The sequence below is a fragment of the Catenulispora sp. EB89 genome (assembly GCF_041261445.1).
Lineage (GTDB): Bacteria > Actinomycetota > Actinomycetes > Streptomycetales > Catenulisporaceae > Catenulispora.
Window position 1 is genome coordinate 115,344 of the sequence record NZ_JBGCCU010000011.1, and the last position, 57,671, is coordinate 173,014.

A 57,671-nucleotide genomic window follows, 5' to 3' on the forward strand; every position below is an offset into this window, starting at 1 on the left:
TGGTACGTGCCCGGCGGCAGGTACACCGGAAGGTGCACCAGCTTGGCGAAGGCGATGGCCCGGTCGATGGCGTCAGCCGAGTCCCGCCGCCCCGTCGGGTCGGCGCCGAACAGCAGCACGTTCGCCGCCGCCAGGTCGATCTTCGGCGGCGCCACCAGCTGCGAGTCCATCAGGTCGATGGTCGTGGCCGACGCCGAGGTGCCGGCCGGGGCGGTCAGCCGGATGACGTCACCGGCCCGGTAGGTGCGGCCCAGCAGCAGCCGCTGCTCGTCGTAGAAGTGGTTGGGACGGAACGGCGTCGGGAACACCGGCGCCGGCGTGGTCTGATCCGGCACGCAGTTGCACTCGGTGGTCCACCAGTCCGGGTGCAGCGGCCCGGCCGACGGGTCGTTGCTGAACGGGTACTCGTTGTACAGCCACGCGTACTGTGACGTCAGCGTCATGGTCCGGTGATCGTGGCCGTCGACCGACACGTCCAGCGGCGCGGTGATGCCGCCGCCGGCCGGGGCGTCCGGGATGCTGTACCGGACGGTGATCGCGTTCGCCGCCGCCGGCAGCGTGAACTGCACGTACTGCCCCGGCTGCAACGTCACCGCCGAACGGCCTGACGCCTCGGCCGCCAGCGAGTACGCATCGGTGCTCGGACCGATGACCGTGCCGTTGGTGACGGCGTTCTCCGCCTCCTGCTCGACGAACCCCAGGTCGGCGCCGCGCCCGGCGACCAGCGACGGATCCAGCGCGGCCCGCGTGACCTTCGACGGCGCGGCGGCCGTGGACGCGCCGGCCGGGCCGGCGGCGATGAGAGTGCTCAGGCCCAGAACCGCGGCGAAGGCCGCGGCCAGGGGTTTGGTGGGTGTGGGCATGACAGGACCGTAGATGGCGCGAAACCCGGAAGCAATACTTCTGTGCCTTGATTTCAGAAGATCATCGATGATCTTCTGGTTCTGCTTGGTTTCTTGCGCGATGTTGATGGAATCTTGCGCGCGCCGCGTCCGGCCGGCTCTAGGCGCGGTTGGGCGTCTGAACGGGGGTACGTGGCTGAACGAGCAGCGGCTGCGTGCCGGTGCCGACGCTGCCGGACTCGTCGTGCAGTTCGGTCACCGTCGCGCCGATGCCGTCGCCGGCCAGCGAGGTGCGGGCGTCCAGCAGGACCCAGTCGCCGGCCGGGTGGCGGTGCAGGCTCAGCTGCAGGGCCGTCGGCACGAACAGGAAATCGTCCAGTGGCAGCTCGTTCGAGATGCCGTTGCCGGAGTCGGCCACCACTGCCAGGCGCTGCAACGGCGTGGCCGTCTCGCCCTCGATCACCGGCACGCGTACCCGCGTCCAGATCGCTGCCGGGCCGAGCTCGCCGCTGTGGCCGCGCACCGGACGCCACTCGATCGCGTGCTGGTAGTGCCAGGAGCCTGGGAAGTCGGGGAACGGTGCGTCCGCAGTCGCCTCGGGAATCGCCGGGAGCGGCGCGGTCCGGTGCTCCACGCGCTTGTCGGCGCCCTCGCTGGCGGCGATCGTCCAGCACCTGGCCTCGGCCACCACCCGGCCCTCGATGGTCAGCGTCGCGGCATCCAGACGCACCCGCCGGCCCGGACGCAGAGTCCGTACCTCCACCACGCCGGGCTTGCGCGGGATCACGCCGAGGAAGTCGACGTGTGCCTCGGCGATGCGGCCGTGCCCGGCCGTGACCTTCTCGATCTCGCCGATCAGCAGCGCCGACGGCGGGCCGCCGTGCTGCAAGGAGGTGTCCCAGGGGCTTTCCGTGGCCGGCGACGGCTCGAACACGGCGCTTTCGGCCCGGCGGTAGAAAGGCTCGCTCATCACCTCAGCGACGATACAAGCCGCGCGCCGCGCCGCGGCGGATGAGGTAAGACGTAACACAGCACGCACCACGACAGGGCACGACAAGAACCGCCGCACCGAGCACGAGAGGACGCCCGCCATGGCCGTCGCCGAAGACCTGGACCGCGCCACCGACTCCACCTGGGACTGGGTCGCCGACCACACCCGCCGGTACCTGGCCTCCGGCGGCACCGACGGCCACGAAGAGCACGGCGTGCACAACCTCGTGCTCGCCACCACCGGCCGCAAAAGCGGCGAGCCGCGCCGCACCTGCCTGATCTACGGCACCTCCGGCGAGGACTTCGTCGTCGTGGCGTCCAAAGGCGGCTCGGTCGAGAACCCCGCCTGGTACACCAACCTGCTCGCCGAACCCAGCGTCGGCGTGCAGGTCGGCGCGCGCCGGTTCACCGCCCGCGCGCGGGTGGCGACCGACGCCGAACGCGCGCCGCTGTGGGAGATGATGGCGCGGATCTTCCCGCTGTATGAGGAGTACGCGCGCAAGACCGAGCGTCAGATCCCGGTCGTGGTGCTGACGCCACTGGATTGACGGTGCGCGCCCGGCGCAGCCGGTTGACCCGATAGCTCGCCAGCCGATATATATCGAGTGTGAACTCATCGGGTAGTCGGACGGAACAAACGTTCCAGATCCTCACCGCGCTCGTCGACGGACCCCTGCACGGCTACGGCATCATCCAGGAGGTCGAGCAGCTCTCCGGCGGCCGCACGCAGCTGAAGGTCGGCACGCTCTACGGGGCCCTGGACCGGCTCACCGGCGAAGGACTGCTGGTGCTCGACCGCGAGGAGACGGTCAACGGGCGCCTGCGCCGTTACTACCGGCTCACCGACGCCGCCGCGCAGGTCCTCGCCGAAGAGGCGGAACGGATGGCCGCGCAGGCATCGGTAGCCCTGGCCAGGCTGCGCGCACGGGGTGTGGGGCGCGGCGCGACTTCGGAGGGGATGGCATGAGCGGGGCAGGGGCGGGCAACGACGGCGGCGCGGCAGGAACCGACTCGGGGCCGGAGTTCGGACCCGAGTCAGGGTTCGATCCGGGGTCCGGGAACGTCACGGGCAGCGGCGCCGGGCCGACGAGCGCGACGATGAGCTCGGCGGTTGAGCCGGAGGATCAGTCGGGCGGGCCGGTGGGCCCGCGAGACGCGGCGGCGGTGCTCCAGCGGCGCTATCGGCGGGTGCTGATGCTCCTGCCGCGCACCTACCGGGCCCAGCGCGGCGAGGAAATACTCAGCGTCCTGCTGGACAGCGCACCCGAGCAGCAGCGGTGGCCCAAACCCAGCGAAGTCCTCAGCCTGGCCACCCACAGCATCCGGATACGCGGCGGCGTCACCGCCCCAGCGCTGTCGGCCCAAGCCGCGCGGCCCCTGATGCGGGCGGTGGCACTGCTCGGGACGCTGTACCTCAGCTTCCTGGTCGCGATCGTCCAGGTCCTGGGGCTGCGATGGAACTGGGGCATCTACGCCAGCGACATCAACCACTCCGACCTCGACGGACACCACCACTCCTTCGCCCAGATCGCGCTCCTGCAAACAGCCGGGCTGCTGTGGCTCGGGGCGTTCGCGGCGCTGCTGCTCGGCCGACGACGCCTCGTCCAGGTCCTCGGATGGATGCTGGTCGTCCTGGCCGCATCGCAGATCACCGGCGGATACACGGCACTGGCCGCGGTGCCGGCGCTGATCGTGGCCGCCGCGCTCATCGCCACCGGCGGCAAGACGATCGCGCCGGCGCAGCACGGTCGGCGGTGGCTCGTCGCGCTCGGGGCCGTGGCGGCCATCACCGGCGCGCTGGCCTGGCACGGGCAAGGGGCCAACGAACACCCGGCGCAGATCGGTCCGGTGGCCGCCGTCGCCGCGACCGTGGCCGCCATCGCCGTGCTCGGCGGATGGCGACGCGCCGAATGGGCCGTGGCCGCAGCCGTCGTCGGCGGCATCGCCGGCATCCAGCGCACCCTGGACGCCAACCACTACCCCGACTGGGCAAACCCCGGCTTTGACCCCTACCTGCGCCTCATCCTCATCGGCGAGGCGATCCTGGTCGCCGTCGCGCTGTACGCGATCGCGCGGCGACGCCGACCGCACCCGGCCGCCGTCGCTGCCGTCGACGACGGCGTTACCGACGGCAGCGCCGGCGAAAGCCTTTAACGTTCCGGCCTTATCAAGGTCATGAATCGGCAAAGGATCGCCACGGCCCTTGTTCGCCAGGTGAGCGGTAGTTAGCTTCGAACACGCTGCCACCGCGGGGCGGCGCCACCACGAGTCTTCTCGTCCGGTCCCGGGCACACCGCTGCCCGGGACCGCTTGCCGCACCCCACGCCTGTAGGAGGCAGAAGCTTGCGATCCCCGCGCCCCACCCGCCGCCGCGCCGCGATATCCCTGGCCGCCGCCGCGGTCCTCGGCGGCTCCGCAGCCGCGCTGGCCACCGCCGCCAACGCCACCGGCTCCCACCCCGCCGCGAACACCACCGTCGCCGGGGCGCACGCCGCCAACGCCGCCTCCGGCCCCGCGTGGACCCGGGCCTGCGACCTCCCCGCCCCCGGAATGGCCGCCTGCGACGCGCTGCACGTGACCAACGTCGCCGAGCACATCCGCGCCGCCGGCGTCACCCCGAACGCCACCCCCTCCGGCTTCGGCCCCGCCGACCTGCGCTCGGCCTACAACCTGCCGGCGAACGGCGGCGCCGGGCAGACCGTCGCGATCGTCGACGCCTACAACGACCCCAACGCCGCCGCCGACATGACCACCTACCGCAGCCAGTACGGCCTGCCCGCGTGCACCGTCGCCTCCGGCTGCTTCAAGCAGGTCAACCAGACCGGCGGCAGCAAACTCCCCAAGGGCGACACCGGCTGGGCCGGGGAGATCTCCCTGGACCTGGACATGGTCTCCGCCGTCGCGCCCAACGCGCACATCATCCTCGTCGAGGCCACCACCCCGTCGATGACCAACCTCGGCACCGCCGTCAACACCGCCGTCAAGCTCGGTGCGAAGTTCGTCTCCAACAGCTACGGCGGCGGCGAGTCCAGCGCCGACACCAGCTACGACAGCACCTACTTCAAGCACAGCGGCGTGGCCATCACCGCCTCCTCCGGCGACGGCGGCTACGGCGTGGAGTACCCGGCGGCCTCGCCGTACGTCACCTCCGTAGGCGGCACCGCGCTGAAGAAGGACAGCTCCGCGCGCGGCTGGACCGAATCGGTCTGGTCCACCAACGCCACCGAAGGCGCCGGCTCCGGCTGCTCCGCCTACGAGCCCAAGCCCACCTGGCAGAAGGACACCGGCTGCGCCAAGCGCACCGTCGCCGACGTCGCCGCGGTCGCCGACCCGGCCACCGGCGTCGCCGTCTACCAGACCTACGGCGGCAACGGCTGGGCCGTGTACGGCGGCACCTCCGTCGCCTCCCCGCTGATCGCCGCGGTGTACGCCGACGCCGGCGCTCCGACGGCGGCGGTGCCGGCCGCGGACATCTACAGCCACACCTCGGCCCTGAACGACGTCACCAGCGGCTCCACCGCGAGCTGCACGCCGTCGTACCTGTGCACCGCCGGCACCGGCTACGACGGCCCGACCGGCTGGGGCACGCCGAACGGGCTCACAGCCTTCACCGGCTGAGCCGGTAGCTGAGCACTCGTACCAGCACTAGAACTAGAACTAGCACCAGAACTAGCACCAGAACGTGGGCAGGGCCGGGCTCCGTACAGAGCCCGGCCCTGCCGTGATCACCGCATCCGGCCGGTCACAGACCACTGAGCTCCGTCAACGACCTGATCACACGGATGCCGGCAGCCGCGGCCCCGCGACCCGGAACCGCACCGGCCGAACGGTCCAGCCAGATGGCCTGCAACCCGGCGTCGCGCGCGCCGACCGCGTCCTTCTCGTAGTCGTCGCCGACATAGGCCACCTCAGCCGGCGCCAGGCCCAGCGCCTCGCAGCCGGCCAGGAAGATGCTCGCCGCCGGCTTGGCCTCGCCGTGTTCCTGAGAACAGATCAGCGGCTCGGTGAAGAACCCCAGCAGCCCGATCGCCTCCAGCTTCGCGCGCTGGTGCACCGTCGCGGAGTTCGACACCACGCCGAGCCGGTACCGTCCGGCCAGCGCGCCCAGCGCCGGCCGCGCGTCGTCGAACGCCCGCCGGGTCCTGTTCTTCCGTGACGCATAGGCAGCGAACCACGCCGCCGCCTGCTCGTCCGACAGCTCCGATGCGCCGGCGACCCCGGCCGCCGTGAGGAATCGCCGGGTCCGCGTGTTCCTCTGCCCGGCGAAGGTCAACTCACCGCTCAGAAACCGCGCGTACTCGACCTCCATGACATCCCGCCACACACGCAGCGCCTCAGCAGGCGAAGCGAACCGGTCATCAAGCCCCTCGGCCTCCAGGTGCGCCTGGAAACCGGCCCTCTCGGCCTCCTCGTACGCGTACAGCGTCCCATCGACATCGAACAACACACCCAGGATCGCCATGGTGATCATTCTGGCGGGAAACGCCGATCCGGAACACCTTCGCGATCACCGAGGTTCGGCCACGACCCGATCGCATCGTCGGTGACGGCCTCGTCCAGGGCCCGGCGCGCGCCGGAATTCCCGGGATCCACCGCGGCGATCCGCGGCGCCCGGTCGGCGCCGGCGTCGTCAGCGTGCTGAAACAGCGGGATGTCGGGGTTGATCTCGACGGCCTTCACCTCGACGCCGGTGGGGGCGTGTTCGACCAGGACCATCGCGTAGTCCGGGAGCTGCTGCAACACCCGCGGCTCCACCGCGTACTCGTAGACCCGCTGCGTGGACTGCGCGTCGGACCAGGTGTCGGTGTTCGCATCCGTCGTACTGCGGGCCCAGGTACGGTCGGTGCGGCGGGTCTGCGACCAGGAGCGTCCCCAGCTGCGGGTCGGCGCGTGGGACAGGCCGGCGGAGGTGGTTCCCCGGTCCTTGCCGGCGGTCTGCGTTAGGCCCTCGGATCCGCCGTCGCTGTCGGAGACGCTGTGCGTCTGGTGCCCGCCGACAGTGCGGGTCAGCCCCGATATCTCGAAGCGGTGCTCACGGCCGATGAAATCCGCGGCGCGCGCCGCCTCCTGCGGGTTGCCCAGGTTCATGAACGCCACCGGCCCGGCGCCGAGCATCTGGAACGACGCCTCGCGCAGATGCCGGAACATCACCACCAGCCGGGTTCCGCGCCGGTTGCACAGGTCCGACAGCCGCTCCAGATGCCGGGGCGCCAATTCGTCCGCGCCGGCCAGTACCAATGTCGCCACGCCGGAACCAGAACCAGAACCGGCACTGGCACCGTCGGTGGTGGCGGTGGTGGCGATCTGCCGCGCGGCCCACGCCACGACCAGGTCGGCCAGGAAGTCCCCGGCGCCGCTGCGCCACGTCGCGGCCATCGACACGCACCGCAGGTCCGCCGCCGGCCGCTGCCGCGTCCGCGACCCCAGGTCGCCGAGGGAATCGGCCAAGGCCTCGATGACGCGCAGAGCACCCGAGGACTGCTGCCGGTAGGACTCGGAGAACACCTGCCCGGCCAGGTCGGCGCGCTCAGCCGGCGACAGCTCGGCACCGTCGTAGGGCTCGTTCAACAGCACCCTGGCACCGGCGGCGATCCGCGGCATCGTCAGGCCGCCGGCAGCGAGCCGGTCGCACAGCGCGCCCAGCAGCCGGGCGTCCAGGACCCGCTCGCCGCGCGTGGCTTTGCTGTCGCCGCCGTGCAGCGACTCCACGAAGATCTCCACCAGCGACGCCACGTCCAGGCCGGCCAGCAGATCGCTGTCGGCCAGCTCGGCGGGCAGCACCTGCACGTCGACGTCCAGGCCCGAGGCCACCGCGCCGCGCGCCAGCTCCCCGACGATCTGCTCGCCCGACAGGTCCAGCACCACCATCGGGCCGCGCGAGGCCAGCGCGGAGGCGCCGAACACGGTCAGGAACGCCTCCCAGCCCCACAGGTTCCCGCCGACCACGTCGATCCGGCGATGCCCCGGCGCCGGAGCCGACACCCACTGCGGCAGCGACGACACCCGCCGCGTCTCCTGCTCCTCGAACGCCGCCCGCCGCTCCGTCCACGCCTGCAACGCAGCGCCCTGACGGCGCACCTGGACGCTCTGGCGCCGGGTCCCGAACCGGCGGACCAGCCGCAGATGCGCCCACAGCAACCCGAGCCACACCACCGCGGCCGCCGCCGCGCCGACGCCGCCGTAGATCAGCACCGGCGCCGGCGACAGGTGGTGGTACTGCTGCCGGTCGTGCCGCACCAGCACCGTCCAGCCCGCCACGGCGCCGACGAACGCGAACCGCCACGTCCAGGCCAGGCGTCCGGGCAGCTTCTGCCGCGCGGCCTGCGACCGGTCGCTGTCGACCTCGACGGCCGGGGCGGCGTCGGAGGGTCGGGGCTCGGTGAAAGCCCGGCGGAACCGGTCCCGATCGCTGAACGACCACCCCAGCCGCTCCTCCGGTGCGAACAACGCCGGCCAAGGAGCCAGCTCCGCACCGGTTTTGTCCGCCATGACCACCGGTCTCCCCACATACGAAACGACGGCGCCGCAGCGCTCATCAGAGCCCTTATCGTACAGACTCGGTCGAGGGCGCCGCGGAGCGGACGCCGGGGATGCGGCCCTCGCCGGTTCCCGCTCCGCTCTGCTCGACGCGTGCGCCGGCGATCTTCATCTGGCCGTCGGGGTGGTCATGGCGATCATGGCGCGCGCCTCGGCGGCCGAGGAAGTCGAGCTGGCCGTCGGGGCGTTCGCGCACCACGTCGCCGGTGCGGAACACGCGCTGCGCGGAGGCGGCGTGCGGGTCGGGGATGAACCGTTCGGCGGTCTCGTTCGGCTGGCCGGCATAGCCCAGCGCCAGGCCCGGGCCGCCGAGCCACAGCTCTCCGGGCGTGCCGGGGGCCACCGGGGTGCCGTTGTCGTCGACGATGCGGTGGTACAGGTGCGGCACGACGCGGCCGATCGGCGGCGTCCGGTCACCCGGCTCGACCCACGCCGCCGCCGACACCATCGTGCACTCGGTCGGCCCGTACAGGCCCAGGACCCGGAACGGCAGCCCCGCCGGGATCGGGGCCGGCCGCTCGCCGGCGGATGCCAGGATCCGCAGGTCGGTGCCGGTGGGCCAGGTCATGCCGGTCAGCAGCTCGGCGATCGGCGCCGGGGCGAACGCCACCTCGACGGTGCGGGACAGCAGCCAGCCGACGAACGCTGCCGGCTCCGCACGGACCCGCTCCGGGGCGACCTTCAGCCGCGCGCCGGCGAACAGCGCCGGCCACACCTCCCACACCGCGGCGTCCGCGCCGACCGCCGCGCCCTGGCTGACGATGGTGCCGCGAGCCAGGCCCAGCTCGGCGGCGGCCCACGTCGCCAGGTGCGCCAGCGCGCCGCGCGACACCTGCACGCCCCTGGGCGTGCCGCCGGTCTCGCCGGTGAACATCACGCACGCGACGTCCTCCGGCGACGGCGCGCGCCGGGGTTCGGCGCCGTCGGCGCCGGTGGCCGCGGGCAGATCGTTGAGATGCTTCCAGGAGACGACGCGCGCCACGGCTTTCAGCCCGGTCGCGAGCGGGGATCGGGCGGAGCGGGGCAGGTCGGCCTCGGCGGTGGTGTCGACGATCAGGGTGCAGCCGGCGGTTCGTGCCATGGACTGCAGCCGGTGGGCCGGCTGGTGCGCGTCCAGGGGCACGTAGGTCAGGCCGGCGTCGTAGAGCGCGAACACCGTGGCCCAGAACCGTGCGTCGGCCGAGCCCAGGACACCGACGACGCCGCCGACGCTGCCGATGCCGCCCGGCACCGAGGTCGGGGTCTGGCCCAGGCCCGGCGCGCCGGGTGCGCCCAGTTTGCCGAGCGTGCCGAGTGCGGCGGCGGTGTCGGCCAGGCGTGCCAGGTCGCGGTAGGTGAACCGGTCGTGGTCGTCTTCGACGGCGACCGCGTCCGGGGACCGGACCGCCAGCATTCGGGCCAGCGCGGTGAGGTCGGAGCGCGGGGCCTGCAGGAACGTGACGAACCGGTTCCACAGCCGCCACTGCCGGTCGGCGGGGATCCGTGCCGACAGCGGCGTGAGCTCCACCCGGAAGGTGTGGCGCACCGGGTCCTCGGCGACCCGGATCAGGATGTCGCCGCTGTCGCTGGTGTAGCGCTGCGGGTGCGAGGTGCCGAACCCGGCGTGGGAAAGGAACGTTTCGGCGTCGCGGACCAGCCGGCCCTTGTCCAGCGGCCTGCGGCCCTCCAGTCCGGTCTCCTGACCCGCGTACATGCTGGCGGCCAGCAGGACCGCGCGCAGCGAGACGCCGTGGACGCGGGCCAGTTCCCGGGCCGCGGTGTGCGCGTGCGCCGGAAGCGGCAGGGCCAGGGCTGCGGGTGAGGAGCTGTCGGTGACCACGATCGTCCTTTCTCGTCTCGGTGCGGGGCTCACCAGGTGGCGGCGGCCATTTCGAAGCCGGCGGTCCAGCCCGCGAGCCACGGCGTGCCGGCGATGGCGCGGCGGCACACGGCCAGCGCGCCGTCGGGGTCGGCGTCGCGGGCGAGGAAGAACAGGGCGTCCGCGCCGTGGCGGCGGGTCGCGACGTGGATGTGTTCGACGCCGTCGCGCCCGAGGACGGACAGCCACAGCGTGTCGACGATCGCGGTGGCCGCCGGCCCGGTGGCGGCGCCGGTGCCGGGGGCGTCGAGGCTGACGATGGCGGTGCGCATGGCTACTCCCAGCAGGCGCCGCACGCCGCGATGGGCGAGCTCGCCGGCAGAGGCGTGGGCGCGGTCGCGGCGGAGGTGGCCGAACCGGCGGACGTCGTCGCGGCCGAGCGGGTCGTGGCCGTGACCGGCGCCGCTGCGGCGCCCGCCGGGGCGGCCACCGTTCCCACGGCGGCGGTCACGACGGCGGCGACGGCGGCGAATTTGGCGAGAGGCGACATGCTGATGGGGCTCCTGGTGTGTGACTGTGACGGTGCGGATACGCACCCGTGCGGGGCGTCCCGGCCCGGCCGACCCCGTGTCAACCGCGGCATGCCATGAGCATTTCAGCAGGTCGGGGCAATGGAAAGAGGTTGTGACTGGCACCATCTGGCCCTGGCCACGGAATGCCAGTGATCATCCGGGCACCGTCCGTGATATTTGCTGATAGTTGCTACCGGTATGTCCTATTGACGTATTCTCCGAGGTAGAGCGTTCGGCACGGGACGGCGCTCGCCAGGTCGTGGGGAAGTAGGACGTCGTGCTTGAGGTTCTGGGACTGGAAGCGGTCAGCGAGCTCATCTACCGCGAGATGCTTCAGCATCCCGAGTGGGGCGTGACCGAGCTCGTCGCCGGGACCGGCCTGTCCGAAACCGAGGTCCGCGACGCCCTGGACCAGCTCGCCGCGCTCACGCTGCTGCGCGCCTCCCGCGAAGCCCCCGGGACGCTGCGGCCGGTGAACCCCGAGATCGGGCTGGCCGTCCTGGTCAGCCGGCAGGAAGCCGAACTGGCCCGGCGCCGCCAGGAGATAGCCGCCGGCCAGGCCGCCGTGGCGGCGCTGCTCGCCGACGTCACCGCCGCACCCGGCCCCGCCGCCTACCCCGACGCCGAGCGCCTGGTCGGCCTCGACGCTATCCAGTCCCGGCTGGAGGCCCTGGCGGTCGGGGCGAAAACCGAGCTGCTGTCGGTGGTGCCCGGCGCCGGACAGCGCCGCGAGACCCTGGAAGCCTCCCGCGACCTGGACGGCGACCTGCTGCGGCGGGGCGTGCGGATGCGGACGCTGGCCCAGGACTCGATGCGCACCAGCCCGCACACCGTCGCCTACTCGCGCTGGATGATCGAAGGCGGCGCGCAGATCCGCACCTCCCCGGTGCTGCCGCCGCGCATGGTCATCGTCGACCGCACCTGCGCGATGGTGCCGCTGGACCCCGCCGACACCAGCAAAGGCGCGGTGCAGGTCGCCGAACCCGGCGTGGTCACCGCGCTGGTGGCGCTGTTCGAGCACGCGTGGGACCGCGCCGTCCCGCTGTACGCGCCGACCGCCGACCCGCAGCCGCAGGACGGCCCCACCGACGCCGACCACGAACTGCTCAAACTCATGGCCGCCGGCGTCACCGACGAGGCCGCCGCCAACCGGCTCGGCGTGTCGCTGCGCACGGTGCGGCGGCGGATCGCCGACCTGATGGAGCGGCTGGGGGCGACCAGCCGGTTCGACGCCGGACTCAAGGCCGGACGGCGCGGGTGGTTGTAGGGCCTTGTCGCGGCGGCCGTTCGCAGCGGCCGTTAGCGGCCGCTGCCGGTCAGGCCGGGGGCCGGGGCGTCTCGGTGATCGAGCCGCCGCTGACCTCCCAGGTGCGGGTGAACCCGACCCGGTCGGCGAAGTACGCGTCGTGCGTGACCATCACCAGCGTCCCGGCGAACTCCCGCAACGCCTCCTCGATCACGTCCAGCGAGTCGAAGTCCAGGTAGTTCGTCGGCTCGTCGAGCATCAACACCCGCGCCGAGCCGTTGACGATCACCGCCAGCAGCAGTCGCCGCAGCTCCCCGGCGCTGAGATCCGCCAGCCGCGCCGACCACTCGTCCGGACCGAACAGGTAGGCGGTGAGCAGCTGCTCGGCGTCCTCCGGGTAGAGCGGCACCTGGGAGCGGAAGTACTCCATCACCGTCACCGTCTGGTCGGTGCGCAGCAGGTCATGGGACTGCGGCAGGACCGCGACGTCCTGCTCGGTCAGCACTGAGCCGTCGTCGGGTTCCAGCGTCCCGGACAGCACACGCAGCAGCGTCGTCTTGCCGGCGCCGTTGTCCCCGGTCACCAGGATCCGGTCGCCGCCGCGCACGTCGACGTCCACGTCGCCCAGCAGCGTCCGGCCGCCGAAACCGACGCTCACCGCCTTCGCCGACAGCACACTCTCACCCGCCGCGGCCTCGCCGCCGAAGTCCAGGCACAGCGCCGGACGGGTCTGCGGCTCCGCGATCCACGTCAGCGCCTGCATCTGCCGCTCCAGCCGCCGCTGCCGGGCCTTCGCCTTCTTGGCGACCTTCTTCGCGATCCGGCGCCAGTGGTCGTTGCGGGTCGCCAACTCCGTGCTCAGCGACTGCTCCTTCGTGGCGTCGATATCGGCCTGCAGACGGCGCCGTTGCTTCTCCTGCGCCTCGTAGTCCAGCAGCAGATTCGACCAGCGGTGCGTCTTCTCCCGGCGGTAGTCGGTGTAGCCGCCCTCGTACGTGGCCAGCTCCGGGGTCAGGCCGTCGAGTTCGAAGACGCGGGTCGCGGTGCGGTCCAGGAACGCCCGGTCGTGCGTCACCATCAACACCCCGCCGGGGAAGTCCGCCAGGTAGGCGGCGAGCCAGGCGGCGCCGCCGGCGTCCAGGTGGTTGGTCGGCTCGTCCAGGATCAGGATGTCCGGCGCTCGCAGCAGCAGCCGGCCCAGCATCAGCCGCGCCTGCTCGCCGCCGCTGACCTGCGCCAGCGGGGCCTGCTCGGCCAGGTGCGCGATGTTCAGGCGCTGGCGTACCTCCTCCAGGCGGGCTTGGGCGAGCCAGCCTTGCAGCGTGGTCCAGCGGTCCTGGACGTCGCCGTACTCGGCCAGGGCCTCGGCGTCGCCTTCGGTGGCTGCGGTTTCGGCGGCGTCTGCGGTCGCTGCGGTTGCTGCGATGCGGTCAGCCAGCGCGTGCAGGCGCAGGTTCAGGTCGTGGACCTCGCCGAGGCCCTGTGCCAGGAAGTCGCCGACCAGCGCCGCGGGGTCGGGGACCTGCTGGGCGAAGAAACCGAGCGCGGTGTCCGGGGCCAGGTCGATGCGGCCTGACGTCGGCTGCACTTCGCCGGTGATGCAGCGCAGCAGCGTGGACTTTCCGACACCGTTCGGCCCGACCAGGCCGATCCGGTCGCCGGGGCCGACGGTGAAGTCGATGTTGTGGAACAGCAGATCCGAGTCGTAGGACTTGGACAGCGAGACAACTTTGAGGAAGGGGGCAGTCACGGGAGGGACTCCTTCGCGTGCGCAGATGAGAACTGGCGATGAGCAGCGAAGTGCGTCGAGGAGGAAGAGGTCCTGGCTCGACTGTCCCTAAATCAGCATCCAACCCGCCTTTGCCCGGGCCGCTGAGCGGGCCCTCGTGGCACCGATCGTGGCTGAGGCGGGTGGACGGCGCAACTGGATTAATCCGCGATGAGGTCGAATTCCTCCCAGGCACCGATCGCGGTGCGGTTGGCGACCAGCGGCTGCGCCCCGGCGTTCTCCGCAGTGACATAGTCGCCATTGGCGTCGGCTTTGAGGCTGACGCTGCCGTCGGGATTGTGGATGAGCTGGAAGGTTTCCCAGGCGCCGACGGCGGTGCGGTTGGCGATCAGGGGTTGGGCGCCGGCGTTCTCGGCAGTGACGATCAGGCCGTTGGCGTGGGCGCGCAGGGCGATGGCGCCGTTGCCCTGGTCGATCTCGTCGAACTCCTCCCAGAAACCGATCGCGGTGCGGTTGGCGATCAGCGGCGAGGCTCCGCCGTTGTCGGCGGTGACGTAGTCGCCGTTCGCGTGCGCGCGCAGGCTGATGACCGGCACGTTGGGCGGGGTGAACAGGCCCAGGTCGACGGCGTTGCCGATGGCCTGGTAGCCGGCGTTGCTCGGGTGCAGGTGGTCGCCGCTGTCGTAGGCGGGCAGGTACCAGGTCGGGTTCGACGGGTCGTGGGTGGCGGTGTCCTGGTCGATGACGCCGTCGCAGCCGCTGCCGGAACTGCCGGAGCTCCGGATGTAGCTGTCGACGGCCTCGCGTGCGGATTCCCCGGAGGCGTTCCAGTAGCCGGCGCCCTGGTACGGGGTGAGGGTCGAGCAGATGAACTTGATGCCGTTCTGGTGCGCCACGGCGATCAGCTGCTGGAGACCGGAGATGAGCTGGGCGGCCGTGGGCTGCGGGCTGGTCGAGCCGAGGTCGTTGATCGGGTCGTCGGAGAACACGACCCAGCGCACGCCGGGCTGCGCGAGGACGTCGCGCGCGAAGCGGTTCAGGGCGCTCTGGCCCGCGCCGTCGACTAGGAGCCGGTTCCCGCTGATGCCCTCGTTGAGGACACCGATGGTTTTGCCGGCGGCATTCAGGCGCGAGGCCAGGACGTCGGGCCAGCGGTTGTTCGCGTCGATGCTGGAGGCGTAGCCGTCGGTGATGGAGGCGCCGAGCGTGACGACCGCGCCGGCCGAGTTCGGGTTCTGCACGTCCAGGCTCGACAGGAAGTAGTAGTTGTTCTGCGTCTGCGCGCCGGGCAGGCTGCCGGCGCCGCTGACGTCGCCTCCGGCCACGTAGCTGGTAGACATCGAGAACTGGTGGAACGTGGAGGGGCCGGTGTTGCCCGGCAGGTAGAAGCTGATCGCGAGGTTCGTCGCGGCCGGGACGGCGTCGGCGATGGTGTCGCTGATGCCGGTGCCGCCGGCGGGGATGGTGACTGACGCGGAGCCGCCGAAGGTGACCGTGTGGTCGGTGCCGCCGACGATCGCCGAACCTGATCCGGCCTGCGCGATGTGCACGTCGCTGATGGTCAGGGGCGCACTGCCGAACGCGTTGGACAGCTGCAGGCGCGCGCTGGTGCCGCTGATGCTGGTGTGGACGACCTGCCGGATCGTCTGGCCGCTGAAGCTGTCGCCGCCGGCTTGGGGCGCGGTGGCCCAGGTGCCGGTCCAGTAGCCGCTGGTGGGGTTGGCGGCTGCGGCGTGGGCTGGGGTGGTGGGGGCGGTGGTGAGTGCGAGCGCCGGGGCCGCGAGGACAGCGGTGGCGGCGGCTAGGCGGCGGAGGAGATGGTGGGGCATCTTTGACTCCTGGTGCCGGGTGGGGGACCGATTGTTGCAAATAAGAGTCTTGATTAACGCAAAGAATACACTGCGGTAGGGAATTGTCACGGAGTGGTGGTGGGGTGATGGTGGTGGGTGGCGGTGCGGGGCTCTGCCAGGTTCTGCGGTGGCGCTGGTGATGCGGCGCGCGCCGGCGGCTGCGATACGGCTAACCGGCAGTTCACCGGCCGCTCACCGGCCGGTCAGCACCAGCGGACCGGGTTGCCCGTCTCGATCCCCGCGCGCAGCACCGCGGTGAGCGCGTCGAGGATCCAGCCGAACTCGGCTTCCACCTCGCTCGGGCTCGTGGAGACGGCCAGGCGCGTGGCCGGTGCCTGTCCCTCCGACCAGGACTTGATCGGGCTGTCGAGGATGAGCCTTTGGCGCTCGTCGGTGAGTTCGGCCCGGCCGTCGTCAAGGACGCGCTGCGTGAACCGCATCGCTCGGAACGTCTCGGCCGGCGGGTCGGCGGTGACGTCGAGGACGAAGAAGCCCCGCGGATCCACCCCGGCGCGGTACGCCGGCGACCAGATCGTGGTGCCCTCGTAGGCGTCGACATGGACCATCAGCGTCTCGCCGGTGTCCTCATCGCTCAGGATCGTCTTGTCGACCGGCGGCGCGATCGCGGCGAACAGCGTCAGCTCCGCCAACGCGGCCTCGGCGTCCGGCGCGGGCAGCAGCCCGCCGTTCGCCTGCGGCAGGTGCGCGCGTAGCGTCGGGAAGTGCTGCCAGCCCTGCTCGCCGAGGGCGTGCTGGAAGCGGCGGTAGCCGGCCCAGTTCGATATGTGCACGCTGGTGTGCTTCATCCGCCGGTGCGAGCACGCCTGGTCGAGGTGCCAGAGCGTGAAGGCGTTGTACAGGGCACTGTTGGCGGCGTCGTCGGGGACGGTGAGATCCAGGTAGCCGTCTTCGTCTTCGACGATCAGGTCCTGCGGCACCGGCGGCGCCGTGGTCAGGCCGTCGCGCCAGCACGGGCACCCTACAGACGCGTCCAGACCCATGCCGGACATCCTGCACTGGTCGGTGATCGCGGGGGAAATGAATTGGGGTCGCGGGGGTACGGGTGCGGCTGCTCAGGCTTCGTAGGCGAGCGCCTGCCGCAGATGGAAGTCCGCGATCTCGAGCATCCACTTCCGGTCCGGGAAGTCGCCCTCGGCGATGCGCAGCGGCCCGCCGACCAGGTCCAGGTGCATGACGTACTGGTAGTACCGCATGCGGCGCGGGTCGAGGTCCGGGTTGCGGAGCGCGTCGTAGTGCGGGCCGAAGCGCATGCGCATCCAGCAGTGTTCGACCTCGATGTCGGTGTACATCAGGCCTTCGATGTCGATGAGCACGGGTTCGCCGTCCGGGCCGACGAGTGTGTGTTCCGCGCAGAGCTCGCCATGGACGACGCCAAACTCCGCGCGCGGCTCGAGCTCGGCATACAGGGTGCGGAGTTTCTCCTCCAGCATCGCCTCGCCCTCGGCCGCGCGGACGTCACGCGGGACGGCGGTGGCGATGTTCACCAGGCTGCGCTCCAGGTAGGCCTGCTCGCAGGTCATGTCCCGCGCCGCGCCGCCGCCGTCGATCCACGCCACGCGCCCGAACGCCGGCCCGCGGTGCGCGTGCATGCGCCCGACCATGTCCGCGAGCTGCGCGAGCGTGCGCCGGCCGGCCTCCGGATCGCGCTCCAGCAGCGCCTCCAGCGTCCCGCCGCGGATGTCCTCGGCCACGGCGACGTCGGCCGGGTAGAGCTTCTGGCTGCGGTCGGCGAGGAGAAGCTTTGGCGAGCGGGCCCCGACGGCTTCCAGGCGGCGAGTGGCGCCTTCGAAGAAGTCGATGCCGGAGGCGTGGGCGAAGGGATCGGACGGGTCGTCGTGCCCGTCCGGGAGCAGCCCGGCCCAGTAGTCCTCGTCGGCGTTCCAGACGTAGACGATCGCACTGGCGGCGTCATCCAGCGTGACCCGGTAGACGCCCTTCTTCGTCCCGTTGAGCAGGCGGTCGACGGCGGCGACGCGGCGGTCGCTGCCGAAGACCTCCCGGATCACCGGGGCCAGGCTCTCGGCGTCGGCGAATTTTCGCTCGGTGGTCACGGGTCCCCCTGTGGAGCGTTGGAGTCGAGCGCCCGTGGCGGAGGTTGTCAGGCTCCGTAGGCGCAGACGCACCAGCCTAGGCGCCGGCCTGACAACAATCACCTCGATATTTCGGGTCAGGCAGTCGGCCCGTCGAGCCGTCCGGCAATGCATCAGGCCCGCGACCGAGTCGGTCGCGGGCCTGACGGTGATTCCTCGGGCTCAGTCGGAGCCCGCGGCTAGAACCCTCCGCGCATCGTTCCCCATCCGGTACCGATCAGGGTCGCGCTGCCGAAGGTGCCGGTCCCGCTGCCTCCCGTGTTCGGGTACACGTACATGTTCCCGTTGCTGTACACGGTCAGCAGGTCGACGCGGCCGCTTCCGCTGACGTTGCCGAGGTTCATCAGCGACATGCCCACCCACCCTGTGCCGAGCAGCACCGGGCTGCCGAAGGTGTTGGTGCCGCTGCCGCCGGTGTTCGGGTACAGATACATGCTTCCGGCGCTGTTCACGGCGACGATGTCAGGCTTGCCGTCACCATTGACGTCCCCGAGCATCAGATGCGTCCACGAGCTGTCGTACCCGGTACCCAGCAGAACCGACGCCCCGAAGGTGTTGGTGCCGCTGCCGCCGGTGTTCGGGTACAGATACATGTTCCCGGCGCTGTTCACGGCGACGATGTCAGGCTTGCCGTCACCATTGACATCGCCGAGCATCAGATGCGTCCAGGAACTGTCGAACCCGGTACCCAGCAACACCGACTGACCGAACGTACTGGTACCGGTGCCGCCGGTGCCGGGGAACAACCACAGCTGACCCGAGGCGTTCACGGCCAGCAGGTCCGGGAAACCGTCGCCGTTGACGTCCCCGACCATCAGCCGGTTCCAGCTGGAGAAGCCCGTGCCCAGCAGCACCGAGCTGCCGAAGGTGTTGGTGCCGCTGCCGCCGGTACCCGGGTAGAGCATCAGGTTGCCGTTCGGATCCACCACGGCCAGGTCGACGTGGCCGTCGTGGTTGAAGTCGGCCATCGTCCCGCTGACCGCACTGACGGCGATGGTGGCCGTGGACGTGGCCGTCTTGCCGTTGGCGTCGGTGACCGTGACGGTCGCCGTGTAGGTGCCGGCCGCCGCGTAGATGTGGGTCGCCGACGCGGCCGTCTGCGAACCGGTCTTGGCCGTGCCGGAACCGTCACCGAAGTCGAAGGAGTAGCTCGTGATCGGTGCGGTGCCGGCCACGGACTTCGCGGCGCTCGCGGTGATGGTGCTCCCGGTGATCGCCGTCTGCGGCGCGGTCAGCGCGGCGGTCGGCGACTGAACGAACCCGGTGTTCCCGTACAGCCACCCGACCTGGGTGGCGCTGAGCGCCTGGCTGTACACGCGCACGTCGGCGATGCTGCCGGGGAACAAGTCGGTCTGGGCACCGTTCCACAGGGCGCGCCCGATGGTCAGCGGACCGCCGGCCGGGAAGGACGAGTTGTCGGTCGCAGTGCCCTGCACCGCCCCGTTGACGTACAGGGTCATCGTGCCGGACGGCTGGTCGAAGGTGCCGACCAGATGCGTCCAGGCGTTGAGTGTCGGTGCCGCGCTGGACAGCGCGCGGTAGCTGCTCGGTGTGTTGGTGACATCGCTGTCGGCGCGGGCGAAGTTCCACTTGTTGTCCTGGGCGTCGTACTGCAGCTGGAACCCGGAGTTCTGGGTCCCGTCCTGCCCCACCGCGGTCGCCGCCGACGTGGCGGAGGCCAGGTTCACCCAGGCGGACACCGAGAAGGACTTGGTGGTGTCGACCGCGGGCCCGCTCGTGGCGATGCTGCCGCCGGCCCCGTCGAAGGTGCCGAAGCCGCCGCTGTTCCAGGTCACACCGGTGGCGCTGAGGGTGCCGGTGTCGCCGCCGGGGATGCCGGTGTCGGCGGCGGTGGTGCCGCTGCCGTCGGCGAGCGTCCAGTGCCCGACAGGGCTCGGCACGGTCTGGGTGGGTGCGTAGAAGCGGCAGGTGGGAGTGGCCGCCGAGACGGTGGTGCCGTCGTCGGTGGTCACGTACCAGGCGTAGCGGTCGCCGGCGGCCAGGGTCGGCATCGCGAAGACGGCCTTGCCGTTGACGGCGGGCTTGGCCTTGTACGTGGTGGCCGCGCCCTTGGCGGTCTCGTCCCAGTAGGTGAAGTCCGCGGTCACCGGGGTGTAGGCGTCGGATTCCGCGGCGTAGGCCACCAGCTGAGGGGCCGACGACGTGGCGGTGCCGAACGGCCCGGCCGCCAGACAGCCCGGCACCTTGACCGCGCCGATGATCGGCAGCGGGTTGACGGCGGCGGTGGCCGGCGGGACCGGTGCGATCTTCTGGGCGTTGAACAGGTTCAGCGCTTCGCCTGCGCCCAGGGCGCGGTTGAAGACCTGAACGTCGTCCAGGGCCCCGTTGAACTGGCCGGTGCCGGAGTTTCCGGCGCCGACGAGCAGGTTGCCGCCTGTGTCGGTCCAGGCGGTGGTGATGGTGGCGCCGGCCCCGGCGGTGCTGGCCAGCGCGCCGTTGACGTACAGGGCCAGGGTCCCGCTGGTGGCGCTGGTCGCGGTGTACGTCGCGACCAGGTGCGTCCAGGTGCCGGTCTTCACCGCCGACGCGGGCGCGGTGGCCTACGGGTAGCTGTTGGCCGAGGCGGCGTTGTTGCTCGGCATCTCGAAGGCCCAGGAGCCCACGTTGTGGTCGAAGCCGAGGAAGGCACTGGCCGTGTTGCTGCCGGTCTTCGTGGCCACGGCATAGGTGTTGTTGGTGTCGGTCAGGTCGGCCCAGCCGGAGATCGTGAAGCTCTGCGTGGTGTCGATGATCGGCTTGCCGGCGGTCAGGTAGCCGGCGCCCCCGAAGCTGGCCGACGCGCCGTCGTGCGGGCTCATGCCGCTGGTACCGGTGACGGTGCCGGAGGCGGTGCCGTCGTTGCCGTTGCCGGAGACGTCTGTGGTGCTGGTGATCGGCTGACCCGCGGGATTGCCGGTGAAGGTCCAGTTGAGCAACGGGCCGCTGCTCTTGGTGGTGTCGGCGGCCGGCACGGGGGCTCCGAACCCGGCCCCGGTTCCGGACCACAGGCTGACCTGCTTGGTGCCGGCGTTGACGCCCCACAGGTCGGGCTGCCCTTCGCCGGTGACGTCGCCGGAGGAGGTGATCAGCGACCAGCTGCTGAGCGGGACACCGGACATGATCGCGGTGGTGTTGTAGCCGGCGCCGCCGAGGGACGCCCAGTTCACGGTGCCGTCGGCGTTGAGCGCGGAGCTTATCTGGTAGACGTTGCCGCCGGCACTGTCCCAGCCCCACAGGTCGGGCAGGCCGTCGCCGTTGGCGTCACCGGGGGAGAACAGCGTCAGGGTGTTGAACGGGTTACCGGAGTTGGTGGTGTAGCCGCTGATCTGGACCGGCGTCTTGAACTGGCCGAACGACTGGTAGGGCAGCAGCCAGGCCTGGCTGACCCCGTTGCCGTCGGGTGCGACGACGAGCAGGTCGACCGGGTTCCGGGACGGGGCCAGCGGCGTGTAGTCCGGAGCCGCGGCTCCGGCGTCGGCGTCGCCCATGGCCACGATCTGGGTGACCTTCGTGAAGTCGATGCCGGCCGGCATGGTGAGCAGCTGGCCCTGGCCGGCCAGGAAGTGCCCGGCGCCGTCGTTCTTGTACAGGAAGACGTTCGCCTCGCCCGGCTTGTGGGCGATCAGGTCGTCGACGTACTTGCCGCTCATGGACCCGCGGTGCGTGACCTGGAACCCGGCCCAGCTGCCGGCGTTCTCCGGAGCCGCCGACGCCGGAGAGACGATCGAGCCGCCGAGAGTCGGGTCGGTGCCGGCCGTGAGCACCACGAGGTTGCCGGCGGAGTCCGTGGTCAGCAGCTGCGGCACGCCGGCGCCGGTGATGTCACCCGGGGTGGGCTTGGCGTTCGGGTTGTCCGGTACGTAGAACTGGTAGTTGACCGGCTGCGAGGTGTTGCCGGCGTAGTCGACCGCGACCACGCTCAGCGTGTGGGTCCCCCAGGTCGGCGGGGTCCAGGAGACCGGGGCGCTGGCGCTGCTGGCGGCGCCGACGGCGGAGGCCATCACGGTGCCGCTGTTCGTGGACCGCGACGCCGCGCAGGTGTTGGTGGCCGACGGCACCGAGATCGAGCCGTCGAACGCGTACTGGAAGCACCACAGGCCCGACTGCGCGCCCGCGGCCGGCGCCGGGTCGGTGGCGGAGAAGGTGAACGATCCAGGCCGGCCGGAGTGCAGCGCGGAGTTGCCCGCACCGGTCGCGGGGTAGTCGCTGGAGACGACCGTCGGGGACGTGGGCGGCTGGAAGTCGGTGGTGAACGTGCAGTGCGGTGAGGAGGCACCTTCGAAGGAGCCGTCGTAGCCGTCCGTCCACCACTCGTACTTGTGGCCGTCGGACAGGTTGGTCAACGGGCCGTAGCTGATGGTCGCCGGGTTGGCACCGGCCGCGCTCGGGCCCTTGTTGACGTTCCAGCCGCCGGCGGTGTCGTCCTGCATCCAGAAGTTGCCGCCGACCGTGTCACCCGGCGTGGCGTCGTGGAAGTACGCCGACAGCGACACCTGGTTGCCGTCGCTCTGGCCGAGCCAGCCGTTGTTCACACACGACCAGGAGGTGTCCCCGTTGTGCGGCAGCGGGTTGGAGGCCAGCCTGGTCGGCTGGTCCGGCGGGAAGTCGTACTGGATGCTGAAGGACACATTGGTCTGGTCGACGCGGAAGAAGTTGTACGCGTTGGACTCGTCCCCGCGCAGTTCCACCGACCAGTCCGGCAGCTTCATGGTCGCCACCAGCTGCATCGACGCCTGCACGTTGAAATTGAACGACTGGCCCGGGTAGTGGTTGTTGGCGGGTGTGGAGAAGCTGCTGGTCGCGATGAGCCCCGAGCCGTTCGGGGTCGCCGGGCCCCACAAACCCGGCGGGTTGTTCCAGGTCTGGCCCGACCCCAGCTTCCCGACCGAGTACAACGAGATGGGTGTGGTGTGCGCGGCGCCGTCGGACTCGAAACGGGCGCCGGCCTGGAAGTAGGTCTGGGGCAGGATCTGGGCGCCCCAGATCGCCGACGGGATGGTGATGTCCAGGTCGGTGCGGTCCAGGCCGCACGGGCACTGGTCGCCCGAGGCGTTCGAGCCGCCGCCGGACGAGCCGCCGTAGTAGCCGTCCTGGTAGCCCACGCCCTCGCCGGAGGGCTGCGCCCGGTCGTACGTGGCGATGTTGCTCGGGTCGGCCTGCGTCAGCTGGTTGAAGTGCTGCGCGGTCGTCGGGCTGGACACCACCGCCGGGTCGATGAACACCGGGTAGGTGACGCCGGGTCCGGTCAGCACCGAGGTGTCCGGGACGATGTCGGCGCCGGTCGCGGTGAGAGTGCTCGCGATCTTGGCGACGTGGGCCCCGGCGCCGGGGCCGTCAGAGCTGGAGGGTGTACTCGGGGCGGCGGGGGTGGTGGGCGCAGCAGGGGCGGCAGGAGCCGCCGGCGCCGCCGGAACCGTGGCCGACCGGAGCGACGCCGTGCCGGCGGCCGGGGTCGAGTCCCACATCTTCGCGTCGCCGGAGGTGAACGCGACCGTCCCGTCGGCGGTCTTGGCGACCGTGCCACCGGCCTTGTCCGCGGAGAAGGTGGCACCAGACGCTGAGACGGCCAGGTGGATGTCCTTCAGGGCCGGGTTCGCCGCAGCCGCGGCGTTGTGCACGACCAGCGTCTCCTCGGCGCCGCCGTCGCGGTCGGCGATGACGAGCAGGTCGACGCCCGGGTAGACGCCGGCGTAGGTCGCCGAGGATCCGGACAGCACCGGCGTCGGGAGCGTGGCCGGCCAGCTGAACGCCAGCGACGCCGGGCCGTTGGTCATCGCGGCCAGCGCGCCGGTGCCGCCGCCGGACAGCTTCAACCCGTGCAGCGTCGCCTTCGGCGACACCGTGCCGTCGGGGTTCGCCACCAGCGTGGTGTCGATCGGCGTCCAGGACTTGTTCTGCTTGACGCGCTGGACGTCGACGAAGCGCTGGAGCGTGAAGCTGCCGTCGGGGTTGGCCGTCGTCGTGGAGTACTCGTCGGTCAACGCGTCGACGACGACCGGCTTGCCGGTCGATGCGGCGGTGGCCATGGCGGTCCGCCGGGGGTCGTCGGCGGCCAGGCCCGTGGTCGGCGCCGTGGTCGACGTCGAGCTCGGTGTCGAGGACGGTGTCGAGGACGGTGAAGAACCAGCGGCGCTCGCCGTCGGCTTGCCCGCGGCGAGCGCCGACGCCGGTGCCGCGGTCGGCGTGGCGGCGACGGCCGATCCCGCGCCCAGAGCGGCCGCGGCGGTGACCCCGACGACGGCGGTCGCGAAGCGGCGGAGTCGCCTACCGCGAGTGAGACCTCTTGTACCGGACCCCATGATGGGCCCCCCTCCCACGAAGCCGGGGCGCCGACGTGGATCCAGCCTCTCCGGCGGATCGCCGCCACACCCCCGCAAGCACCAACAGCTTGTTGAAATCTGAGCAGATCAAGATGCATAGATGAACACGGCGCGGGCATTACAGCAAGTTCGCTCCGGCCGTGAAAATGGACATTTGATCCTATAGCGCAGGCGCATCATCAATATCTTGACGAGATCGTGATGCGGGGTTGTCGTCGACCGCAGGGCGCGCCCCGTCCGTCGCGCTTCGGAGCTAACGATGGGATCACGCCGCACGGCCTTTGCGCGCTACGTCCGATTCGATCGTTGCCCGCTGTTGATCATGTGTGCTGTCCTTGCTCGCCCCGGTTCCACCGGGTCTTGAAAACTTATTGATGCATACGACACTGCTCGTGTGCTGTTACAGGGGTGGGGGGTTGACCGCATGAGCCGGTCTCCTTGGGCGTCTGCCGTGCCGCACGCGGCGGCGGTTCGGGCCGCGGGGCTCCGTAGGTGGACGTCACTGGTCCTCGGTGTGGCCGTCGCGACCGGCGTCGTCGTCGGGCCGGCCGTCGCGTCGGTGACCGGGCACAAGTCCAGCTCCCACCAGCTGTGGTCGCCGCCTCAGACGCAGTTGTCGAAGACTGCATCGGTGCCCGGCGTCAACGCGGCCGCCGTCGCCAAGGCGCCGCAGACCATGACCATGGCGGCGCCGACGGTGCGGCCTCGGGCGATGTCCCTGATGGCCACCGGCGCCGCGGGACCGGCGTCGGCCGGCACCGGGTCGGCGTCCGGCAGCACCGGCAACTACACCGCGACCGACCTGCGCGGCTCGGACGCCTGGAGCTCGGGGACCGGGGGTGGCACGTTCACCTACAACTATCCGGTCCAGCTGCCCTCCACCCTCGGCGGCGACGTGCCGAAGGTCGCTTTGACCTACGACTCGGGCACCGTCGACGGGGAGACCTCCGCGGCCAACGCCCAGGCGTCATGGATCGGCGACGGCTGGTCGTACAGCCCCGGGTTCATCGAACGCTCCTACAAGCCGTGCAACAAGGACGGCATCACCAACTCCGCCGACAACTGCTGGGCGGGGAACAACACTCTGACGATCGACGCACCGGGGCTGTCCGGCACCATCGTCCACGACGACGCCACCGGCGCGTGGCACCTGGCGAACGACTCCGGCGCGAAGGTGGCGCAGCTGACCGGAGCGGCCAACGGCACCTCCAACGGCGAGTACTTCACCGTCACCACCACCTCCGGGGCGACCTACTACTTCGGCCTGGGGCACCTGCCCGGCGGAACCCACGCGGATCCGTCGACCAACTCCGCCTTCACGCAGCCGGTGTACTCGCCGAATGTCGGCGACCCCTGCTACAGCGCGTCGACCGGCACCGGCTCGTTCTGCACCATGGGCTGGCGGTTCAACCTGGACTTCGTCACCGACCCGCACGGCAACCTGCAGCGCTTCGACTACTCCCCGGAGACCAACTACTACGAGCGCGGAGCCGGCCAGAACAGCGGCAACGGGACGCTCACCCAGTACGTCCGCGGCGGCACCCTGTCGCAGATCTCCTACGGCTACCGGCTGTCCGAGGCCGTGGCCGGCGCCAAGCCCGCCGCCGAAGTCCAGTTCGGCACCACCGAGCGCTGCACCGGCTCGGTGTCGGTGTGCCAGACCGGCAACCTGCAGGGCACCACCGGCGCCGCGGCCTTCACCAATCCCGGCTTCGAGTCCGGCAGCTGCACGGGCTGGACCTGCGCGGGCGGTGCCGCGGTGGTCAACACCCAGCACAACACCGGCAGCGACTCGCTGCAGCTGCCCGCCGGCGGCTCGGCCGCCCAGACCGTCACCGGGCTGAGCCCTTCCACCACCTACACCGCGTCCGCGTTCGCGGCCGGCACCGGTGGCTGTGTGACGTTGGCCGCGTCGGCGTTCGACACCTCCGGAACTACCGCTTCCAACTGCATCGGCTCGGCCGCCGGCTGGTCGCCCGGCACGGTGACGTTCACGACGGGCCCGACCTCCACCAGCGCGACGATCACCTTGTCCGCGGCGGCTTCCAACTCCGCTCCGATGTGGGTCGACGACGTGTCCACGCGTATCAGCCCGAGCTACTGGCCGGACGTGCCCGCGGACCAGAACTGCAACGCCACCGGCCAGTGCCTGAACCCCAGCCCGACCTTCTGGTCCACGCGGATGCTGTCCACGATCACCACCCAGGTGCTGGTCGGTTCCAGCTACCAGAGCGTCGACTCCTACGCGCTGGCGCACTCCTTCCCGGCCACCGGCGACGGCACCACCCCGCAGCTGTGGCTGAACTCGATCACCCGCACCGCCACCGACGGCCGGGCCGCGATCACCCTGCCGACCGTCAGCTTCACCGGCGTGCAGCTGGCCAACCGGGTTCCGGGCCAGACCGTCGGCGGGCAGGGCCTGCCGGCGCTGTACCACTACCGGCTGCAGACGATCACCGACGAGCTCGGCGCGGTCACCGCGGTGACCTACGCTGACAGCACTCCGACGATCGCCGCCTGCTCGCAGTCCAATCCGAACAACCTGCCCAAGCAGGACGCCAACGGGACGCTGTGCTTCCCGCAGTACTGGACGCCGCCGAACCAGAGCACGCCGATCCAGGACTGGTTCACCAAGTACGTCGTCACCCAGGTCACCACCACCGACGACGCCGCCGCGACCCCGGCCCGCAGCACCGCCTACAGCTACACCGGCGCCGGCGCCTGGCACTCGAACGACAACGAGCTGGCCGACCCCACGCAGCGCGTCTGGGACCAGTGGCGCGGCTTCGGCCAGGTCACCACCACCACCGGTACCGCACCCGACCCCCTGACCCAGACGGTCAGCACGTACCTGCGCGGCATGAACGGCGACATCAACGCTGCCGGCATCGCCCAGACGGTCTCCGTCACCGACTCCCAGGGCGCCGCCCACAGCGACGACAACGTCCTGGCCGGGTTCGGCCTGGAGACCCAGACGTACACCGCGGCCGGCGGCGCGGTCGTCAAGGACGTGATCAGCACCCCGCAGATCCTGGCCACGACCGCCACCCACACCCGTACGTCACCGCTGCCCAAGCAGTACGCCCAGATCACCGGGACGGCCAAGACCGTCACCCGTGATCTGCTGGCCGCCGGCACCTGGCGCACCCACGAAGTCGACTACGGCTTCGACACCGCCGCCAACGCCGGGCGCCTGCTGACCACCGACGACAAGGGCGACGGCACCGCGTCCTCCCCGGAGCAGTGCACGTCCCTGTCCTACGCCGGCTCGGCGGTCAACCCGCAGCTGCTGGACTTCGTCGCCCGCAAGCTCACGGTCACCGGGCCCTGCGGCACCACCCCCACTGCCGCGAACACGGTGTCCGACAAGGTCTCGCTGTACGACGGCAACACCGCCGTCGGGGCGGCCAACGGCCTGGACAACAACGGCGCCGCCGTCGGCGATGCGACCTCGGAGCTGACGCTCGACCACTACGACACCGCCACGCCGCCGAACCCGCAGTACGTCACCACCTCGGTCAGCGGCTACGACGCCTACGGACGCGTCGTGTCGGCCACCGACCCGAACGCGACCGACGCCAACCACCCCGGTGGCGCGGTCACCACGACGGCGTACACCCCGGCCACCGGGGCGCTCCCCACCCGGACGGTGGTCACCAACCCGATGGGCTGGACCACGACAACCACCCTCGACCCGGGCCGCGACCAGCCGATGGAGACCGTCGACGCCAACGGCAACACGACCGACGCCGCCTACGACGCGCTCGGCCGGGTGTCCGGGGTCTGGCAGCCGACCCACACCAAGGCGGCGAACCCGACCAGCCCCAGCGAGAAGTTCGTGTACACGGTCAACGGAACGGCGTCGCCGTCGTGGACCGAGACCGAGACGCTGCGCGACGACGGCCAGTACATGGTGTCGTACGAGATCGTGAACGGGTTCGGCGACGTCCGGCAGACGCAGGCGGACGCCCCCGACGTCTCGAACGGTCGCGACATCACCGACACGTACTACGACAGCCACGGCTGGAAGGTGAAGACCGCCTCGGCGTACTTCAACGCCTCGGCACCGTCCTCGACGATCCTGGCGGTCGCCGACAACGCGACGCCGGGCCAGACCGTCACCACCTACGACGGCCTGGGCCGCCCGACGGTCTCCACGTTCTACTCGTACGCCAACGCGCAGTGGCACAGCACCACGGCCTACCCCGGCGCGGACGAGACCGACGTGACCCCGCCGACCGGGACCGCGCCCAGCAGCACCATCACCGACGTGCGCGGACACACCACCGCCAGCTGGCGCTACCGCACCGCGACCGCGACCGGGCACGCCTCGGACGCCGACGTCACCAGCTACGCGTACGACTTCGCCGGACGGCCCAGCAGCCTGACCGACCCGACCGGCAAGAACACCTGGACCTACAGCTACGACGTGCGCGGCCGGAAGACCAGCAGCACCGACCCGGACACCGGCCTCACCACGATCGGCTACACCGCCGACTCGCAGGTCGCCACCACCACCGACGCCCGCGGTCAGGCGCTGTCCTACACCTATGACCTGCTGGGCCGGCAGACCTCGGAGTACTCGGGCACCTCCACGACCGACTCGACCAAGCTGCTGACCAGCACGCTGTACGACACCCAGGCCAAGGGCCTGCAGACGTCGGCGACCCGGTACACCGCGGGCAGCACCGGACCGGCGTATGTGACCGCGGTCAGCGGCTACACCCCGGACTACAAGCCGACCGGCACCACCGTCACGATTCCGTCGGTGGAGGGCTCGCTGGCCGGTGCGTACACGACCACTGAGACCTACACGCCGAACCTGCGCCTGGTCTCGCACACCGGCATGCCCGGGATCGGCGACCTGTCGTCGGAGACCCTCGCCTACGGCTACAACTTCGACGGCCTGCTCGAGACCGTCGGCGGCAACAACGACTACCTGGCCGGGACCACCTACAACGGCCTGGGCCAGGTGCTGCGCTCCACGTACGGCGACATGCCGAACCAGGCGGTGCAGACCATCGGTTACGACACCGCCACCGGCCGGGTGCTCAGCGACACCGTCGACAAGGAGACCGGCACCACCACCTCCGTGGACGTCACCAACTACACGTACAACGCCGCCGGCCAGATCACCTCGGCGCAGGACAAGCAGGACAGCAGCAACACCGACCTGCAGTGCTACGGCTACGACTACGCCGGCCACCTGACGACGGCCTGGAGCGACACCGGCGCGACCACCACCGCGGCCAGCCCGACCGTGCCCGGCATCGGCGGCTGCGCCAACGCCGCGCCTACGGCGGCGACGGCGTCCAAGCAGGTCGGCGGGCCGGCTCCGTACTGGCAGACCTACAGCTTCGACATCGCCGGCAACCGCACCGGCGAGACCGACCACAACACCGCGGGCACCACCGCCGGCGACGTCACGCACACCTACAACTACCCGGCTGCCGGCGCCAACCAGCCGAACACCTCGACCTCCACCACCATCTCCGGCGGCACCACCGGCACCGACACGTTCGTCTACGACGCCGCCGGCAACACCACCACCCGCAAGCTCGCCACCGGCGCCAACCAGACCCTGACCTGGGACGCCGAAGGCCGCCTGGCCTCGGTCGCCGACGCGGCGAGCGGCAAGAGCGCGTCCTACATCTACGACGCGTCCGGCGGCCTGCTGCTGCAGAAGCAGGCCGGCGAGACGATCCTGTACCTGGACGGGCAGGAGCTGCACCTGAACACCGCCGGCAACAGCCTCACCGGGCTGCGCGACATCCCCGGCAGCGGCGGCGTCACCGTGGTGCTGTCCGGATCCACGTTCGCCTACGACTTCGCGAACCTGCAGGGCACCGGCACCGTCTCCATCGACGCACTGACCCTGACCACCACCCGCCGCTACTACGACCCCTACGGCAACACCCGCGGCACCCCGGCCACATCCTGGCCCGACGAGCGCGCCTACCTGAACAAGCCCGCCGACACCACCACCGGCCTGGACCTGATAGGCGCCCGCAACTACGACCCCGCAGCCGGCCGCTTCATCTCCGTCGACCCCCTCTTCGAAGCCGGCGACCCGAACCAGATGGGCGGCTACGTCTACTCCGGCGGCGACCCGGTCAACACCAGCGACCCCACCGGCCTGTGCAAGCTCTCCGACGGCGACCTGTGCCTGGACACCACGGGTACGGCGAAGGACAAGGCGGCCGCGGCCAACGGCGGCAGCCACGACGTCAACAAGAGCGACAACGACTATATGGTCGACGCGATCAACGCCGCCGAGAACGACGCGCGGAGCCCGTCGCAGATGAACCACTACATCCGGCAGACGAGCACCAGTGACGGGGTGCAGCAGATCGTCAATCGGTATGTGTACGACGTGACGGTCACGCACTACGCGCAGGCGCAGTGGATGGCCGACCACGAGAAGAAGAAGCGGAGCCAGGGGGGTGCGAGCGGGTTCCTGCACGGAGTCACTCATATCGCCAGCGCGGCTGCTCACGGCGTCGGATCGGCGTGGCACAACACGCTTGGTGAACACTGGCGTGGTGCGCTGCAGGTCGGTGGATTCGCTGCCTGTGCAGTGGCGACGGCCGGGTACTGCCTGGCTGCAGGCGCTTTCGTCGCTGTAGCAACGTATGGCTTCAGCGGCGTCGGGGGTGCGGGATGGACTGGCGACAACCTGCACGGCCTCTTGGTCAATGGCCTCTGGTCGGTTGCCGGCTTCGGCGCCGGCAAGGCCCTCGGCGAGATGCTTCCTGAATCCGGCGCGTTCGACGGGCTCGGCAGGATCGCTGCCGATGGCACAATGGTCATGGGTTCAGGGATCTCCGACCTGGGCCGGGCCGCAGGACAGCTGACGGTGAGACTCGCTCAGGGAGCGACGACGTTCGTCAATACAAAGATCTTCGAATATTCGTCGAACATCCTGAACGGGATATACACGTGCAGTGATCCGAAATCGCAGCCAGGGTATTGCGGATGAGTAGCGCCACAAGAGAGACAGAAATGCCACCTGCCACGGTTACGCGGGCTTCTTTCACCGTAGATTCGAACAAGGAAGTCACGGTTCGGAACAGGACCAGGGCGTTGGGAGCGATTGCTCTTGGTTCGGTGGGCGCCGGCTCGCTTCTGATCGCCGCTTTCGTCGGGGTCGCCAAGGGGAACACCATCGGCGTCTTCTTGGTGCCGGCGATCGGCGGGTTCCTCTTTTACCTCTGCTGGGTCATCGGATGGCGGTCGACGATCCGGCTGCGGCCTGAGGGGATCGTCGTCGAAAACTGCGTCATCCGGTACATGGTGCCGTGGCGTCTGGGGCGGCAGTTCGTTGTGTCTCAGGGCATCAAGCTGCGGCTGCTCGACGGGCGGATGATCTCCACGTGGGCTTTCCAGGGCTCCCTGGGGGCTCAGCTCAATGGCTACTCCGCATTCCCGCCGATCCGGGACCGCCTCCAAGAGGAGAGCGACAAGATTGTCCTTTCCTCGCCGGTCGGTGACCCGTCAGCCGAGTACCACTGGCGACTTCAACTGCCCGACTGGTGGATCCTGTTTGCCGTGATCGGCGCGGGCGAGGCCCTCGCGGCCCTGGCGTACTTCCTCAGCTGAGCATTTCACCGTGTCCAACACGACGAGCCCGATGGCAGGCATCGGGCTCGCGATGGGCCCGTCCACAATCCTGAAAGACCCGATGTACGGATGAGCACCTCCATATCCAGCTGGTGGTATGTGGCCGTCGCGATCCTGTCCGCGGCAGGCTTCTACGTCCGGTTCGGCCGGCTCGTGGCCACTGCCGGCCAGCGACGGTCCATCGCCATCGGCGTAGGCGTCGGCTTCCTGGTCACCGCCGGCCAGGCCGCGATCAAGCACCAGAGCGCACCGATCTTGTTGATGCTCTTCACCGACGTCATGCTCGGGGTGCTGGCGTTGTCCGTGGGCCTCGGTGACCACATCAGCCGCTCGGCTGTGTCGCAAATCCAGGGCGAGGAGGCCCCGCAGCTCACGGGCAGCCTGCGAGGCCGTGCGCTGTTTCAGTTCGCTGTCGTTGTCGGAGCGTTGGTCGCGGTGCAGTTCGTCTTCCTCGTCCACTCCAGCTGACGGCACGGTGCCCAGACTGATGAGCAGCGTCGTAAGAGAGACAGAAATGCCAGCTACCACCATCACGCGGGCCTCGTTCACCCTGGGGTCGAACGAGGAGGTCGTGGTCCGGAACAGGACAAGGGCGATTGGATTGATCGCCTTTAGTGCCGTGACCGCCGGTGCGATTCTGATCGGCGCCATTGTCGCGATCGCCAAAGGGAATAGCTCGGCTGCTTTCGTGGGGACGCCGATCGAGGGAGTCGTCTTCTATGTCTGCTGGGTCATCGGATGGCGGTCGACGATTCGGCTGCGGCCTGAGGGGATCGTCGTCGAAAACTGCGTCATCCGGTACATGGTGCCGTGGCGTCTGGGGCGGCAGTTCGTTGTGTCGCAGGGCATCAAGCTGCGGCTGCTCGACGGGCGGATGATAGCCACGCTGGCGGCTGCAGCTACCTGACCTGTGGATCCTGTTGGCTGTCATCGGGGCGGGCGCGTGCTTGGAGACCCTGGCTTATCTCGTCAGCCGAATATGAAGCGGACCGCGGCACGCAGAATCAGACGGGACTTTTTGGCAGTGGATCCGGATCCGGATTATGAAGCGCGGCAGCGATGGGCCCAGCTTCCCAAGGAGGTCCGAAAGGAGGTCATCAAGCGTGCTCGCAAGAACGAGCCGATTCCAGATCCCCGGCTGGCAAAGATCGCGCTGGGGTGGGCCTGGGCGATCCAAGGGCCGCCTGGTGCGCGGAAACAAGTCGGCGCATTCACACTGATCGTTGATTTGATCGGAAACCTGATGCTGCCCGAGGGGAAGGGCACCTTCAAGCGCGTGGATATCTTCGACGGCGCGCGCCATCACGATTTGAACCTTGTCGTGAGGCGCACTGCTCGCCAGGTGGAGCGTGCGAACTATTCAGGACCACCACCCGCCTGAGACGGCCGTCTGCTTCCCAGCCGCGGTGATGCGCTCGAAACCAGTTCGCCGTCGCCTCTCACCGCTGCCACCATAGGGCGGTGAACGCCCCGCCGCCGCTGACCGCCGAGCGCTATGAGCGACTGGTCGCCGGCCTCCGGGGACGAGCGATTGTCGCCGTCGACTACTGCGTGCTGATGGGTGGCGAAGAGGGAACCGATCCCGACGAGTGGGACAGCGGCGCCTGGCACGAGCCCACGATGGGCGTCGAGCTGGCCATGGACGACGGCAACATCTACACGGCGACCTGGGGCCACACGTTCGACTACTACGGGCTTGAGCTCTACCCGGCTCCGATGAGCGACTTCCTGTCCTCGATCGGCCAGCCGGGCGGGTCGGCGCGCATCACAGCTTCGGGCCATCGGCTGTGGGCCGGGATCGTCGGCACCCCCATCGAGTCGTGCCGGATTCACTGGTGCGGCGAAGAGGACGGCGCTCCGACGCCGGTGCCAGACGCCATTCACGTACAGACGGCCACGGGTCAGGTCTGGATCGCGGCCGGCCGTCCGGCCGCCTACCCGCCCGACGGCCGGTTCCACCTGGGGACCGACGACGTGCTTGTCGTCTTCGACGATGCGACCGCGGCTCAGGTGGGGCTCGGGACTTGATCGCGAGGTTCGATCCGCAGTGGACGGTCTGGGAGCGGGATCTTCCGCTGCGGTACCTCGTCGCCTGGGAGAATGAGGACGGCGAGCCGGAGCTGTGGGCGAAGGCGGTGGGCGTCGAAGGGCTGTTCGCCGATCCGGTTCCGCTGCGCCGTGAGGTGCTGACGCTGCGGGGCTGCGAGCCGACTGACGCGCTGGACATCGCCGCGGCGGATGCCGCGCATGAAGCGTTCGGGCTGTTCAGCGAATGGGGCCGTCCGCTTGGCCGGTGCCGGCGCGTCGACGGGTTGTACCGCGCGCGGCCGGGACCCGCGAAGACGCCGGTGACGTTGGTCGGCTGCGAACCCGCAGGGCTCTTGCGCACCTTGCGCAGACCGCGGTCGTGGGACACGGCTGTCGCCGAGCTGCTGGTACTCGACCGGGCCGGTCGCGCCATGACGCGGCGCCGCGTCAGTCTTGCGATCGACCGGGTCCGGCCCTCAGTGCTAAAGGCAGCGCTCGTCGACGTCACCTTCGCGGACTGCTTCGATCCACCGCCAACCGCCGCCCGCTCGGTCTGGCAGGCCTGGTATGAGGGCGTTCCCGTCGAGCCGAACCAGTGGGCCCGATTCTCGACGCCGGGTCGCGACGAGTGGCTCGATCTGACCTTCCCCGCCCGGACGAAGGCGCAGACTGACACCACCGGCGGCACCTACCACCTGGACGGTCGCTTCGTCACCGACATGCCCGGCCTGCACTGCGCCATGGCCGAAGCGCTGGTCGGGCCCGGCGGCTACTTCGGCCGCGAGTGGATGGCGTTCAAGGACTGCCTCGCGGGCAGCTTCGGCGTCGCGCCGCCGTTCACCCTTGTCTGGCAGGACGCCGACGTCGCCCGACACGCCCTGGCCGATGCGTACGGCGACCCCGGCGAGCGCCACAACTACTTCGACGAGATCGTCGCACTGCTGCGTGGCTACGGCGCCACGGTCGTCTTGCAGTAATGCCGTTCGTATGAGCCTCCGGCCTTGATAGGAAGGCGGCATGGACTTCGAGCGCCTCGATGCGCAGTCGGCTGCCGATCACGACCTGGAGGAGGTCGCCGAGCTGCTCGGGGCGATCGATCTCTTCGACCGGCCCGACGGGCCGCATTTGAGCCGGCTGCTCCTTGCCGAACTCCGCGATCCTGTCGCGGAGCCGGAGGTCGTGCGGCGGCTGTGGCTGGCGCGGGAGGCCGGGGAGCTGGTCGCTGCCGCTTGGCTGCACATGCCGCGGGACAAGGAGCAGCTGGTCGTGGTTCAGGTACGAGTTCGGCCGGATCTGCGCCGGCGCGGGATGGGGCGCCGCTTCGCTGATGCTCTGATACCCGAGTCGCGGACTATCGGCCGATCGCAGGTGCTAGGGACGGTGCCGTCCGACAAGCGGCTTCGAGGCGTGGTGCGTCGCTATGGGGATGAAGCCCGTCACACGCTTCGTCAACCAGCGGCTGCGGCTTGCCGAGACGGAAGCCGGCGGCTGGGACGTGCCGGATCCCCTGGGCTACCGCATGGTGACCTGGATCGGAGCCGCACCGGAGGAGATCCTGGCGTCCTACGCGATGGCCCGCCGCGCGATCAACGACCAGGTGATGGGCGGGCTGGATACCCGTGAACCGGACTGGACCCCCAAACTCGTCCGCGCCATGGAGGCGGAGGCCGCCGAGTCCGGCACCGAGATCTGGGCCGTCGCCGCCATCCACGACGACAGCGGCGAGGTGGCGGGCATGACAGATCTCTACATTTCCAGCGCGCAGCCAGAGCTCGGACTCCAGCGCTACACCGCCGTGGTGCGCCGCCATCGAGGCCACGGCCTGGGCCTGGCGATGAAGGCGGCGCAACTGCGACGACTGGCCGCCGAACGCCCCGGCCTCCTCCAGGTGACGACCCAGACCGGCGACCTGGAGCACATGGCCGCGATCAGCCGCGAGCTCGGCTTCCAAGACCTGGGGACCAGCGTTCACCTGGTGGTCGAGCTTGCGGAGCTGGCATCGGATCGGTTGGGCGGGCCGCCGGCGCCGTAGCCCATATCTGTTGATCATCCATTGGTCGCGCTGTGCCACGAGGCACAGCAGCGTCCAACGACAGCACGCGCCTTAAGGCTGACACCCGGGACGGGGTTGCTCCACGCCGGGTAACGCGGCGAATTCAACTGTGGCAGGTTGGAGGGTCAACACTTCAGGCCATGGACTCGCCGTAGATGCGCCGCTCCTCGGAGGGCATCGAGTCCCATTCGGTGTTCGCACCGTCACGTGTCACCATGAACAACGGGCGCGATCGGAGGACCTGCCCGACACGCTGTCCGCGCAGGACGACCCCGGGATCGTCCGGTCCCGCATAGCCCTCGGGCGTGTAGCAAAAGTGCACGTCGTTTGTCTCGGCGTACGCGATCTCGGCTCTCTCCAAGTCCATCAGGTCTCTTCCGACCAGAGGGATTCCGTTGTGGGTGACCTGGGGACCGTGCACGGCGTCGGCAGCGATGCAGAACAGTCCTGCAGCTTGGCTTATATACGCCGTGACGGCAGGCGGGGACTGCTTGGCCGCGGGATGCGAGACTTCGACCTTCCGAGTCGGCGAGAAGATTGTGTGATCCCGTGGACAATCACTGACCTTTGTGTGGCCGAGCATCGCAGCGGCCTCGACCACTTCGTCGACGGTCATACCGAACCGCAGCGGCCCGACTGCGATAGCTGGCGAATAGGACCACTCGTCCCGTTCGCCAACGCCGAACTCGGCTTCGGCGTTGAACGTCATGATCGCTCCTTGGAGACGCTGAGAACTTGCCGCCATCATGCCAATCGCCGACCAGCGGCTTGCGAGCTGCAGGCCTGCGAGCCGGAAGTCGAGGCGCCAGCCCAAGTCTCCGCCCCGAACGCCGACGGGTCGTCGACGACCAGCCATCCCGGGGAAGTTCGACTGACCCTTCTAGACCGGGAAGTCACGTTCGGTGCGACATCCGTACAGCAATGGCCAGCTTCGGTGAGAACCCTCTTTGCGCACGGAGGCGTCCTGGCCAATTGGCCGCCCCAGCAAGATCTCTTCGTATGGGTTCAGCCGTTGCGGCCGCGCCGCAGAGCTTGAACGCCGGGCGAGGTGAGTTCAAGGGCGCGGTTGTCCTTGCCGGCCGCCATGTGATCGAGCCAGCGCTCATACCAGGCGAGGAAGTCGGTCGCTGAGGAGACGTTCGGGCCCCAGAAGCCGTCGCTGTTGCCGGTGAGGACGCGTCCTGTCAGCGGCCCTGAGATTCCGAGAAGGACCACGTCGGAGCACCCTGCCTCGATGATGTCGAGGAACAGGTCAGCGTTGGGGTGTAGGGGGTCGGCTTCGGTGAATCCCCGCGGTGCGTCCGGCTCTCCCAACAGGTTCATCGTGTAGAAGGTGCAGCGCTCCAGGGGCAGCAGGCGGTAGAAGGGTGCCGCAACCTATCGCTGGCCTGCGTCGCCGGGCGACTGCCTTTCAGCGCGAAAGCAGCCAACTCGGCCGGACAAGCCGTCTCCCGCGACCAAACTCCGCCGAGACGGGACAGCGTCCAACGACAGCACCCGCATTAAAGCTGACACCCGAGACGGGGTCTCTCCACGCTGCGAGTCCGCATAACGTGCATTATGCGGAGGCTATTTCCTTGCATTGCATTACAGGGTTGCCTTGCATTGCATGTATCGCAACGCAATGAAACTGTATTGCGCACAGTGTCGCGGAGTGGCGGGGTGGGAGTGGGGTGGGAGGTCCGGGAAGATGGAGGTGTGAGCGATGAGTTGAGTGCCGGGGCGCGGCCGTTGTGCAAGTTCGAGCGGTTGGGGCGGTGTTCGCGGCCTGTGAAGGAGACGTTGCCGGGGAGTCGGGGGCGGCGGCACGAGTACTGCGATGACCCTGGGCACAATGCTGTGACGTTCAATCGGGCGCGGAAGGCTGCGGCTCGGGCGGAGGCTGCTGCGGCTTCGGGGGCGGTCGGCGGCGGTGTTGGCGGGGTCAGGGCCGGTGGTGTTGGGGGTGGCGGCTCGGTGGTTGGGGGCGTTGGCCTTGGTGGCGGTGCCGGTGCGTTCGGTGGCGCCGGGGCCGGGGGTGCGCAGGGCGGGGGGATGCCGGTGACGGCGGCGCGCGCCGGGTTCGAGGCGTCCGGGGTGTCGGTGGCGGCGACGTTGCGGCAGTTGGGGGCGCAGGTCGATCTGTGGTTGGAGCGGGCTGAGGCGATCACCGATCCGGAGAATGTTGAGCGGCAGGTGCGCTCGGTGGAGCTTGATGCTGCGGCGCGGGTGACGGCGGCGGAGCAGGTGGCTGCGGCTGAGGCTGCGCGGCGGGCGGAGGCGGAAGTCGCGGGGCAGGCCGCCGGTGCGCGCGCGGAGCAGGCTGGGGCTGATGCCGAGGTGGCGCGGGAGGCTCTGGACGCTGCGGTGGTCGCGCATGCTGAGCAGGAGCGGGCCCTGCGTGATGAGGCCGGGCAGGAGCTCGCGCGGGTCCGGGAACAGGGTGAGGCTGCGGTCGTGGCGATGCGAGAGCAGGCGCGGCGGGAGGTGGAGGCGGCACGGCGCGACGCCGCCGAAGCCGCTGAGCTTGCCGATCGGACCCGTGCGGAGGCGGCGTTGCAGTTGCAGGCGGCGCGTGAGCAGGCCGATTTGATGAGGCAGGCCGCTGACGCGCAGATCGCCGCGGCGGAAGGCAAGGCTGCGGCCTCGGCTGCGGAGGCGCAGGCGGTGGCGCAGCGGGCGGCGGCGGAGTTGGAGGCGCTGCGGGCCGGGCTGAGCGCGCAGGTGCAGGCGGCCAAGGCCGATGCGGAGTCCGCGCACGCCGGGCGGGTCGCCGAGGGCGAGCGTGCCGATCGGGAGGCCGCGGCCCGGCAGGCTGAGGCCGAGCGGGCGGCGCGCGCCGAGGCCGCGGTGGAGGCGGCTGCTGTGCAGGTGGAGCAGGTGACGGCCCGTTGGCAGCAGGACGCGGCGGCGCTGGCGACGGAGCGGGAGGCGCGGCGGGAGGCGGAGTTGGCGGCCGCGTCGCTGCGTGGGGAGTTGGCGGCGGCTGCTCGGGAGCGGCACGGTGCTGCGGGGACGCGGGTGCCGGGTGGGCGCAGGGAAGAGGCGGATGTCTCAGAGAAGAGCTGATCGCTAGCTGGTAAGGCTGGTAGGTAGCGCTGGTAAAGCTGATGGCGCTGCAATGGATTGCGGTCTGGGGTGGGATATAGGAGCGCGCTGAAGGGCGCGGCGGGGAAAGGTCCCCCGCCGCGCCCTCGTGCGTCAAGCCGGGCCGGCGCGCGTCAGCTGGGCAAAGCCCAGGTCTGGTTGGCCTGGTGGCTGCCGCACGTCCAGGTGTCCAACTTCGTGCCGTCCGCGCTGCCGCCACCGTAGACGTCCAGGCACAGGCCCGAGGCGTTGTTGGTGACCGTCCCGTCGGCCTGCGCCGTCCACTGCTGCGACGTGCTGCCGTTGCAGGTGGAGATCACCGCCGCGCTGCCGGCGGTGGTGCCGTTGGCGGTCAGGCACTTGCCGAGCGTCCGCACGCTCCCGTCCCCCAGCCGCGTCCAGGACTGGTTGGCGTTGCCTGTGCACGTGTACAGGATCGTCGGTGTGCCGTCGGCGGTGTTGCTGCCGGTCAGGTCCACGCACTTGGCGCCGTTGCCGGCGATCTCGCCGGTCGGAACCGCCGCGGCGCAGGAAGCCGAGGGCGTCAGGCGCCAGATGGCGGTGCCGTGGGCGGGGATCGTCGCCGTCAGGGTGCTGCCGGTGGTGGTGGCGCCGGTCCACAGGTTCTTCGCGGAGGCGGTGCAGCCGGGCAGGCCGACGGAGGCCAGCGTCGTCGACACCGTCTGCGCCGACGAGCCGCGGTTCAGGACGGCGACCGCCCGGTCCCCGTTGGCCAGCGGCTTGGCCAGGACGTCGGTGCTCCCGTTGGTCGACACCACGCCTGCCTGGTGGCCCGCCGGGTCCTGGTCCAGGGCGATCAGGTCGGTGTTGCCGAGGGCGGCCAGGCCGTCGGTGCTGAGGTGGGCGACGTCGGAGGACAGGATCATGGGGGCGTTCATCATCGCCCACAGTGCGACCTGGCTGCGGGATTCGTCGGCGGTCAGGCCGGGGTCGCCGGCGATGAGGAAGTCGGGGTCGTTCCAGTTGCCGGGCTTGGCGTAGCGGGAGATCCAGCGGTTGTAGCCGTAGTTGGACAGGACCGAGGACCAGCGGCTCGCCGAGGGGTTGGAGCTGTTGTAGGTGGCGATGTCGTAGCCTTCGCGCCACAGCTGGCCGAGCTGGCCCACCCAGCCCAGGACGTCGAACCAGGTCGGGTTGCCCCACTCGCCGCTCTGGAAGTACGCGGGGGCGGACTCGGAGAACACGATGGGACGGCCGGCACTGGCCAGCGCGTTCGACTCGGCGGTGTACGCGTTGTGGTACGCCTGCTCGGTGCTTTCACCGCTCGGGATGTAGACGTTGCAGCCGTCGAGCTTCAGGTAGTCCACGCCCCAGGAGGCGAACGTCGCCGCGTCCTGCGCGAAGTGGTCGGCGCCGCCGCCCTGCGGCTGGCCGCTGCCGGGGTAGCCGCCGCAAGTGGAGGAGCCGGCGTCCTCGTAGATGCCGAAGTTCAGGCCCTTGCTGTGCAGGTAGCTGCCGAGCCAGGCCATGCCGTGCGGGAACTTGGTGGAGTCGGCGACGAGGTTGCCGGCCGAGTCACGGGACGAGGCCATCCAGCAGTCGTCGACGGTGACGGTCTTGTAGCCCTTCGCGGCCAGACCGCTGCTGACCAGGGCGTCGGCGTTGGCCACGACCACGGACTCGTCGACCGAGCACTGGTAGTGGGCCCAGTCGTTCCAGCCCATCGGGGGCGTGGCGGCCAGGGTGGCGGACGTGGCGGAGGTAGTGCCGGTGGTGCTCGCCGTGCGTGGCGTCGCGTGAGCGGTGCCGGATGTCAGGGGCAGTACTGCCAGGGCGCAGGACAGGGCGGCTGTTGCGATACGCCGTGGGACGGAACGGGGTGACGACATGGTGCCTCCTTGCTGAATCTTGAAAGATCTGCGGGGCGCACGCCGTGCATAAATACACTGCGGATGCTCGAAACTGTCAAGGTTTCGTGACTTCCGAGCAGATCCTGCCATCGGCATCCAGCTGTTGATTCGAGGTCGTGGCGCCGCCCCGCACGGCACTAGGGTTGGGCACCGACGTATCGGACGAGCAGGGGAGTGGAGCAGGTGTCGTCGACGTCGGCGGTGGCGGTGCTGGCGCAGGGACTGCGGGAGCTACGCGACTTCGCGGAGGGGCCCGACGGTGAGGAGCTGCGGGAACGCACGGGACTCACGACCACACAGATCGAGGCGGCGCTCGGCGGCGAACGGCTGCCGACGCGCGAGGTGACGCTGGCGCTGGTCGAGGCGTGGGAGGGGGATGTCGAGGCCTGGCGGGAGTACTGGGGGCAGATCTCGGAGCTCGCGCAGGAGGACGAGGGCCGGAACACCGGTGGAGCGGCGACGCCTACGCCGCCGGAGCCTTCGATCATCACGCCGAGGGAAGACGACCCGGCAGCGGATTCGGAGGCGGACCCGGACGGGGGCGACGAGGGTAAGGCTGAGCGGAAGGCCGCCGGTTCTGAGGCTGAGGTAGAAGTAGAAGCAGAGGCCGGCGATGAGGTAGACGCCCAGGCGGAGGCGGCGCGCGCCAGGTCGGCGGCTCGGGCGCAGCTTGAGGCGAACGCTCAGGCGGCGAAGGCGCATTCGGAGGCGATGGCCGCGGCGGCCGAGGCATCGGTGCGCGGCGAGAACGCGGACATCGCGCAGGCAGCACATGCTGACGCATCGGCCGCGGCGGAGACGGAGACGGCGCCTGCGGACGAGAAGGCATCGGCCCAGTCAGAGTCGGACCAGCAGGCGCCAGCGCAGCCGAAGCCAGATGACGATGCTGAGGCGCGCGCCGATGGCGTGGACCCGATGGAGTCCAAGGCCGCGGCGGGCGGCCGCGACGCTGCGGCTTCGGCCGAGTCGAAGGCTGCGGCGGAGCCTGTTCAGGGCGCCGGCGAGGCCTCGGCGCGCGCCACGTCGGGTCGTACCACGACCGTGCTCCAGCCGACCGCCGTGGTCCCCGGCAGCGGCAGCCCCCGCCCGCCGACGAAGAAGAGCCCGCTGGCGCGCATAGGCATCCCGATCCTGCTGTTCGCGATAGGCGTGGGCGTGGGCGCGTTCGGCGACCATGCCCTGAACTCCAAGCAGGACTCGAAGAACACCTCCGCCTCCGTCCTGCCGCTGTCGGGGACGTCGAAGCCGTCGCGGCCCACCGGGTCGGCGTCGTTGAGCGCGCCGACGACGCCCTCCATCCCCAGCTATACGGCGAGTGGTTCCAGCAGCAATCCCACGGCGTCCGCGACGCCGACGAACGGCTCCAGCTCGGCCACGTCGACCGTCGTGCCGGGCACCGTTGTGGGGACGTACGTCGGGATCCAGTTGGCGTCCGGCTACAGCGTCAACTTCCTGTCGGATCCGTACCATCCGGCCGCGGGGACGGCCAACGGTCCGGACACGATGGGCTTCTTCGCCGGCAGCTTCGTCGACGGCCGGTTCTACGCCGACCGCGTGGCGGTGCTGGACCAGACCGACACCGGCTCGTTCACCTCGTGCCTGAACGACACCCGCTACCAGCACGACGTGCTGCTCTCGCAGCTGTCGACGAGCAGCAGCTTCTGCATCACGACCGGCACCGGGCACCTGGTGCTGGTGACGGTGCGCCGGTTGCCCTCCAGCACGGACGCCAATCCGTACGCGGTGCTGGACGTGACCGTCTGGCAGGAGAACTAGCGACCCACCCCCGCCGCCTGAGCGGCGGAAACAGCCCACAGCGCCGGATGTGACCCAGGTCACATCCGGCGCTGTCACATTCCCCGGTGCCCGGGAGTCAGAGATGCGTAGGACCAAGGCGGCCGACAAGGGCCAACCATAGTGAAGCAGCATCTTTCGACTCATACAGGAGTAACCGAAGTGGAAGCTCGTATCCAGAACCCCGCCGTGATCCTCGACGCCAGCGGCGCAGTCCAGCAGCTCTACAAGGCCGTGAACAGCGGCGGCGTGGAGCCGGCGATCCTGGAGCTGGTGCACCTGCGGGCCAGCCAGATCAACGGCTGCGCGCCGTGCGTGTACTCCGGGATGGGCAACATGCGGCGCATGAAGGAGTCCGAGGAGCGCATCGGCCTGGTGGCGGCGTGGCACGACGCGCCGTTCTACACCGACGAGGAGAAGGCGGCGCTGGCGCTCGCCGAGGCGGCGACGCGGCTGGCCGACAACCCCGAGGGCGTCAGCGACGCGGTGTGGGAGGGCGCGGCGCAGTTCTTCGACGAGAAGCAGCTGGCCGCGATCGTGATGATGGTCGCGCTGACGAACCTGTTCAACCGGCTCAACCACGTCACGCGGCAGGTCGCCGGGCAGGCCTGGTAGCCGCGGTAGGCCCGCTGAGCCTGGTCAGGGCTCTGACGGAGCGGCGCGCCGGGCCCCGTGTGATCCAAGCGCACGGGGCCCGGCGCGTTCGTTCGTCCGGTGCGGTAGCGTGCGGCGTCGACTCATACCTTGCCTCCAGGAGCGTCGCATGCCCGAGTTGTCCGGCTGGTCGCACGTGTCGTTCTCGGTCCGGGACCGGGACGCCAGCGTCGCCTTCTACACCGACGTGCTGGGCTTCAAGACCCTGGCCGTCACCGACCGGACCGACTGGCGGCAGACGATCATGCTGCACTCGAACGGGATGTGCGTGGCGTTCCAGCAGCACACCGGCAACTCCGGCGAGGCGTTCGACTACACCGCCACCGGCCTGGACCACTTCGGGTTCGGGGTGGGGACGCCGCAGGAGCTGCAGGAGTGGATCGCGCGGTTCGACGAGCTGGGAGTGGCGCACTCGCCGGTGCGGGACACCGACCTCGGGCAGTTCGTGTCCTTCGAGGACCCCGACGGGATCCAGCTGGAGCTGTTCTACAGCCCGTTCGCCGCCAAGCAGGCGTAACCAGGGGCAGCGCCAGACCTCAGACGTCGGCAGGCTGCGGCGCGGGCGTCTTCGGCTTCTTCGGCACCTTGGGCGGACGCCCCTTGCGCCGGAAGGCGATCACCAGCGCCACGAAGATCAGCGCCGCGATCAGCGCGCCCACGGCGGTGGCGCCGCGGAACCCCGGCGCCTGCACGTCCATGGTGCGCTGGCCGGCGTGCGAGCCGCCGCCGGTGCCGACCGCCACGCCGAGCGTCATCAGGTTCGGCGCGGCCAGGATCACCGCCAGCACCAGCCACATCACCCGGGTCTTCCAGCGCATCGACCGGCGCATCGTGAACCACAGCAGGCCCAGCGGCAGGACCGTGAACACGATGCCGAAGCAGATGCCCAGCAGCACCCCGGTGGAGAACGCGCCGTTCGACGCGCCGCCGATCCGGTGCGACCACCAGCGCGGGATGTACGCCGCGGCCGCGAAGTAGCCGCCGACCAGGGCCACGAGCACCAGCACGATCGCGATCACGCGCCGTTTGACGTCGCGGCGGCCGCCCTCGGCGACAGGGGTGCCGGCCTGGGTGCCCTCGGATGCGTGGCGTGCCCTCATGAGTCCGATGCTGACACCGGGGACGGCGGGGCGCCTGCCGAGTAGGCCGGTCGTGGCCGCGGTGGCGGGCCGAGGACCGGCGCGCGCCACCACGAACGGAACACGCGTTCGATTGCGATGGCGCGCGCCGCCGGAACAGCGGTCGGAGCAGCCGTCGGAACGGCCGTCAGCACGCGGTCAAGCAGGCAGTCAGCCCGCAGTCAGTACGCCATCCCCATCGCCTCCCGCACCTGCGTCAACGTCGCCTCGGCCTCGACGGTCGCCCGCTCGGCCCCGCGCCGCAGGATCGCCGACAGGTACCCGTGCTCGCCCGCCAGCTGTTCGCGCCGGGCCCGGATCGGCCGCAGGTGCTCGTTCACCGCCTCGGTCGCGACGCGCTTGAGCGCCGAGGCGCCGCCGGAGCCGATCTGCTCGGCCACCGCCTGCGGCTCCTCGCCGCGGCACAGAGCGGTGATCAGCAGCAGGTTCGACACCTCGGGGCGGCCCGCGGGGTCGAAGGTGATCAGCCGGTCGGCGTCGGTCTTGAAGCCCTTGATGATGGCGGCGGTCTCGTCGGCGGTGGCCTGCAGCGGGATGGTGTTGCCGTGGCTCTTGCTCATCTTGTGCCCGTCGCTGCCCAGCACGGAGGGGGCGTCGGAGATCAGGGCCCTGGGTTCGGTGAACACCGGGGTGTAGCGGGTGTTGAAGCGGCGCGCGACGGTGCGGGTCACCTCCAGGTGTGGCAGCTGGTCCTTGCCGACCGGGACCAGGTCGGCGCGGCAGAACAGGATGTCGGCGGCCTGGTGCACCGGGTAGGTGAGCATCAGCGCGGACAGCGCGGGGCGGCCGGAGGCGGCGGCCTCGGCCTTGGTGGTGGGGTTGCGCTCCAGTTCCGGCACGGAGATCAGGGACATCAGCGGCAGCAGCAGCTGGTTCAGGGCCGGGACGGCGGAGTGCGCGAACACGGTGCTGCGGGCCGGGTCCAGGCCGACGGCCAGGTAGTCGGCGACCAGGCCGAGGGCGAAGTCGGCGATCCGGGCCGAGGCGTCGCGGTCGGTGATCACCTGGTAGTCGGCGACCAGGACGAACAGCTCGGCGCCGGCGTCCTGCAGCCGGACCCGGTTGCGCAGCGAGCCCAGGTAGTGGCCCAGGTGCAGCGGGCCGGTGGGGCGGTCGCCGGTCAGGACCCTGATCTGCCGGGCGTCGCCGACCAGGTGCGCGGCCAGCTGGGCCTCGGTCAGGTACGCCGCGGGATCGGCCTGCGTGCCGTACGCGCCGTTTGTGTCGGCGGCGTTTCGGTCCCCTGACGCGGAAGGTGTGTCGTCGCTGTCACCAGAGGGAAAAACACGCGGCTGGTCGGAGGGATTGGTGGGTACGTCAAATGTGATGGTCATCGTCGTTCTCCTCGCGGGAATCTCACAGGGTCGGGGGTCCGCCGTCGTCGGCGTCCGGACCGCCCGGCCCCGTGTGCGGGGCGAGAACAACGAAGGCCGTCCGGATCGTCGGACGGCCTGTCGGCGTGGGTGGCTGGGGAACCGTCCTAGGACGGACGCCAGCTGGCACACGGGAAGCTCTTCACGGGGTCAGGATATCAGGGCAGGCATGCCGGACTCAATCAAGCACCAGCCGGAACGTCAGCAGGCCCTTGCCGGGGGCGTACTCCCAGTCGCGTTCGGGGGTGCGCTGGAAACCCAGGCGCGCGTAGAGGCGCTGCGCGGCGGTCATCTCCGGCTTGGTCGACAGCACCAGCGCCGACCGTCCGGCCTCGCGGGTGCGGCGCACGCAGTCCTGGACCAGGGCCTGTCCGACGCCCTGGCCGCGGGCGAAGCCGGCGGTGGCGAGCATCCGGATCTCCGCCTCGTCGCCGGCGGCGATGTCGGCGAACTCGCTGCCGGCGACGGTGTACACCGCGGCGCCGAGGATGCGGCCGGAGGCGTCCACGGCTATCAGCTGCCAGGCGCCGGGTGCGGCGTGCCGGGCGGCGGCGTCGGCCAGCCGCGGCAGGTAGGTCGGCTCGGCCAGGGATTCGTCGCGGTAGACGGCGGCGGTCAGCTCCCCGGTGGCGGCCAACTCGGCCGGAAGGGCTTCGCGAATGGTGATCTGCGTGATCTGCACAGCGTTTGATTCTGCCCGAGGCCCGCCGCCGGTGGCCCGGCACGTGCCCGGTGCGGATTCGGCGCGGACGGGGCGGCGGTGTGGCGCCGCCGGGGCGCGCCGATGGCGCGGTGCGGGCGTGAAGTGTGCGGTGGGAGTGTGACAGTACGGCCACGATCAGGTGATCCGGGAGTGTGTGCGCCGTCACAGCGCCCCCGGATGGTCCTATGATCGCGCTCGGTAGTCGTTCGGAAGCCGTGCAGGCGGCGGCGGTGCGGATCAGGCCAACCAGACGTCCTGGTCCGCGATGGAGGTGGTCGCGGTGTCCGGTCAGAATTCGTCCACGGCGCACGCCGAGACGGCCGCGTCCCGGTCGTCGGCGTCGGCGCCGTGGTCCGACGAGCTCACGGGGCTGCCGAACCGGGCGATGCTGGGCCGGTGGCTGGAGGCCCGCACCGGCCCGCGGGCGCGCCCGGGGCAGCGGATCGGTTTGTGCAGCCTGGACCTGGACGGGTTCCGGCAGATCAACGCGCTGCTCGGGTTCGGCGCCGGGGACCGGTTCCTGGCGGCGGTGGCGGCCCGGCTGCGGGCGGTGCTGGAGCCCGGCGGGCATCTGCTGGCGCGCACCGGCGGGGACGAGTTCGCGGTGCTCGTGGACTACAAGGACTTCCAGGATCACCAGGACCCCGCGGATCTCCAGGACTTCCAGGACCACGGCGACGGGCCGGTCCCCGGATCCGGTCCCGGGGCCTCGTCGGGCGTGCCGGGTGTGCCGGGTGCGGAGTCGTCCGTGCTGCCGCCCGGCGCCGAGGGCCCGGCGCGACGCGGCCCCTCGTCCTCGGGACCCTCGGGGCCGTCGGGACTCTCGGCGCGGCCGATGGTCGACCGGGTCGCCGAGCGGGTGCTGGCGGCGCTGCGGGACCCGCTGCGGGTCGAGGGCCGGGACCTGACGGTCACCGCGTCGATCGGCGCGGTCGAGGCGCTGGCCGCGGCCTCGGCGCCGGAGGACCTGCTGCGCGCGGCCGACCTGGCGCTGTACTGGGCCAAGGGCGAGGGCCGGGACCGCTGGACCCTGTTCGACGCCGAGCGCGCCGGGGCCGACGTGGCCCGGTACCGGCTGGCCGCGGACCTGCCGGCGGCCGTGGAGTCCGGGCAGTTCTACTGCGAGTACCAGCCGATCGTGTCCCTCGCCGACGGCGCCGTCACCGGCGTGGAGGCGCTGGTGCGCTGGCGGCACCCGCGGTTCGGGATCGTGCCGCCGGACCGGTTCATCTCGCTGGCCGAGGACTCCGGGCTGATCGTGGAGCTGGGCCGGCGGATCCTGGCCGAGGCCTGCCAGGCGGCGGCGACGTGGCCGGACACCCCGGGACAGCCGGCGCCGCCGGTGTCGGTGAACGTCGCGGTGCGGCAATGCCGCGACCCGCGGCTGATGGGACACGTGCTGTCCGCGCTGGCCGACTCCGGGCTCGCACCGCAGCGGCTGCGGCTGGAGATCACCGAGTCGGCGCTGCTGCCCGGCGACGACGCCGCGCAGGCGACGCTGCGGGCCCTGGCCGACCGGGGCGTGGCGATCGCGGTCGACGACTTCGGGACCGGCTACTCGAACCTGTCGCATCTGCGGCGGCTGCCGGTGCACATCCTGAAGATCGACGGGACGTTCGTCGCCGGGCTGACGTCGGCGAACGGCGTGGGCAACGGCGCCGGCGCGGCCGCGGGGGCGGCGGCCGGAGCCACCGGGCCCTGCGGCGCCGACGAACAGATCATCGCCACGGTCACCGCGCTCGGACACGCGCTCGGGCTGACGGTGACCGCCGAAGGCGTGGAGACCGCCGGGCAGCTGGAGGCGGTGCGGCGGCTCGGCGTCGACACCGGACAGGGCTGGCTGTTCTCCCGGGCGCTGCCCGCCGCCGGGATCAGGGACCTGTTGGCCCGCGGCGCACCGCTGGCGGCCTGAGGAGCGGACTTCGGGCTGGCACGCGGCGGAACTGGAGAGGACTTCCTTGCACCCCGAAGGCTGATCCTTCCGGTACCCACTGGCACCAGGGGCCCTCGGCGCGGTCTGATGTGTGTGCCGGCTCACCGAGCCGGACCGTGTTGGACAAGCTCCCCCAGCGACACCGACACTCGGGCGGGCCGCGACCTTCGGACCAGGGTCACGGCCCGTCCGGCTTTTCTCCTCCGGGTTCAGGAGCGGGACAGGAAGTGGAACCCCAGCCACCACCACACCAGCAGCATCCCCACCCGGCCCCACCGCTCGTGCATCACGTGCTGCACCAGCTGCCCGAACGTCGGCACCCGGCTGCCGGGGCGGCGCGCGACGATCTCCACGGCCAGGGCGGCCAGGCCGATCAGGGCGTATCCGATGGCGGTGATCACGCGCGGGCTCATCGGCGCACCATCCACACCCCGGTCAGCAGCCACACGACGTACCCGGCGGCGCGCGCCGGCGGCGGGTCGATCAGCGGCCGCATGAGGATCGACAGGGTCGGGTGGGCGTGGGTGGAGCCGCGGGCGGCGGCGTACAGCTCCCAGACCCCGAAGGCGACGCCGACCGCGGCCCAGGCCATGGTGGTGCGGCGGGTGAGGGGCGCGGGGGGCGGGAAGTGCGCGGTGGTGGGGCGCAGCGCGTACCAGACCATGGCGGCGCCGGGGAGCAGGGTGGCGATCTCGGCGGGGACGGTGAGGCGGGCGAAGCTGCCGGCGATGAGGGAGTAGCCCAGGCCGACCGCGCCCCATGTGATCATCGTAGAAGTGGGGTGGGTGGCCTTCAGCGGGATCGGTGCCGTCCGGGCCCCTGCGGCAGCCGGTTCGGCGGCGGCCTCGGCCCGACGGCCCATGGGCACGGATTCCTGCGTCATCGCGGCTCCCGCTTCCTCTTTCACCCCGCTGGTCCGGCGCGTGTTCACCGGGCGTTCGCGGACGTTCTTGTGCAGCGCCGATACCCGCTCTGGCGTGCGGCTACACACCGTTCGGACGGTGGTGGCGGAGCGTGATCGACAGTGGTTGCACCTTGATCGCCGTGTCGGATACAGATCCATCATGCCCCCGCGTTAGACCGGGGTGGCGCAGGCTGCTGTGATGAAGGGGTGTGTACAGCGATCGTGAGTGTCGACCCCGCCTCGGAGTACCCGGTGCTGCTGGCCGGTGTGCGTGACGAGTTCCACGACCGGCCGTGGATCCCGCCGGGCCGGCACTGGCCGGAGCATCCGGAGCTGATCGGCGGCCAGGACCTGCTGGCGTCCGGGACGTGGCTGGCGGTGGACCCGGCCGTGCCGCGGGCGGCGTGCGTGCTGAACGGCCGCGGGCCGCTGGCGCCGGAGTCGGGCCGGCTCTCGCGCGGCGAGCTGCCGCTGCGCTTCGCCGCGACCGGGACCGTGGACGCACTGGAGTTCGCACGCTACGACCCGTTCCACCTGATCTGCGCGACGCTGGAGGCGGTGTTCCTGCTGAGCTGGAACGGCGAGGAGCACCAGCGGCAGGAGCTGGGTGCGGGGCTGCACGTGGTGGTGAACAGCGGGCTGGAGGGTTCGGACCCGACGGAGGGCCCGGGTACCGAGGCGATGCAGGCGCGGCTGGACTTCTTCCGGCCCCGGCTGCTGGCCGCGCCGCGTCCGGAGCCGGCGCCCAAGGTCCCGACCGAGCAGGCGTGGGGGCCGTGGCTGCCGCTGGTGGACGGCGACGGGCTCGATCCGGCCGACGACCGGGCGCTGCTGGTGCGGCGGGAGTTCGGGGAGCGGACGTGGGGCACGACGTCGGTGACGCTGGTCGGGTTGCGGGCCGGCGGGGTCCGGTACGACTTCAGCGGGCAGCCGGGGGACGCTGCGGCTTGGGTGGGGGTCGTCGAGGACTGAGGCGGCGCGCGCCTGGCCGAGCCCGGTACGGCAACGTTTGCCGAAGGCTGTGAGCGGCGCGATAGCCGTGTCATATCGACGCGCGGTTCCGGGCGTGCCACGCTGATCGTTCATGACCGCCGCGCACCCTGACGCCGACCTGCCTGCCGACCTGCCTGCCGATCTTTCCGCCGACGACCCGTCCCGGACCGGGCCGCTGGCCGGGCTGCTGGTCGTCGACCTGACGCGGGTGCTGGCCGGACCGTTCGCCACGATGATCATGGCCGATCTCGGGGCCCGGGTGATCAAGGTGGAGCATCCGGCGACCGGGGACGACTCGCGGCGCTACGGGCCCTTCGCCGCCGACGGCCGCTCGATGTACTTCGCGCGTGTCAACCGCGGCAAGCAGTCGGTGGCCGTGGACCTGAAGAAGCATCCGGAGCAGGTGGCGGCGCTGGCCGAGCGGGCCGACGTGCTGGTGGAGAACTTCCGGCCCGGGGTGATGGACCGGCTCGGCCTGGGCGCCGCGGCGCTGCGGGAGCGCAATCCGCGGCTGGTGTACGCCTCGGTGTCCGGGTACGGCGCGACCGGGCCGCGCTCCGGGGAGCCCGCGTACGACGCCGTCATCCAGGCCCGCAGCGGCCTGATGTCGGTGACCGGGGAGCCGGACGGGCCGCCGGTGAAGTCCGGGGCGTCGGTGTCGGACCTGTCGGCCGGCGTCTACACGTTCGGGGCGGTGATGGCGGCGCTGGTGGGCCGCGGCATCCACGGCCGGGGCACGCACGTGGACATCGCCATGTTCGACGCGACGGTGTCGTTCCTGGAGGGCAACGCTCTGGCCTGGCTCGCCGACCGGACCGTGCCGCACCGCATCGGCTCGCACCATCCGAACATCGCGCCGTTCGGGGCGTTCGCCGCCGCCGACGGGCAGATCGTGGTGTGCGTCGGCAACGACGCGCTGTTCGTCGCGTTCGCCGCCGCGCTCGGCGCGCCGGAGCTGGCCCGGAATCCGCAGTTCGCGCAGAACGCGCAGCGTTCGGCGAACCGGCTGGTGCTGACCGCGGTCATCGAGGAACTGCTGGCCGCCGACACCTGCGCGAACTGGCTGGCGCGGCTGGAGGCGGCGAAGGTGCCGTGCGCGCCGGTGAACGACATCGGGCAGGCGATGACGGACGCGCAGACCGAGGCACGGCGGATGCGGATCACCGCCGGCGGGCTGGAGCTGCCGGGGCAGGTGGTGAAGATGGCCGGGTATCCGGATCCGGTGGTGCGGCCGGCGGCGCCGGAGCTGGACGAGCACGGGGACGCGATCCGGGCCGAGTTCGGGTTCTGAGGCGGGCTCGGGCCGGGGTTTGCTTCGAGACTTGCTTCGAGGTCTGCGGCCGGAAAACGCGTTGCGGCCGGGTTCGGGTCCCGGCACGATCTCGCGCGTGACTTCCGAGCAGAATCCTGAGCAGACACTGGACGCGCTGAGAGCCCCGGAAGCGCTGGGAGCGGTGGGAGCGCTGGACGCGCCGCGGACGACGCCGTGTCTGATCGTGAACGGCATGCCCGGCGCCGGCAAGTCCACGGTGACCAGGCTCGCCGGCGCGATGCTGCCGCGCGCGGCCCGCCTCGACGGCGACGTGGTGACCCGGCTGGTGGTCAGCGGCCGGGTGTGGGCGCTGGGCGAGCCGAAGGACGAGGCGGCGCGGCAGGTCGACCTGACCAACCGCAACCTGTGCGCGCTGGCCGCGAACTTCGCCGACGCCGGGTTCCTGCCGCTGATCGACTCGATCGTCCCCGACCGGCGGCAGCTGGACTTCTACCTGGAGCTGCTGGCGCCGCGGCCGGTGCTGTTCGTGGTGCTCGCGCCGGGGATCGCGGCGTGCAAGCACCGCAACGAGATCCGGGACCCGCAGGAGCAGTTCTTCTTCGACGGCTACGAGCACCTGGAGGCGACGATGCGGCGGGAGATGGGCGACGTCGGCTGGTGGTTCGACACCTCGGCGCTGAGCCCGCAGGAGACGGCGCGGCGGGTGCTGGCCGAGGCCGGCGAGCGCGCGCTGGTGACGTGAGCGGCCGGTAGGCGCGGGCTGCGGCTACGGCGGCGGCGGCGGCGACCTGGACGGCTTCCCGGCGCGGCCGGCTGATGCCACGCGAGTGCCACAGCCGTCGCACGGTTCTGCCACGCGCCTGCGGCATCGTCACGCGGGACAGCGTCCTCCCGAAGGGAACAGAACGATGGCATTTCGCTCCCTCACCCAGCCGCTCCGCCGCCGCGTCACCGCGGCCGTCGTCGGCGTCCTGGCCGTCGGCGGCGCCGCGATGGTCACCGCCGTGCCGGCGCACGCCGAGGACATCGGCGGCTTCTGCACGTACACGAACAGCCAGCCGCAGCTGTACGTCGGCAGCCAGGGCGACGCGGTGCGGCAGGCGCAGTGCGAGCTCAACTTCGCGTACGCCTACGGCCACTCCACCAACTACGGCAACGGGTCGTACAACGGCCTGACCGTGGACGGCGATTTCGGCCAGAACACCGAGGCCGCGGTGAAGAACTTCCAGATCCACTGCATGGGTGCCACCAACCCCAACGGCATCATCGGCCCGAACACCTGGAACGCGCTCAACAACCAGGTGCTCACCGGCTCGTTCTGCTGAACCCGATCTGCCGGTGGCGCCCCCGACTGGCGTTCAGGGGGCGCCACCGGCCGCCGACCGCTCGGTGTCGCCTAGGGGTTGAGGTGGCGCATGTCACCCAGGCCGACGATCCGGCGGTTGTGGTAAAAGTCGTCCTCGCGCAGGGTGGTGATGCTGCCCGACGGGGTGAGGAAGCCGACCGAGCCCAGCGCCTCTCCACGGCCGCGCCGGCCGGGATCTGGTTCCGCAGCGTTCGGGCGATCCGGACGGCTGCTGCCTGGCCGGCCGGGGTCAGCTGTGAGTCGTGCCAGCCGCCGACGACCTTCTCGATGTGGTGGGTGGCTTCCGGGTGGGCGATGACGTAGACGGCGCGCACTGGTGCTCTTCTCTCGACCCTCAGGTGCTCAGGTGCCCGCGGGGCCCGGCGGCTGGATCGTCGGCGTCGTTGGGGAGTCCAGCCAGGCGTTGATGTACGCCGAGAAGTCCCGGCCGGTCTGGGCGTTGACGAACGCCACGAACGCGGCGCGGTCCTGGTTCGTGCCGGCGTGCTGGTGCGCCCAAGCGTTCAGGAGCTGGTAGAACGCCGGGTCGCCGACGGCGTGGCGGATGCCGTTCAGCATCAGGGCCGGGCTGTAGTAGACGTTCGGTGAGGCGAAGTGCGTCGGCAGGGGGTGTCCGGGCGGCCCGTCGCGGCCGCGCAGGGACTGGTCCACCGGTGCCGCTGTGGCCTGTAGGACTGCGTCGACCGTGGTCTGCGGGCCGCCGGGCTTGGGGTGCGCGGCCTGCCACAGGAATTGCGCGTACATGGCGAAGCCCTCGTTCAGCCACAGCCCCGACCAGGTCGTCGGGGTCACGGCGTCGCCGAACCACTGGTGCGCGAACTCGTGGAGCAGGTCCGCCGGCGCCCCGCCCGGACCGAAGGTGATCATGGTCTGGGTTTCCATGCCGACATTGTCCGGGGGGAACAGCACCCCGGCGGTCGGGAACGGGTAGGGCCCGAACCGCTGCTCCAGAAACGAGATCATCGCCGGTATCTGCGCGGTCAGCTTGTGTACCGCGTCGGCGTCGGCCGGCAGGTACCAGAACGTCATGGGGATGCCGTGCGGGCCGGTCGCGGTGTCTTCCCGGTACCGGTCGACGGAGAACGCCACCAGATACGTCGCCACCGGGTTCGGCTGGTGCCAGCGGTAGACGCCGTGGCCGCCGGATTCGGTACGGCCGCCGAACGCGCCGCCGCTGACCCCGGCCCAGCCGTCCGGGACGGTGATCGTCACGTCGTACAGCGCCTTGTCCGACGGCTGGTCGTTGCACGGGTACCAGGTGAACGCCCCATAGGGCTCCTGCTGCGCCCACACCCCGCCGTCGGGGCCGACCTGCGCGCCGAGCCCGGATATGTCAGGGCGCGTCACCGGCGCCGGCACCAGATGCGGGGTGCCGTGGTAGGTGACGACCACGGTCACGGTGCTGTCGGCGGCGAGCTGCCGGCCGGCCGGGACGGTGAGATGGTCGCCGTCGTGCGTGTTGGCGACCGGCGCGCCGTCCACGCTCACATGGTCGGCGCTCATGTCGGCGGCCAAGTCGAGGATGAAGCGGTTAGTGGGCTGGGCGGCCCGCACTGTCAGCGTCGCGGTGCCGGTCAGCACGGTCGCGGTCGGGTCCCATTTCAGGTCCAGGCCGTAGTGCAGGACGTCGGTCGCGGGGTCGCCGTACTGCGGGTACATGTCGTCGGCCACCGGATGGGAACGGCCTGCTGACCACTGGCTGCCGGCAGCGGAGGCGCTCGCCGACCCCGACCCCGACGCCGACGTGGCCGGTGGCGTGGAGGTCGCGGCACGGGTTGTGCCGCTGGGCCCGGCGGTGGTGTGCGGGCTGGAACCGGTGCACCCCGCAGCAGACATCGCCAGCGCCGCGGACGCCGCCACCGCAGCTAGAAACGCACGTTTCCCCCGCACCATCCCCACCCCGGAACCCTCCCCGTCAACCAAGTACCGGCCCTACGATCTCAACCACCGCCCGGATCCGCCAGCCCGCCGCGGAACGCTGGCGCCGGAGAAGGTGCTGCCGTCGGTGCCGGGCGACGCGACGCCTAACCCAAGTTGGCCGGCCGGCGCGGCTTACGGCTGGACGAAGTGGTAGCCGGCTTCGAGCAGCTTCGGCAGGAACTGCTGCAGCGCGGCGACTGTCTGGGAGCGGTCCCCGCCGCCGTCGTGTTCCAGGATGATCGAGCCGGTCTTGGTGTGGCCCATGACGGTCTGCACGATGTGGTCGGTGCCGGGACGGGACCAGTCGCGGGGGTCCACGGACCAGTCCAGGGGCCGCAGACCCAGCTGCGTGCAGACCTGGAACACCGTCGGGGACCAGTTGCCGCCGGGTGCGCGGAACAGCACCGGCTGCTTCGCACCGCCTTTGGTGATCGCGTCGTTGGTCTTCTCGATCTCCGCGGTGACCTGTGCGGCGGTCATCTTCGACAGGTTCGGGTGGGTCCAGGTGTGGTTGGCGACCAAGTGCCCGGCGGCGCTGACTTCAGCGACCAGGGAGGCATGCTTGTCGGCGTTCTGGCCGATCATGCAGAACGTCGCGGGGATCTTGTACTGCGCCAGCAGCGCCAGCACCTGCGGGGTGTATTTGGAGCTGGGGCCGTCGTCGATGGTCAGGGCTATCGCCTTGTCACCCTCGTGCACGTAGAACTGCGGGGTGCCGGCCGGAGGGGGCGGGTCCTGTCCGGTCGCTCCGGCCGGCGGGATGTTGTCCGGTGGCGCGGAGGTGTTGGTGTGCGAGTCGCCCTGGGCGCTGGAGGGGTCGCCGCTGGGGTTCTGGCCGGGGAACGGCGCGCCGCCGGTGGGCTTCGAGCGGGGGTCGGGGGTGCCGGAGGAGGTCGCACCGACTGTAGCCGACTTGTCACTGTTCGAAGAGCAGGCACTCAGCAACATGATTCCGCCGGCGCTCAACATCAGCCGTCGGGATAGGCCGCGGTCGAGCCGAAGGTCGGTGCCGCGGAGGAGGTTTTGAGGATCAGGACCCGAAACGTTCACGCCCAGGGGACGCCTCAGCCCGCTGCGGGGTTGAGTTCTCTGAAGACTTTCTGAAGAAAATTATTCGTTTGTTGACGGCGCGCGCCGGATCCGTCGGGGTCGGGTGCGGCATATTTTGGTGCTGTCAACAGGGGGAAGGCCTCCCCTGGGCGGGGCCTGCCCCGGGGCGCGGGCAGGTAAGTGTCCAGGCGGGGATCTACGCCTGACCTACGTATGGCGCGGCTCACGCTTGTGGCTCGCGTATGGCTCGCGTGTGCGGCATGGCTCACGCGTTGCCAAGCTCGTGTCTAGCGCTGTGTCTCGGCCTGTGTCTAGGCGTGGGCGTAGGCGCCGTCGATGAGGTCGGCCAGGTGCCGTGTGAGGTCTTCGCGACCGAACGGTTGCTCGTCGAGCCACCAGTCGCTGGCGGCCTGGACCATGCCGACGATGCCGTGGGCCCAGGCTTGTGCGCGCGGCCACTGGTCCTCGGGCAGCCCGAGTTCGGCGGCGATGCCTATGGCCAGGGCATCCCCGAGGCGGCGTTGGAACATCGCGACGCGGTCGCGGACCTCCGGTTCCTCGGCCTGGCCGCGGTGGACCAGGAACCGGTAGAGCGCCGGGTTGCCCTCGACCAGGCGCAGCCAGGCGTCGATCGCGGCTTCGGTGCGTTCGCGCCGGGTCGTCGGCCGGGTGAGGGCTTCGCGCAGCAGCGCCAGCAGGGTCTCGATGTGCCGGTCGGCCAGGGCGACGTACAGGCCGGCTTTGTCGCCGAAGTGCCGGTACAGGATCGGCTTGGAGATGCCGGCCTCGGCCGCGATCGCGTTCATCGACGCCGACGGGCCCTCGCGCAGCACCACGCGCTCGGCCGCGTCCAGGAGGTACTCCCTGGTGCGGCGGGGTCCTCGGCGCGATGCCCGTGCCTCGTCTGCGTCGGTCGCCATCGGGTCCCTTCCTGGGGTGTGGTCGTCATCTTGACAGAAGTTACCGCCGGTAACACACTAGCGGCGACCGAGGTTACCCATCGGTAGCGCCCTCCAGACCCGAAGGACAGTGAACGAGACGATGACCGGGTTCTCCCTGGAACTGACCGAGGACCAGATCGAGCTGCGGGACTGGATCCACGGATTCGCCGCCGACGTCATCCGGCCCGCCGCCGCCGAATGGGACGAGCGGGAGGAGACGCCCTGGCCGATCCTGCAAGAGGCCGCCAAGGCCGGCCTGTACTCGCTCGACTTCTACGCCAACCAGTGGTTCGACGAGTCCGGCCTCGGCATCCCGATCGCCATGGAGGAGATGTTCTGGGGCGACGCCGGCATCGGCCTGGCGCTGTCCGGCACCGGCCTGGCGGCGGTGTCGGTGGTCTCCAACGGCACCCCCGACCAGGTCGGCGAGTGGGTCCCGCAGATGTTCGGCACGCCCGACGACGTCAAACTCGGCGCGTTCTGCTCCTCCGAGCCCGACGCCGGCTCCGACGTCGGCGCCATGCGCACCCGCGCCGTCTACGACCAGGCCAAGGACGAGTGGGTGCTCAACGGCACCAAGACCTGGGCCACCAACGGCGGCATCGCCAACGTGCACGTCGTCGTCGCCACCGTCGACCCGGCGCTGGGCACCCGCGGCCACGCCTCGTTCATCATCCCGCCGAACACCCCCGGCATGGCCCAGGGCCAGAAGTTCAAGAAGCACGGCATCCGCGCCTCGCACACCGCCGAGGTCGTCCTGGACGACGTCCGCATCCCCGGCTCCTGCCTGCTCGGCGGCAAGGAGAAGCTCGACGCCCGCCTGGCGCGCGCCCGCGAGGGCAAGTCCAGCCGCGGCAACGCCTCCATGGCCACGTTCGAGGCCTCCCGCCCCGCCGTCGGCGCCATGGCCGTGGGCATCGCCCGCGCCGCGTACGAGTACTCGCTGGACTACGCCAAGACTCGCGTGCAGTTCGGCAAGCCGATCGTGGAGAACC

General features: G+C 70.7%; 48 protein-coding genes and 1 pseudogene (2 of these 49 cut by a window edge). 25 read left to right on the forward strand and 24 right to left on the reverse strand.

Going from position 1 to position 57,671, the window contains the following annotated elements; translation table 11 throughout:
• Together ABH920_RS23935 and ABH920_RS23940 are read right to left on the reverse strand one after the other, a co-directional pair.
• Positions 1 to 863: the 5' end (the start) of a glycosyl hydrolase family 28-related protein gene (locus tag ABH920_RS23935; RefSeq protein WP_370351336.1), read on the reverse strand. Its footprint begins 1,162 nt before the window's first position; only the first 863 of its 2,025 coding nucleotides appear in the window; its start codon is at positions 861 to 863; its stop codon lies beyond the left edge, outside the window.
• A gap of 139 nt (positions 864 to 1,002) precedes the next feature.
• A complete protein-coding gene (locus ABH920_RS23940) occupies positions 1,003 to 1,812 on the reverse strand; it encodes a thioesterase family protein (protein ID WP_370351337.1) in 810 nt (269 codons plus the stop codon).
• Between the two features lie 121 nt (positions 1,813 to 1,933).
• Here ABH920_RS23940 and ABH920_RS23945 point away from each other — a divergent pair, with 121 nt between their 5' ends.
• From ABH920_RS23945 to ABH920_RS23960, 4 genes are all read left to right on the forward strand, one after another.
• On the forward strand, positions 1,934 to 2,380 hold the full coding sequence (locus ABH920_RS23945) for a nitroreductase family deazaflavin-dependent oxidoreductase (protein WP_370351338.1): 447 nt from the start codon (positions 1,934 to 1,936) through the stop codon (positions 2,378 to 2,380).
• Between the two features lie 59 nt (positions 2,381 to 2,439).
• Entirely contained in the window at positions 2,440 to 2,799 is a 360-nt protein-coding gene (locus ABH920_RS23950; protein ID WP_370351339.1) for a PadR family transcriptional regulator, read from the forward strand.
• The gene (locus ABH920_RS23955; RefSeq protein ID WP_370351340.1) at positions 2,796 to 3,986 is read left to right on the forward strand and encodes a hypothetical protein; all 1,191 of its coding nucleotides are present in this window, start codon (positions 2,796 to 2,798) and stop codon (positions 3,984 to 3,986) included. The genes ABH920_RS23950 and ABH920_RS23955 overlap by 4 nt, the downstream gene beginning before the upstream one ends.
• Before the next feature lie 189 nt (positions 3,987 to 4,175).
• Positions 4,176 to 5,450: a peptidase S8 gene (locus ABH920_RS23960; RefSeq protein ID WP_370351341.1), complete on the forward strand. Its 1,275-nt coding sequence runs from the start codon at positions 4,176 to 4,178 to the stop codon at positions 5,448 to 5,450.
• A 124-nt stretch (positions 5,451 to 5,574) separates the two neighbouring features.
• Here ABH920_RS23960 and ABH920_RS23965 read toward each other — a convergent pair whose 3' ends face one another.
• The 5 genes from ABH920_RS23965 to ABH920_RS23985 are packed head-to-tail and all read right to left on the reverse strand — an operon-like array spanning position 5,575 to position 10,717.
• Complete coding sequence (locus ABH920_RS23965) at positions 5,575 to 6,294, reverse strand: HAD family hydrolase (protein WP_370351342.1); 720 nt, start codon at positions 6,292 to 6,294, stop codon at positions 5,575 to 5,577.
• Between the two features lie 5 nt (positions 6,295 to 6,299).
• Positions 6,300 to 8,321 carry a hypothetical protein gene (locus ABH920_RS23970; RefSeq protein ID WP_370351343.1) on the reverse strand — a complete coding sequence of 674 codons (2,022 nt, stop codon included), beginning with the start codon at positions 8,319 to 8,321 and terminating at the stop codon, positions 6,300 to 6,302.
• A 55-nt stretch (positions 8,322 to 8,376) separates the two neighbouring features.
• Entirely contained in the window at positions 8,377 to 10,188 is a 1,812-nt protein-coding gene (locus ABH920_RS23975) for an AMP-binding protein (protein WP_370351344.1), read from the reverse strand.
• 29 nt (positions 10,189 to 10,217) lie between these two features.
• Positions 10,218 to 10,499 (reverse strand): hypothetical protein, encoded by a 282-nt coding sequence (locus tag ABH920_RS23980; protein ID WP_370351345.1) that lies wholly within the window; start codon positions 10,497 to 10,499, stop codon positions 10,218 to 10,220.
• Between the two features lie 2 nt (positions 10,500 to 10,501).
• On the reverse strand, positions 10,502 to 10,717 hold the full coding sequence (locus ABH920_RS23985; protein ID WP_370351346.1) for a hypothetical protein: 216 nt from the start codon (positions 10,715 to 10,717) through the stop codon (positions 10,502 to 10,504).
• Positions 10,718 to 11,016: 299 nt separating this feature from the next.
• Between ABH920_RS23985 and ABH920_RS23990 the strand changes: the two genes are divergently transcribed.
• Positions 11,017 to 12,006 (forward strand): LuxR C-terminal-related transcriptional regulator, encoded by a 990-nt coding sequence (locus ABH920_RS23990; protein ID WP_370351347.1) that lies wholly within the window; start codon positions 11,017 to 11,019, stop codon positions 12,004 to 12,006.
• Between the two features lie 49 nt (positions 12,007 to 12,055).
• Here ABH920_RS23990 and abc-f read toward each other — a convergent pair whose 3' ends face one another.
• The 6 genes from abc-f to ABH920_RS24020 form a co-directional block, all read right to left on the reverse strand.
• A complete protein-coding gene (gene abc-f / locus ABH920_RS23995; protein WP_370351348.1) occupies positions 12,056 to 13,735 on the reverse strand; it encodes a ribosomal protection-like ABC-F family protein in 1,680 nt (559 codons plus the stop codon).
• Between the two features lie 179 nt (positions 13,736 to 13,914).
• Positions 13,915 to 15,543, reverse strand: a complete 1,629-nt coding sequence (locus tag ABH920_RS24000; protein WP_370351349.1) for an SGNH/GDSL hydrolase family protein — start codon at positions 15,541 to 15,543, stop codon at positions 13,915 to 13,917.
• Positions 15,544 to 15,767: 224 nt separating this feature from the next.
• Positions 15,768 to 16,565 (reverse strand): hypothetical protein, encoded by a 798-nt coding sequence (locus ABH920_RS24005; RefSeq protein WP_370351350.1) that lies wholly within the window; start codon positions 16,563 to 16,565, stop codon positions 15,768 to 15,770.
• Between the two features lie 72 nt (positions 16,566 to 16,637).
• Entirely contained in the window at positions 16,638 to 17,636 is a 999-nt protein-coding gene (locus ABH920_RS24010; protein WP_370351351.1) for a phosphotransferase, read from the reverse strand.
• A 218-nt stretch (positions 17,637 to 17,854) separates the two neighbouring features.
• Positions 17,855 to 20,215 (reverse strand): LamG-like jellyroll fold domain-containing protein, encoded by a 2,361-nt coding sequence (locus ABH920_RS24015; protein ID WP_370351352.1) that lies wholly within the window; start codon positions 20,213 to 20,215, stop codon positions 17,855 to 17,857.
• Between the two features lie 21 nt (positions 20,216 to 20,236).
• Positions 20,237 to 23,974, reverse strand: a complete 3,738-nt coding sequence (locus ABH920_RS24020; RefSeq protein WP_370351353.1) for a hypothetical protein — start codon at positions 23,972 to 23,974, stop codon at positions 20,237 to 20,239.
• A 535-nt stretch (positions 23,975 to 24,509) separates the two neighbouring features.
• Between ABH920_RS24020 and ABH920_RS24025 the strand changes: the two genes are divergently transcribed.
• The 9 genes and pseudogenes from ABH920_RS24025 to ABH920_RS24065 all read left to right on the forward strand — a co-directional run bounded on the left by ABH920_RS24025 (position 24,510) and on the right by ABH920_RS24065 (position 35,675).
• Complete coding sequence (locus tag ABH920_RS24025) at positions 24,510 to 30,974, forward strand: RHS repeat-associated core domain-containing protein (protein WP_370351354.1); 6,465 nt, start codon at positions 24,510 to 24,512, stop codon at positions 30,972 to 30,974.
• Positions 30,975 to 31,078: 104 nt separating this feature from the next.
• A complete protein-coding gene (locus ABH920_RS24030) occupies positions 31,079 to 31,594 on the forward strand; it encodes a hypothetical protein (RefSeq protein ID WP_370351355.1) in 516 nt (171 codons plus the stop codon).
• A gap of 120 nt (positions 31,595 to 31,714) precedes the next feature.
• Positions 31,715 to 32,083, forward strand: coding sequence for a hypothetical protein (locus tag ABH920_RS24035; RefSeq protein WP_370351356.1), 369 nt, complete (start codon positions 31,715 to 31,717; stop codon positions 32,081 to 32,083).
• A gap of 46 nt (positions 32,084 to 32,129) precedes the next feature.
• The gene (locus ABH920_RS24040; RefSeq protein WP_370351357.1) at positions 32,130 to 32,522 is read left to right on the forward strand and encodes a hypothetical protein; all 393 of its coding nucleotides are present in this window, start codon (positions 32,130 to 32,132) and stop codon (positions 32,520 to 32,522) included.
• Positions 32,523 to 32,639: 117 nt separating this feature from the next.
• Positions 32,640 to 32,996 carry a hypothetical protein gene (locus tag ABH920_RS24045; protein ID WP_370351358.1) on the forward strand — a complete coding sequence of 119 codons (357 nt, stop codon included), beginning with the start codon at positions 32,640 to 32,642 and terminating at the stop codon, positions 32,994 to 32,996.
• A gap of 80 nt (positions 32,997 to 33,076) precedes the next feature.
• The gene (locus ABH920_RS24050; RefSeq protein WP_370351359.1) at positions 33,077 to 33,643 is read left to right on the forward strand and encodes a hypothetical protein; all 567 of its coding nucleotides are present in this window, start codon (positions 33,077 to 33,079) and stop codon (positions 33,641 to 33,643) included.
• Positions 33,640 to 34,620 carry a barstar family protein gene (locus tag ABH920_RS24055; protein ID WP_370351360.1) on the forward strand — a complete coding sequence of 327 codons (981 nt, stop codon included), beginning with the start codon at positions 33,640 to 33,642 and terminating at the stop codon, positions 34,618 to 34,620. The genes ABH920_RS24050 and ABH920_RS24055 overlap by 4 nt, the downstream gene beginning before the upstream one ends.
• Before the next feature lie 40 nt (positions 34,621 to 34,660).
• Positions 34,661 to 35,044: pseudogene (locus tag ABH920_RS24060) on the forward strand (GNAT family N-acetyltransferase); the annotation flags it as partial.
• Positions 35,045 to 35,063: 19 nt separating this feature from the next.
• Entirely contained in the window at positions 35,064 to 35,675 is a 612-nt protein-coding gene (locus tag ABH920_RS24065; protein WP_370351361.1) for a hypothetical protein, read from the forward strand.
• A gap of 154 nt (positions 35,676 to 35,829) precedes the next feature.
• Here ABH920_RS24065 and ABH920_RS24070 read toward each other — a convergent pair whose 3' ends face one another.
• Positions 35,830 to 36,405, reverse strand: coding sequence for a hypothetical protein (locus ABH920_RS24070; RefSeq protein WP_370351362.1), 576 nt, complete (start codon positions 36,403 to 36,405; stop codon positions 35,830 to 35,832).
• A gap of 296 nt (positions 36,406 to 36,701) precedes the next feature.
• Positions 36,702 to 37,019 (reverse strand): hypothetical protein, encoded by a 318-nt coding sequence (locus ABH920_RS24075; protein WP_370351363.1) that lies wholly within the window; start codon positions 37,017 to 37,019, stop codon positions 36,702 to 36,704.
• 711 nt (positions 37,020 to 37,730) lie between these two features.
• On the opposite strand from ABH920_RS24075, the gene ABH920_RS24080 reads away from it, so the two are divergent.
• Positions 37,731 to 38,744, forward strand: a complete 1,014-nt coding sequence (locus tag ABH920_RS24080) for a hypothetical protein (RefSeq protein ID WP_370351364.1) — start codon at positions 37,731 to 37,733, stop codon at positions 38,742 to 38,744.
• A 152-nt stretch (positions 38,745 to 38,896) separates the two neighbouring features.
• Here the strand turns inward: ABH920_RS24080 and ABH920_RS24085 are convergent, their stop codons facing one another.
• Positions 38,897 to 40,612 carry a ricin-type beta-trefoil lectin domain protein gene (locus ABH920_RS24085; RefSeq protein WP_370351365.1) on the reverse strand — a complete coding sequence of 572 codons (1,716 nt, stop codon included), beginning with the start codon at positions 40,610 to 40,612 and terminating at the stop codon, positions 38,897 to 38,899.
• Positions 40,613 to 40,816: 204 nt separating this feature from the next.
• Between ABH920_RS24085 and ABH920_RS24090 the strand changes: the two genes are divergently transcribed.
• The 3 genes from ABH920_RS24090 to ABH920_RS24100 all read left to right on the forward strand — a co-directional run bounded on the left by ABH920_RS24090 (position 40,817) and on the right by ABH920_RS24100 (position 43,598).
• On the forward strand, positions 40,817 to 42,409 hold the full coding sequence (locus ABH920_RS24090) for a hypothetical protein (RefSeq protein ID WP_370351366.1): 1,593 nt from the start codon (positions 40,817 to 40,819) through the stop codon (positions 42,407 to 42,409).
• A gap of 180 nt (positions 42,410 to 42,589) precedes the next feature.
• A complete protein-coding gene (locus ABH920_RS24095) occupies positions 42,590 to 43,042 on the forward strand; it encodes a carboxymuconolactone decarboxylase family protein (RefSeq protein ID WP_194920479.1) in 453 nt (150 codons plus the stop codon).
• Positions 43,043 to 43,190: 148 nt separating this feature from the next.
• Positions 43,191 to 43,598 (forward strand): VOC family protein, encoded by a 408-nt coding sequence (locus ABH920_RS24100; RefSeq protein ID WP_370351367.1) that lies wholly within the window; start codon positions 43,191 to 43,193, stop codon positions 43,596 to 43,598.
• Between the two features lie 19 nt (positions 43,599 to 43,617).
• On the opposite strand, the gene ABH920_RS24105 is transcribed toward ABH920_RS24100, so the two are convergent.
• From ABH920_RS24105 to ABH920_RS24115, 3 genes are all read right to left on the reverse strand, one after another.
• Positions 43,618 to 44,181 (reverse strand): permease, encoded by a 564-nt coding sequence (locus ABH920_RS24105; protein ID WP_370351368.1) that lies wholly within the window; start codon positions 44,179 to 44,181, stop codon positions 43,618 to 43,620.
• A 200-nt stretch (positions 44,182 to 44,381) separates the two neighbouring features.
• Positions 44,382 to 45,554: a tryptophan--tRNA ligase gene (gene trpS, locus ABH920_RS24110; RefSeq protein WP_370351369.1), complete on the reverse strand. Its 1,173-nt coding sequence runs from the start codon at positions 45,552 to 45,554 to the stop codon at positions 44,382 to 44,384.
• Positions 45,555 to 45,771: 217 nt separating this feature from the next.
• A complete protein-coding gene (locus tag ABH920_RS24115; protein WP_370351370.1) occupies positions 45,772 to 46,275 on the reverse strand; it encodes a GNAT family N-acetyltransferase in 504 nt (167 codons plus the stop codon).
• Between the two features lie 301 nt (positions 46,276 to 46,576).
• Between ABH920_RS24115 and ABH920_RS24120 the strand changes: the two genes are divergently transcribed.
• Positions 46,577 to 48,208 carry a putative bifunctional diguanylate cyclase/phosphodiesterase gene (locus ABH920_RS24120; protein WP_370351371.1) on the forward strand — a complete coding sequence of 544 codons (1,632 nt, stop codon included), beginning with the start codon at positions 46,577 to 46,579 and terminating at the stop codon, positions 48,206 to 48,208.
• A 230-nt stretch (positions 48,209 to 48,438) separates the two neighbouring features.
• Here ABH920_RS24120 and ABH920_RS24125 read toward each other — a convergent pair whose 3' ends face one another.
• Together ABH920_RS24125 and ABH920_RS24130 are read right to left on the reverse strand one after the other, a co-directional pair.
• Positions 48,439 to 48,642, reverse strand: coding sequence for a DUF6186 family protein (locus tag ABH920_RS24125; protein WP_370351372.1), 204 nt, complete (start codon positions 48,640 to 48,642; stop codon positions 48,439 to 48,441).
• Positions 48,639 to 49,112, reverse strand: a complete 474-nt coding sequence (locus ABH920_RS24130; protein ID WP_370351373.1) for a hypothetical protein — start codon at positions 49,110 to 49,112, stop codon at positions 48,639 to 48,641. Before ABH920_RS24130 ends, ABH920_RS24125 begins: the two co-directional genes overlap by 4 nt.
• Positions 49,113 to 49,355: 243 nt before the next feature.
• Here ABH920_RS24130 and ABH920_RS24135 point away from each other — a divergent pair, with 243 nt between their 5' ends.
• The 4 genes from ABH920_RS24135 (at position 49,356) to ABH920_RS24150 (ending at position 52,724) form a co-directional block, all read left to right on the forward strand.
• The gene (locus tag ABH920_RS24135; RefSeq protein ID WP_370351374.1) at positions 49,356 to 50,105 is read left to right on the forward strand and encodes an NRDE family protein; all 750 of its coding nucleotides are present in this window, start codon (positions 49,356 to 49,358) and stop codon (positions 50,103 to 50,105) included.
• A 112-nt stretch (positions 50,106 to 50,217) separates the two neighbouring features.
• Positions 50,218 to 51,417, forward strand: a complete 1,200-nt coding sequence (locus ABH920_RS24140; RefSeq protein ID WP_370351375.1) for a CaiB/BaiF CoA transferase family protein — start codon at positions 50,218 to 50,220, stop codon at positions 51,415 to 51,417.
• A 97-nt stretch (positions 51,418 to 51,514) separates the two neighbouring features.
• Positions 51,515 to 52,141: an AAA family ATPase gene (locus ABH920_RS24145; RefSeq protein WP_370351376.1), complete on the forward strand. Its 627-nt coding sequence runs from the start codon at positions 51,515 to 51,517 to the stop codon at positions 52,139 to 52,141.
• A gap of 166 nt (positions 52,142 to 52,307) precedes the next feature.
• Positions 52,308 to 52,724 (forward strand): peptidoglycan-binding protein, encoded by a 417-nt coding sequence (locus ABH920_RS24150; protein ID WP_370351377.1) that lies wholly within the window; start codon positions 52,308 to 52,310, stop codon positions 52,722 to 52,724.
• A 383-nt stretch (positions 52,725 to 53,107) separates the two neighbouring features.
• Here ABH920_RS24150 and ABH920_RS24155 read toward each other — a convergent pair whose 3' ends face one another.
• Positions 53,108 to 54,436: a M1 family metallopeptidase gene (locus ABH920_RS24155; protein ID WP_370351378.1), complete on the reverse strand. Its 1,329-nt coding sequence runs from the start codon at positions 54,434 to 54,436 to the stop codon at positions 53,108 to 53,110.
• On the opposite strand from ABH920_RS24155, the gene ABH920_RS24160 reads away from it, so the two are divergent.
• Positions 54,423 to 54,839: a hypothetical protein gene (locus tag ABH920_RS24160; RefSeq protein WP_370351379.1), complete on the forward strand. Its 417-nt coding sequence runs from the start codon at positions 54,423 to 54,425 to the stop codon at positions 54,837 to 54,839. The two genes, ABH920_RS24155 and ABH920_RS24160, sit on opposite strands and share 14 nt — an antisense overlap.
• Here the strand turns inward: ABH920_RS24160 and ABH920_RS24165 are convergent.
• Both ABH920_RS24165 and ABH920_RS24170 read right to left on the reverse strand, forming a co-directional pair.
• Positions 54,818 to 55,633, reverse strand: coding sequence for a polysaccharide deacetylase family protein (locus ABH920_RS24165; RefSeq protein ID WP_370351380.1), 816 nt, complete (start codon positions 55,631 to 55,633; stop codon positions 54,818 to 54,820). The two genes, ABH920_RS24160 and ABH920_RS24165, sit on opposite strands and share 22 nt — an antisense overlap.
• Before the next feature lie 413 nt (positions 55,634 to 56,046).
• Positions 56,047 to 56,655 carry a TetR family transcriptional regulator gene (locus ABH920_RS24170; RefSeq protein WP_370351381.1) on the reverse strand — a complete coding sequence of 203 codons (609 nt, stop codon included), beginning with the start codon at positions 56,653 to 56,655 and terminating at the stop codon, positions 56,047 to 56,049.
• A 121-nt stretch (positions 56,656 to 56,776) separates the two neighbouring features.
• On the opposite strand from ABH920_RS24170, the gene ABH920_RS24175 reads away from it, so the two are divergent.
• Positions 56,777 to 57,671, forward strand: the 5' portion of a protein-coding gene (locus ABH920_RS24175) for an acyl-CoA dehydrogenase family protein (protein WP_370351382.1). It continues 320 nt past the right edge of the window; only the first 895 of its 1,215 coding nucleotides appear in the window; the start codon lies at positions 56,777 to 56,779; its stop codon lies off the right edge, out of view.

What these genes read in the sequence shown, in the direction of transcription:
- ABH920_RS24020 (WP_370351353.1), bottom strand. Translation starts at nt 23,974, where the DNA reads ATGGGGTCCGGTACAAGAGGTCTCACTCGCGGTAGGCGACTCCGCCGC.
- ABH920_RS24165 (WP_370351380.1), bottom strand. Translation starts at nt 55,633, where the DNA reads ATGTTGCTGAGTGCCTGCTCTTCGAACAGTGACAAGTCGGCTACAGTC.
- ABH920_RS24075 (WP_370351363.1), bottom strand. Translation starts at nt 37,019, where the DNA reads ATGAACCTGTTGGGAGAGCCGGACGCACCGCGGGGATTCACCGAAGCC.
- ABH920_RS24070 (WP_370351362.1), bottom strand. Translation starts at nt 36,405, where the DNA reads ATGACGTTCAACGCCGAAGCCGAGTTCGGCGTTGGCGAACGGGACGAG.
- ABH920_RS23965 (WP_370351342.1), bottom strand. Translation starts at nt 6,294, where the DNA reads ATGGCGATCCTGGGTGTGTTGTTCGATGTCGATGGGACGCTGTACGCG.
- ABH920_RS24080 (WP_370351364.1), top strand. Translation starts at nt 37,731, where the DNA reads ATGCCGGTGACGGCGGCGCGCGCCGGGTTCGAGGCGTCCGGGGTGTCG.
- ABH920_RS24065 (WP_370351361.1), top strand. Translation starts at nt 35,064, where the DNA reads ATGGGGATGAAGCCCGTCACACGCTTCGTCAACCAGCGGCTGCGGCTT.
- ABH920_RS24170 (WP_370351381.1), bottom strand. Translation starts at nt 56,655, where the DNA reads ATGGCGACCGACGCAGACGAGGCACGGGCATCGCGCCGAGGACCCCGC.
- ABH920_RS24160 (WP_370351379.1), top strand. Translation starts at nt 54,423, where the DNA reads ATGTCGTCGGCCACCGGATGGGAACGGCCTGCTGACCACTGGCTGCCG.
- ABH920_RS24005 (WP_370351350.1), bottom strand. Translation starts at nt 16,565, where the DNA reads ATGGGTCTGGACGCGTCTGTAGGGTGCCCGTGCTGGCGCGACGGCCTG.
- ABH920_RS24100 (WP_370351367.1), top strand. Translation starts at nt 43,191, where the DNA reads ATGCCCGAGTTGTCCGGCTGGTCGCACGTGTCGTTCTCGGTCCGGGAC.
- ABH920_RS23970 (WP_370351343.1), bottom strand. Translation starts at nt 8,321, where the DNA reads ATGGCGGACAAAACCGGTGCGGAGCTGGCTCCTTGGCCGGCGTTGTTC.
- ABH920_RS24150 (WP_370351377.1), top strand. Translation starts at nt 52,308, where the DNA reads ATGGCATTTCGCTCCCTCACCCAGCCGCTCCGCCGCCGCGTCACCGCG.
- ABH920_RS23985 (WP_370351346.1), bottom strand. Translation starts at nt 10,717, where the DNA reads ATGTCGCCTCTCGCCAAATTCGCCGCCGTCGCCGCCGTCGTGACCGCC.
- ABH920_RS23945 (WP_370351338.1), top strand. Translation starts at nt 1,934, where the DNA reads ATGGCCGTCGCCGAAGACCTGGACCGCGCCACCGACTCCACCTGGGAC.
- ABH920_RS23940 (WP_370351337.1), bottom strand. Translation starts at nt 1,812, where the DNA reads ATGAGCGAGCCTTTCTACCGCCGGGCCGAAAGCGCCGTGTTCGAGCCG.
- ABH920_RS24125 (WP_370351372.1), bottom strand. Translation starts at nt 48,642, where the DNA reads ATGAGCCCGCGCGTGATCACCGCCATCGGATACGCCCTGATCGGCCTG.
- ABH920_RS24140 (WP_370351375.1), top strand. Translation starts at nt 50,218, where the DNA reads ATGACCGCCGCGCACCCTGACGCCGACCTGCCTGCCGACCTGCCTGCC.
- ABH920_RS24130 (WP_370351373.1), bottom strand. Translation starts at nt 49,112, where the DNA reads ATGACGCAGGAATCCGTGCCCATGGGCCGTCGGGCCGAGGCCGCCGCC.
- ABH920_RS24085 (WP_370351365.1), bottom strand. Translation starts at nt 40,612, where the DNA reads ATGTCGTCACCCCGTTCCGTCCCACGGCGTATCGCAACAGCCGCCCTG.
- ABH920_RS23980 (WP_370351345.1), bottom strand. Translation starts at nt 10,499, where the DNA reads ATGCGCACCGCCATCGTCAGCCTCGACGCCCCCGGCACCGGCGCCGCC.
- ABH920_RS24040 (WP_370351357.1), top strand. Translation starts at nt 32,130, where the DNA reads ATGCCAGCTACCACCATCACGCGGGCCTCGTTCACCCTGGGGTCGAAC.
- trpS (WP_370351369.1), bottom strand. Translation starts at nt 45,554, where the DNA reads ATGACCATCACATTTGACGTACCCACCAATCCCTCCGACCAGCCGCGT.
- ABH920_RS24000 (WP_370351349.1), bottom strand. Translation starts at nt 15,543, where the DNA reads ATGCCCCACCATCTCCTCCGCCGCCTAGCCGCCGCCACCGCTGTCCTC.
- ABH920_RS23955 (WP_370351340.1), top strand. Translation starts at nt 2,796, where the DNA reads ATGAGCGGGGCAGGGGCGGGCAACGACGGCGGCGCGGCAGGAACCGAC.
- ABH920_RS24105 (WP_370351368.1), bottom strand. Translation starts at nt 44,181, where the DNA reads ATGAGGGCACGCCACGCATCCGAGGGCACCCAGGCCGGCACCCCTGTC.